Source organism: Aminobacter sp. P9b (assembly GCF_045345995.1).
In the GTDB taxonomy this organism is placed as follows: Bacteria; Pseudomonadota; Alphaproteobacteria; order Rhizobiales; family Rhizobiaceae; genus Aminobacter; species Aminobacter niigataensis.
The window spans coordinates 523337-580262 of the sequence record NZ_CP150082.1; the positions used below are offsets into that span (position 1 = coordinate 523337).

A 56926-nucleotide genomic window follows, 5' to 3' on the forward strand; every position below is an offset into this window, starting at 1 on the left:
GCGCAGATGGTGCGCGAAGTGGCCTCGAAGACCAACGATCTCGCCGGCGATGGCACAACGACAGCAACGGTGCTCGCCGCGTCCATCCTGCGCGAAGGCGCCAAGCTGGTAGCCGCCGGCATGAACCCCATGGATCTCAAGCGCGGCATCGACCTTGCCGTGGCTGCCGTGGTCAAGGACATCCAGGCTCGCGCCAAGAAGGTCAAGTCGTCGGACGAGATCGCCCAGGTCGGGACCATCGCCGCCAATGGCGACGCCACCGTCGGCGCGATGATCGCCAAGGCGATGGACAAGGTCGGCAACGAGGGCGTCATCACCGTCGAGGAAGCCAAGACCGCCGAGACCGAACTCGACGTCGTCGAGGGCATGCAGTTCGACCGTGGCTACCTCAGCCCCTATTTCGTCACCAATGCCGACAAGATGCGTGCCGAACTGGAAGACCCCTACATCCTCATCCACGAAAAGAAGCTCGGCAATCTGCAGGCCATCCTGCCGATCCTCGAAGCCGTGGTCCAGAGCGGCAAGCCGCTGCTGATCATTTCCGAGGATGTCGAAGGCGAGGCGCTGGCGACACTGGTCGTCAACAAGCTGCGCGGCGGCCTGAAGGTCGCCGCCGTCAAGGCTCCGGGCTTCGGTGATCGCCGCAAGGCGATGCTGGAAGATATCGCGGTTCTGTGCGCCGGCCAGATGATCTCGGAGGATCTCGGCATCAAGATCGAGAACGTCACCATCGACATGCTTGGCCGGGCCAAGCGCGTGCTGATCGACAAGGACACGACCACGATCATCGACGGCGCCGGCGACAAGGCCGGCATTGCCGCCCGTATCGCGCAGCTGAAGATGCAGATCGAGGAAACCACCTCCGATTACGACAAGGAAAAGCTGCAGGAACGCCTGGCCAAGCTCGCCGGCGGCGTCGCGGTCATCCGCGTCGGCGGTGCGACCGAGACCGAGGTCAAGGAAAAGAAGGATCGCATCGACGATGCGCTGAACGCCACACGCGCTGCCGTGGAGGAAGGCATCGTTGCCGGCGGCGGCGTGGCGCTGCTGCGCGCCAAGGCGGCACTGGCGACACTTACCGGCGCCAATGCCGACGTGACCGCGGGCATATCGATCGTGCTGAAGGCGCTTGAGGCGCCGATCCGGCAGATCGCCGAGAACGCTGGCGTCGAGGGCTCCGTCGTCGTTGGCAAGCTGATGGAAAGCAAGGAGGCCACCCAGGGTTTCAACGCGCAGACGGAAGACTATGTCGACATGATCAAGGCTGGCATCGTCGACCCGGCCAAAGTCGTGCGAACGGCATTGCAGGATGCGGGCTCGATCGCAGCCCTGCTGATCACCGCCGAAGCGATGATCGCCGACATTCCGGCAAAGGACGCGCCTGCAGCCGCCGGCGGCATGGGCGGCATGGGTTACTAGGCTACGCCTGAAACACCGGTCGCCGTGCGGCCGGGCGGCCACTACCTCACTCTCAACAAGGAGCATTCCATGGCTATGCAGACCAACCAGAAGCAGTCCATTGCGGCACGATGGGAGAACTACCAGCCGACCAAATCGACGCTTGTCTGGACATGCGTCGGCACGGCCGTCGCCACCATGATCGTCGGCTTCAGCTGGGGCGGCTGGGTTACCGGCGGCACTTCGCAGGAGCTTGCGCTGACGGCCGGCGATGTGGCGCGCGGTCAGCTCGCCTCGACCATCTGCGTCGAGAGGTTCAATGCAGCACCCGATGCCGCGGCAAAGTTGACCGAACTGAAGGCAAAGACAGCCGGCTACGACAGGCAGAAGTTTGTCGAGACGGGCGGCTGGGCGACAATGCCCGGAGAGACGTCTCCTGACCGTCGCGCTTCGGTCGGCTGTGCCACGGCACTCGGGGCCTGAACCAAAGGCCACAACGATCGCCTCGGTGTTCGCCGTTCCCTCAATCCGTAAGAGCAAGGAGCGTGACGCATGATCTCTTTTGTCAAGAAGGGCGAACTGCTGCCGCCAAAGGTCGAACGGAAGCCATCTCCTGCAATAGACGCGGACAACCGCTTCGAACAGATTCGAAATGCTGCGGCGGAGAGGCGCCGGAAATCTGATGCAGAGAGCACACGCCGCCGCGCCCGAGAGGCCGCCGAGGACAATCGGCTTCTCTGACGGGCCCTTGTTTAGGTAGCTTCGGGAAAGCGGGGCCGAGACCATCTCGGAGAGGCTGTCGAGCGGCGGTTCAGCAATCTGAATCGCTTGCTCGCGGTCCTGCATCACGGCGCTAAGATCGGAATCGAAAATAGCGCAAATTGTTTGATTTGAATTGAGTTGCCCGCACGACCATCCCTATTCCGCGCTGGTTACGTGGCTGGACCCGTTCAGACGGTCGCGGCCAATTTCCTCAGCTGTCGACATGTTCGACGCCGAGCACCGCGCGGCGCATCTTGAGCCCTCACTCATAACGGGTCTGGTCCATGCTAGACCTCCTCCGGAACTTCGTTCAGGAGCTACCTGATGATTTCGCCGACCAGGTCCGACGCCTCCAGCAGGACGGAATGCCCCTCAGGCCGGGCAGTATCCGGAGCCTGGCATCCGGCATGAGATCGCACCGCCATGCGACGCGTCGATCCGACGTCATTCTCTCCCGTCATGTCTCAAAAGCAGCGTTGCGTGGCAAACGACGTTTTCCGGCCAGGCTGATATGTATACAATAGCCTGATCACACCGCTGGCAAATGAGATTCTTTGGGAGACTCGCCTCCCGATCCCAGCCAAGTCCTTGGCGGTCTCTCCAAAAGCAATAAACCTATCAAAAGCTTGTAGTTATCCACCACATTGCGGTCGGCAGGAACGCGCCCACTCCGCCGGATCGCGCCGAACTGCGGCCCATCCGCTGCAACGGTCGCCGGATTTCGTCAAAAGCCGTGTTGACAACCACAAATTATATCCAATACGAATATCTGATAGTATACAATTTGGAAGGCTCGGGATTGGCCCGTACTTCCGCGAGCCCACCGGCTCAGAGGATCGCATGAGGATCAAGCTCATCAATCCGAACACGACCCAGTCGATGACCGATCTCATCGGCGACGCGGCGCGGGCGGTGGCGGCACCGGGGACTGAAATCCTGGCGGTGACGTCGCGATCCGGTGCTGCTTCGATCGAGGGTCATTACGACGAAGCGATGAGCATCATCGGCCTCGTCGACGAGATCATGGATGGACCCGCCGCCGACGCCTATGTCGTCGCCTGCTTCGGCGATCCGGGCCTGCTTGCGGCGCGCGAGCTCACCGGGGCGCCGGTGTTCGGAATCGCCGAGGCGGCGATGCATGCCGCGACCTTCGTTGCCACCGGGTTTTCGGTGGTGACGACACTTGAGCGCACGCGCATCATCGCCGAGCACCTCGTGCGCAACTACGGCATGCAGAACCATTGCCGCCGGGTACGCGCCACCGATGTGCCGGTGCTCGAACTGGAAAAGCCGGAATCGAACGCCCGCGCGATCATTCTCGCCGAATGCGAAAGGGCGCTCTCCGAGGACCGCTCGGAAGCCATCGTTCTGGGTTGCGCCGGCATGGCTGATCTCGCGAAATTCCTCGAGGACAGGTTGCAGGTGCCTGTGATCGACGGCGTGGTCGCTGCAGTCAAGTTTGCCGAGGCGATCGTCGGCATGGGCCTGAAGACATCGAAGCGCGGCGACCTCGCCTATCCTCTGCCCAAGACCTATCGCGGCAAGCTCGCCGGCTATGCGCCCGACACCCGGCTTGCCGACAGGTTGACGGCACGAAAAGTCAGTTAGCTTAGGGGTTTGAACAGCGTCTTGAAGTCGACGCGCACGGGGTGATCGGCAAGGTCGATCTGAGCCTCGATATGACGGAGGTGGTGGTCCATGTACTGCGCAGCTTTCTTGCCGTCCCGCCGCTTCAGCGCGTCCACGATCTCCTTGTGCTCGCTGTACGAACACGGCACCGCGCCCGGTGATTCGTACAGGGCGATGATCAGCGACGTCCGCGACACCAGTTCGTGGACGAAGTCGCGCAGCACCTCGTTACCAGCAAGCGAGGCGAGTTCACGATGAAAATCCCCGGAGAGCTGCAGCCGCCTTTGTTTGCTGTCTTGCTCGACTGCCTCCGCCTCGGCGCTCACCATGGCCGTCAGCCGATCGACGTCTTCCCTGGTGATCGTCGAGGCGAGCTTTTCGGTGAGGATGCATTCGACCCCGCGCCGTGCCTCGAACACCTGCCGCGCTTCCTCGATCGAGGGCTTGGAAACGAAGGCGCCCTTGTTGGGGATCAGGTCGACGAGCTTCTCGTGCGACAGCCGCTGCAGAACCTTGCGGATGATGGTGCGGCTGACGCCGAAGGCGGTCGCCAGCGCGTCCTCCTGCAACGGCGTCGCCGGCCTGATCTGGTGATTGATGATCGCCGAATAGATTTCGCCGTGGATGTGTTCGTCGGTCGGGCCGCCGCGCTTCTTGGTCTTGTCGGGGCTCGGCGGGGCGGCGGATTTCAAGGCGCGGGGCTCGCGTAACATGTCACGATCCTGATGAAACGGCATAGGGAGGACTAGGATGTATTCTATCCCGTACGATGCCCGCTTGGAACATGCCTTTTCCGCCAGCACAATCCCTCAAGCAAAGGCGGTGCAATGATGCATGGACACACTGTCGAAACCGGCGCTGTGCCGCAGATCCCGTCCGTTCTGGATGTACACAATCTACGCATTGAATTCCCCTTGCGCCAGCGCTCGCTTGTCGCCGTCGACGACGTTTCGTTCAGCATCGGCAAGGGTGAGATTCTGGGCGTCGTTGGCGAATCCGGCGCCGGCAAATCGCTGACCGGAAGCGCCCTGATCGGCCTGCTGCAACCGCCCGGCCGCATATCGGGCGGTTCTGTTCATCTCTCCGGCCAGCGCATCGACGACCTGCCGCAGGCCGAACAGCGCAAGCTGCGCGGCCGCCACATCGGCGCGATCTTCCAGGACCCTCTGACCAGCCTCGATCCACTTTTCACGGTCGGCCGCCAGCTCACCGAAACCATCCGCGCGCATCATCCCGGCAATGCTGAAACAGCACGCGCGAAAGCGCTGCAACTCTTGCGCGAAGTCGGCATCGCCGATCCGGAAAACCGCTTCAGCCAGTATCCGCACCAGTTCTCCGGCGGCATGCGCCAGCGCATCGTCATCGCATTGGCGCTCGCCGGCGAGCCGGAACTGATCATCGCCGACGAGCCGACCACGGCCCTCGACGTCTCGGTTCAGGCCCAGATCATCGGGCTTCTCAAGCGGCTCGCGGCAACGCGCGGCACGGCGATCATGCTGGTCACCCACGATATGGGCGTCATCGCCGAGACCGCCGATCGGGTGGCGGTGATGTATGCCGGTCGCGTCGTCGAGATCGGGCCGGTCGACGAGGTCATTCACCGGCCGCGTCACCCCTACACGGCGGGGCTGATGGCCTCGATCCCCTCGCTCAACCGCAAGGCAGAGCGCCTCGCCCAGATCGACGGCTCGATGCCGCGCCTTGGCAGTTGGCCCGACGGCTGCGCCTTCAATCCGCGCTGCCCCAAGGCCGGCACGCGTTGCCGGACGGAGCTTCCGCGTCTGGCCGACGCCGGCGGCACATCCGCTGCCTGTTTCATCCACCAGGGTGGCACGCAACTCTGACTGAGACAGGCGCATTGCCAGCCCAAGGCAGCGCTGGTCCGAAGACCTGGAACATCGCTCGACGAGCGGCCCCGCATTCCGCTGGACGCCGCGCGCTTCTCAGCTTGCCTATTTCTCAGGCACATCATGTATACAATTGGTGCACAGTTGCGAATACAAGGCTGTAGACGAAGCGTATTCGATGTGAAATCATCCCTCCTGTCGGCTCTCAACAGGCTGGGTTCCAGTGACAAGTGCTCGAGATCAGAACGGATCGAAATGGGCATTCCCCGACCCTCGGGGGATGAGAGGATCGCGACTTCGATTTTGTCACGCCGGCCACGCAGCGCTGTTGAACCACCTCAAGCCCCCGATGGATGCGGTGCCTTTCGGCACGCCCGACGCCTCGTCCCTCGGCCAGCCGGCATGTGAACGATTCAAGAATCCAACAAACAAGAACTGCGTGGGAACAGCCGATGAAAAACTACCTGAAACTGCTACTTCTCGCCTCGTGCGCCGGCCTGGCCGTCAACGCGGCTGACGCCAAGACGCTGCGGTTCGCCGAATCGCAGGAAATCAGCTCGATGGACCCTCACGCGGCGCGCGAGGATTTCACCCTCAGCCTGATCGGCAATGTCTATGAGGGCCTCGTCCGCTGGAACAAGGAACTGAAGATCGAGCCGGCCCTGGCCGAAAGCTGGGAGACCCTGTCCGACACCAAATGGCGCTTCCATCTGCGCAAGGGCGTTGAATTCCACAACGGCAACCCGTTCACCGCAGACGACGTGATCTTCTCCTTCGAGCGCGCCGGGTCGCCCGGCTCGCCCTTCGCCGGCCTGCTCGAGCCCATCGCCGAGGTGGTCAAGGTCGACGACCACACGGTCGACATGACGCTGAAGCGCAAATACGCATTGCTGCTCAACGACTTTGCCGGCTGGTACATCCTCGACAAGGAATTCCAGGAATCGATCGGCGCCCAGAAGCCGCTCGACCTGTCGACCAACACCGGCGGCGCGATGATCACGCAAGGCGTCGGCACCGGGCCGTTCAAGGTGGCCAGCCGCGAGCCCGACGTGAGGACCGTCTTTGCCGCCAACGAAAAATGGTGGGACAAGCGCGAGCACAACATCGACGAGATCGTCTACACGCCGATCACCAACAATGCGACGCGCGTCGCAGCCCTGCTTTCGGGTGAGGTCGACTTCATCCGTAACGCCCCGCCCCAGGACGTCGCGCGCATCGAGGCCACGGCCGGCATGCAGGTGATGCGCGCGCCGCATCTGCGCAACATCTTCTACGGTATGGACCAGCAGTCGAAGACCCTGCCTGGCCTGGATTCCAATCCGCTCGCCGACGTGCGCGTCCGCAAGGCGATCTATCAGGCCATCGACGTCGAGGGCATCAAGCGTTCGATCATGCGCGACAACAGCCGTCCGTCGGCGATCATGATGGCGCCGGAACTGCCGTTCTACGACGCCAGCCTCGACGTCCGCTTCCCCTACGATATCGAGGCTTCGAAGGCACTGCTCAAGGAGGCTGGTTACGCCGATGGCTTCACCTTGCCGATGGATTGCCCGGCCGGTTCATTCATCAATGACGAGCAGATCTGCCAGGCAACGGTCGGCATGCTTGCCAAGGTCGGCATCAAGGCGCAGCTGACGATGCATCCGCCCGTGCAGTTCGACACCGAACTGCCGGCCGGCAAATATTCCTTCTACATGCTCGGCTGGGCCGGCCTGCCGACGCTCGACGCCTACAACATCATCTCGGCGACCTTCCATACGCCCACCGGCGACCTCGGCGCCTGGAACCCGAAGGGCTATTCGAACGCCCGGGTCGATGAACTGATCCCGCAGATCGGCACGGAATACAATGCCGAAAAGCGCCAGGAGATGATCTCGGAAGTCATGAAGCTGCATCGCGACGAGGTCGGCAAGATCATGCTGCACCAGCAGTTCCTGACCTGGGGCATGACCGACAAGGTCCATGCCATCGTGCCGGCCGACGAGTATACGCGGTTCTGGTACTACACGATGGACTGACGATTGATCGGAGGCTGGGCGCCCGGCGCCCGGCCTCCCTCTATTTCAGAGGCTGAGATGATTTCCTTGCTCGCCACGCGACTGACCAGCGTCATCCTCGTGATGCTGGTGGTATCAGCGCTTTCGTTCTCGATCTTCAACTTCCTTGGCGACCCGGTGAACAACATCCTCGGCGTCAACGCCACGCTTGCCCAGCGCGAGGAGTTGCGTGTCGCCCTGGGCCTCGATCAGTCGACATTCGTCCAGTTCTGGCGCTTCGTCGAACGCGCCGTGGTCGGTGATTTCGGCGTCTCCTACCGCAACCGCCAACCGGTGGTCGACCTGATCCTCGCCCGCCTGCCGGCGACGCTGGAGCTCGTCCTGTGCGCCACCGTCATCGCGCTTGCCGCTGGCATTCCGATGGGTGTCTACACCGCGCTCAAGCCTCGCGGCTTGCTTAGCCGCACACTGCAGTTCGGTTCGCTGCTCGGCATCTCGATGCCGCAGTTCCTGATCGGCATGCTGCTGATCCTGGTCTTCTCCGTCGAGCTGCGCTGGCTGTCGGCCTTCGGCCGCGGCGACGTCGTCACGCTGGGCTGGTGGTCGACCGGCCTGCTCACAACATCAGGCGTCAAGGCATTGATCATGCCGACCATCACGCTTGCCGTGTTCCAGGTGTCGATGATCATGCGGCTGGTGCGCGGCGAGATGCTGGAGGTGGTGCGGACGGATTTCGTCAAGTTCGCCCGGGCCCGCGGCCTCTCCGACCGCGCCGTCTATCTGACGCATGCCCTTCGCAACAGCCTGTTGCCGGTCATCACCATCACCGGCCTGCAGATCGGCTCGCTGATCGCCTTCGCCATCGTCGTCGAGGCGGTGTTCCAGTGGCCCGGCATGGGCATGCTCATTCTCCAGGCGATCGAATTCGCCGACTTCCCTGTCATGGCGGCCTATCTCGCCTTCGTCGGATTCAGCTTCGTCACGATCAACCTGATCGTTGATCTGATCTATCTCGCCGTCGATCCAAGGTTGCGTGCAAAATGAGCCAGCTTGTCCTCAGACTGAAAGCAATCGGCAACAGCGAGCTGGCCTGGCGATTCAGGACCTCGCCGCCGGTCATCTTCGCCACGGTCGTGCTGGTGGTGCTGGTCTTCTGCGCCGCCGCCGCCAACCTGATCGCCCCGCACAATCCGTTCGACCCGGCAACGCTCAACATCATGGACGCGCGCCTGCCGCCGGTGTGGATCGACGGCGGCTCCTCAACCTATCTGCTCGGCACCGACGAGCAGGGTCGCGACATCCTTTCCACCATCTTCTACGGCATGCGCGTGTCGATCCTTGTCGGCATCGCCGCCGTCGCCTTCTCGATGACCATCGGCGTCGCGCTCGGCCTGATCGCCGGCTACCTCGGCGGCTGGGTCGACGCCGTCATCATGCGGCTCGGCGACATCCAGTTGAGCTTCCCCACGATCATGATCGCCTTCTTCATCGACGGCGTCGCCAAGATCGTCATGCCGATCGGCATGCGCGAGGAAATGCGCTTCTACGTCGTCATCCTGGCGATCGGCGTCGCCGACTGGGTGCAGTTCGCCCGCACCGTGCGCGCCGCCACCATGATCGAGCGCCGCAAGGACTATGTCGCTGCGGCCCGCATCAGCGAGGTCGGCGGGTTCCGCATCCTGCTTGCCCACATCCTGCCCAACACCATCGGCCCGGTGCTGGTACTCGCCACGCTGGGCCTCGGCGTCGCCATCCTCACCGAAGCGATCCTGTCCTTCCTCGGCCTCGGCATGCCGCCGTCGCAGCCCTCGTTGGGAACCCTGATCCGCGCCGGCAACGATCTGCTCCTGTCGGGCGAGTGGTGGATCTCGCTGTTCCCCGGTGCAGCACTTGTGCTGCTGGTGCTGGCCGTCAATATCGTCGGCGACTGGCTGCGCGACGTCCTCAACCCCCGCCTCCGCTGAGACCACGGAACCTGCATCATGAACGATCTTCTGCTCACCAATGTTCGTCCCGACGCCGGTGCCCCAGCCAGCATCCTGATCGAGAACGGCCGCATTGCGGCCATCGGCACCGACATCAGGCCGCGCGATGACTTCAAGGTCGTCGACGGCAACGGCGCGATCGCCATCGCACCTTTCGTCGAGGCGCATGTCCATCTCGACAAGATCCTGTGGGGCCTGCCCTGGCACGGCATCAACGTGCCGGATCTGCTCAGGGCAATGATCGACAACGAGGTCGAGATCCGCCGTACCCTGCCCTGGTCGGTCGCCGAGCGCGCCGGCAATCTGATGCGCCAATGCGTCGCCAACGGCTCGACCCATATCCGCAGCCATGTCGACATCTCGCCGGAGTACGGGCTCGACAATCTTCATGGCGTGCTTGCGGCCTGGGAGAAGACCAAGCACGCCGTCGACCTCGAGATCGTCGCCTTTCCCCAGCTCGGCATGCTGATCGAACCCGGCACAGCCGAGCTGATGGAAGCTGCCCTCGACGAAGGTGCTTCGATCATCGGCGGCATCGATCCCGCCAGCGTCGATGGCGACGCCAAGGGTCACCTCGACACCATTTTCGGCATCGCCCATCGCAAGCAGGCCAAGATCGACATTCATCTGCACGAGCGCGGCGAGCTCGGGCTTTACGAACTGGGCCTGATCGCCGAGCGCGCCAAGGCGCTTGGCATGCAGGACAAGGTCATCGTCAGCCATGCCTTCTGCCTCGGTACGGCATCCCGAGACGACCTCGCCCGCATGATGGACCTGCTTGCCGAGGCCGGCATCGGCATCATCTCGGCGGTCCCCGGCGACATCCCCTTCCCGCCGATGTTCGAGCTCGCCGAATATGGCGTCCGTTGTGCCGTGGCCTCCGACTCGCTGCGCGACACCTGGAACCCCCACGGCAATGGCGACATGCTCGAACGCTGCTGGCTGCTGTCCTGGCGCAGCAACTGCCGCACAGATGCCGAGCTCACCGCGGCCCTTGACATGGGCACCAAGCGCGGCGCCGACCTGCTCGATCTCGACGGCCACGGGCTGGAGGTTGGTTGCGATGGCTCCCTGGTGCTGATCGAGGGCGAGAACCTCGCCCAGATCGTCGTCGACCGGCCGAAGCGCGCACTTGTCGTCAAGCGCGGCCTCGTCGTCGCAAAGGACGGCAAGTGGATCGATGGTGCCGGGTCATGAACGCAATCGTCACCGAACAACCCCTGCTCAAGGTTGCCAATCTTGGCCGCACCTTCGACGTCTCGGCGCCCTTCCTGCAGCGGCTGGTGACACGTGCGCCACGGCGCAGCGTAAAAGCTGTCGATGGCGTCAGCTTCGCGATCAGTCCCGGCACGACCTTCTCGCTGGTTGGCGAGTCCGGCTGCGGCAAGTCGACAGTGGCGCGCCTCGTCGCCGGCTTGGAAAAGCCCACCCGCGGGTCGGTCGACATACGCAAGGCGGGCGGCGGGCGTGTCCGCCTGCAGATGGTGTTCCAGGATCCCGTCGGCAGCCTCAACCCGCGTTGGCGCATCGGCCAGAGCATCGCCGAGCCGATGGCGCAAAAGCTCGACCGCGCCGAGCGCCGCAAGCGCATTGGCGAGTTGCTGGTCACCGTCGGCCTCGCACCCAACGACGCCGACAAATACCCGCACGAATTCTCCGGCGGCCAGCGCCAGCGCATCTCGATCGCCCGCGCGCTTGCCGCCGAAGCCGAGTTGCTGCTGCTCGATGAGCCGACCTCGGCGCTCGACGTGTCGGTGCAGGCACAAGTGCTCAACCTGCTCAAGGATTTGCAGCAGAGGCTGGGGCTAACCTACCTGTTCATCAGCCATAATCTTTCGGTCGTGCGTTTTCTCACAGACCGCATCGGCGTGATGTATCTCGGCCGTCTCGTCGAGGAGGGCCCGAGCGAAATCATCCTCGATAGTCCGCAGCATCCCTACACCAGGCTGCTGCTCGAAACCGTCCCCGACCTCGAAGCACCGAAGCGCGATCGCGCGCCATTGGGTGGCGATATCCCGAGCCCGCTCAATCCGCCGACCGGCTGCACCTTCCATCCGCGCTGCCCGCTGGCGATGGATATCTGCAGCAGGGAACGGCCCGAACTGAAACGCTCGGCCAGCGGCGCCAACGTCGCCTGCCACGCCGCAGAGGAATAAGACCGGCGCCACGGAAGCGCGGCCAAGCTTGGATCACTTGGTACGACTTGGCATTCGGAACTGACCAGCCTGGACTATGCCCGCCTAAGGCGCGGCGGCGGTTGCCTTCACCTCGACCTATAGATCCGCGCCTCAGCGACTGAGGCGCGCAGGACAGCGACCATGCGGGTCGCGCGATTGCCCAGGCTTTGCACCTCCTTCAACGACTTCGCCTAGCTACGACCTGTGACAGAAGGTGCCGTATTGGCCGATGTCCGCCCCTGTTTTCCTGCACCGGTTCGGTGATTGATTTGTGTACAATCTTGTATCAAAAACATGTTGATTATGTATCCAATAAGTGCAACTCTTGGATAACAGAAACAGACTGAACGGCCCCGAGAACCCACGCTTTCAGATCTTCGGGCTAATGCACTTCGCTTCTTCCGGTCAATTTCTGGCTGAGAGCCGGATTGGCCATACGTGTGCAGCCGTTCATGGCCGTCTCTGTATTTGTATCCAATCTGCTAACACCTGAAACCGGGTGAAAGCGAGCATTTCGGGTACATGACGTTGGGAGTGAGGAGCGGTTTCTTTGCCGGCCTGGGCATTCGCCCAGGGAGCCGAAGGCTACCGCATTGCGTCAATCAAGCAGGCATGAGGAGGAAACATGGCCGTGCAAAAAGATCTCAAGAATCAGGGCAAGGTCTCTCGACGCGCCGTCCTGGCCGGCATGGCAGGGGCAGCACTCACGGGGGCGATCGCATCCCGGGGGTTCGTCGGCAGTGCCAGCGCCCAGGGCAGCTACAAGCTCGACCTCGGTGGTTATGCCGGCCCCGAATTGTCCAGCGAGCCGGTGACGCTGCGCTTCATGCGCCAGGACTTCACCCCTGACGTCAACGCGCTGCTCGAAAGCGCCTACGCCGAGTTCAAGGCCGCCTATCCCAACATCTCGATCGTCGAGGAGAAGGTGCCTTACGGCGACCTGCAGAAGAAGCTGCTGGTCTACATCGCATCGGGCGACGCGCCCGACATCATGATGGGCCGCACCGATTTCACCGACGCCTACCACGCTGGCAGCGTGGCCCTGCCGGTCCAAGATTATCTCAGCGCCGACTACATCAACGACATCCCGGCCAACCTGCGTGCAGCGGCATCCTCGGGCGGCAACCTCTATTCGGTGCCCTGGGAAACCAGCGTGATGATGCTCTATTTCAATCGCGACCTGTTCGAGAAGGTCAAGATGCAGACGCCGCCGGAAGTCACCGGGCTCGACGGCGGCTGGAGCGACGAGGAGCTCGTCGCCAATCTGATCGAGATGAACGCCAAGCTCAAGGAAGCCGGTGACAACCAGTCCTGGGCGCTTGCGGCGGCTGGCCAGGGCAATGGCGGTCCGGGAGCCAACTACAGCCAGCTCGAAAGCATCTGGATTCGTTCCCAGGGCGATCCGAACGCGGCCAAGGATTCCGCCGCCTACAAGACGCTCATGGGCATCAGCGACGACGGCTTTACCGTCTCCGGCCACATCGACACGCCCGAGGCGATCAAGGGCATGCGCTTCTACCAGAGCCTGTTCGCCAAGGGGCTCACACCGCTCGGCCCCGTGCCGAACCAGTATCCGGGCGGGCTCGCCGCGACCTATTTCGGCGGCCTCAACTTCACCAACCGCTTCCGCGTGCCCGGCAAGGAGCCGCCGTTCAAGTGGGGCGTATCGCTGCCGCCAAAGGGCAACATCGTCTTCAACGGCAATGGCTCGGATGCCCCGCTCGTCTGGTCCAAGTCCCAGCACCCCGCGGAAGCCGTCGCGCTGCTGTCCTATCTCTGCAATGACAAGAACCGGCTTGCCTTCCATAAGACCTGGGGGTCGATGCCGTCGCGCACCTCGCTGCGCGAGCAGATGAGCGTGTTCGCCACCGAGCAGCCGTTCAAGATGGCCCAGGCCCTGTCGGACGCCTCCTACAGCGTGCCGCGCAGCCCGGGTTACTTCGACTACTTCAACGCCATGAACCCGGCGGTGAAGGACATCGCGCTCGGCGCCGATCCGGCAAAGGTCCTGCCCGACACGGCCGCCAAGATCGACCGCCTGCTGGCCAAGTACCGGCGCTAGCCGCAAGGCCCATCACACCTGACGCGACGGCCCACCGGGCCGTCGCACGATGTCGCCTGAGCAAGCGGAGGAGAATTCCATGCGACCCACGACGGCACCTGCGCGCAAAAAGCGGCAGTGGACCGGCCAGAACAGCAACATGATCCTTGGCCCGGCAATGATCCTGCCGGCGGTCGTGGCGCTCGCCCTGTTCCAGTATCTTCCGCTGATCACCGCAGTCTTGAACAGCCTGCAATCTTTCAGCCCGTTCGACCAGTCATCGACCGGCTGGGTTGGCCTCGGCAATTATTTCGAGATCTTCGCCGACCCGGCCTTCCGCTACGCCCTGCTCAACACCTTTCTCTACATCGTGCTGATGCTGGTGATGACCATCCCGCTGGCGCTGGCGCTGGCGGTGCTGCTCGACCGGCGCCTGCCCGGAACGACGTGGGCACGCAATGCGGCGATCGGTGCACTCGCTGCCTCTGAGGCGGTGACCGCGCTGATCTGGAACCAGATGTACGAGCCCAGCAGCGGCCTGTTCAACGCCATCCTTCACGCAGTCAGCCTGCCCACGCAGCCCTTCCTCACCGGCGACAGCCAGGCGCTGGTGTCCATCGTCGTCATGACGGTCTGGAAAGATGTCGGCCTGCCGTTGCTGATCTTCTTGGCCGGCCTCCAGGCCATTCCACGCGAACTGCACGAGGCAGCCCAGCTCGACGGTGCCAACGACTGGCAGATTTTCCGCAAAATCACGCTGCCGCAACTGCGGCCCAGCCTCGTCGTCGCGCTGTTCATCATGACGATAACCGCCACCCGCATGTTCACCCCGATCCTGATCATGACCCAGGGCGGCCCCCAGGGGGCGACAACCAACCTGGCACTCTACTCCTACCTCCAGGGCTTTGAGTTCCAGTCGCAAGGCACCGCATCCGCAAGCGTCGTCTGCATGCTTGCAGTACTTGGCATCGTCACGCTCGTCCAAAGCTACGTGTTGCGCGAAAAGCAGGAGAAATAGGCCATGACCGCATCCTCCCTGACCCTGCAGGCGGAAGATGGCGTTGACCGCACCGCGCGCCGGGCTGCCTTCCTGCATCGTGGCGCCAGCATCCTGCTGCTCGCCGTGGTCGGCGCAGTATTCGCCTTTCCGATCCTCTGGGCGGCAATGTCGTCGCTCAAGTCGACCGATGACATCATCACCGGGACCTACCCGCTGTCATGGTCGTCCTTCGTACCGATGAAGGCGACGCTCGAGAACTACGTCTATCTCTTCAGCGAGCTGAATTTTCAGCGCAACCTGCTCAACACGCTGATCGCCGCCTGCGGCCAGGTCAGCGTCGCGGTGATCACTTCGTCCCTCGCCGGCTACGCTTTCGCCCGCCTCAACTTTCCGTTCCGCGACGTCGTGTTCGGGCTGCTGTTGCTGACGGCCTTCGTGCCCGTCGAGGCGATCATCGTGCCGCTCTACCGGATCATGCACTGGTTCGGCCTGGTCTCCACCTACCCGGCACTTTTCCTGCCATTCGCCTGCAACCCCTTCGGCATCTTCCTGATGCGACAGGCTTTCCGCGATATCCCGGTCGAGATGGAGGAAGCCGCCCGACTCGATGGCGCGAGCCCGCTGCGCATCTTCTTTTCCATCGCCCTGCCCAACGTCCGCCCCACTTTGGCAACGCTGGTGCTGATCCAGTTCATCTGGTCGTGGAACGCCTATCTCTGGCCGCTTGTCATCATGCAGGACCCCAACAAGCAGATCGCCCAGGTGGCCATCGCCAACCTCAAGTCGATCCCCAACTCGCCGATGGATGGCCCGCTGTTTGCAGCGGCAACCGCCGTAACGATCCCGCTCGTCATCCTGTCGATCGTGCTGCAGCGCTACTACGTCCGCGGCCTGGTCACGTCAGGCATGAAATAACCCGGCGCCACGCTGGCGCCGACCGCACCAACGAACCTGAAAGAGGAAATTCCGGCATGAGGATTGGCATAGACGGCCGCAAGATACCCGAGGCAGCAAAACGCGGCCCCGTCGGCAGTCTCGATCACGGCAAGAGCCTTGGCATGGCCGGCCTGTTCTACCGCACCGTGCTCGACATGAGCCCGACGCTCGATCTCGGCGAACTTCGCGCCATCCGGACCCGCGCCGACGAGCTTGGCATGTATGTCGAAACCGGCCTCGGCAAGGTCAATCCTTATGCCAGCCCGGAAGCGCCCGAACTCCGCCTGGTCGGCGATGGCGACATTGTTCTCGGGTTCCGACGGATGATGGAAGCCTGCGTTGCCATCGGCTGCACCGAGCTCTGGATCGCCACCGCCAACTACAAGCCCGTCTACAGCGCCCGCTTTGCCTACGACCGTTTCCGCACCGACGTGACCTGGCCGGAGCAGCTTGAGGCGACGAAGACCTTCCTGCTCAAGCTCGCACCGATCGCCCGCGACCTGGGCGTGCATATGAACATGGAAACGCATGAGGAGATCACGACCTTCGAGCTGCTGCGGCTGATCGAGGCCGTGGGCGAAGACGTCATGGGCGTCGTGCTCGACACGCTCAACCCGATGCAGCGCGCCGAACATCCGGTCTTCGCCGCCCGCCGTGTCGCTCCCTATGTCAGGCAGACGCATATCAAGGATGCCTATCTCGCCCATGTCCCCGGCGGCGTCACCATCCAGGCGCGCGCTTGCGGCGACGGCGTCATTGATTTCCGCGAGGTCCTGAAAGTGCTGGGCGCACACAATCCGACGCTCAACCTGTCGCTCGAATGCGCCGGCCCGCGCGAGGCGAATTTCGTGCCGCGCCACACCTTGCTGGAGGTCTTCGATCGCGACTGGCTGGCAAACCATCCGGATCTCAGCATCGAGGAGTATGCTGCCTTCCTCGAACTCGTGCAGGCCTACAGCGGCCGTATCGCGTCGGGCGAAGTGGCGAGCTGGGACGCCTATGTCGCCGCACCGTTCGACTACGAGGAGTCCGTCGCCACCATCAAGAAGAGCACGGCCCACCTTCGCGCCGTCTGCGCTGAACTGCAGCTTCCGCTCGAGGCCGCAGCATGATCGGCATCGTCAAGAGTTCATTGCCTGAAGGCCGGAACCTGGACGCGCGCACAGCCTTGCAGGCAGCCGCGCAGATGGGCCTCAACGGCGTCCTGTTCAATTCGCTGTTCGACCTGAGCCCCACGCTCGATCCGGCAGAACTGCGCGCGGTGCGTACCGAAGCCGACCGTCTTGGCCTCTACATCTCGTCGATGCTGGGTGTGCTCAACCCTGCCTTGCCTTTCCGTGGCGAGCCCATAGCCAAGGCAGGCGGCGGCGATCTGGAGACGGGCGTCAAACGCCTGGTCCGCCTCGCCGCCGACATCGGCATCCATGACATGTTCTTCGTCATCGGCATGATCGAGGAGCGTTTCCATGAAACCGTGAGCTGGCACGACCAGCGCCATGCGCTCGCGGCAATGTTGCTGCGCTGCGCGCCGGTGCTGCGTGAGTGCAAGTCGAAGCTGCTGCTGAAGACCCATGAGGAGATCACCACCTCGGAGGTCGTTGCGCTGGTTCGGACTGTCGGCCCGGATCTCCTCAGCATCGCCTTCGATCCGGTCAATGTCGTCTGCCGGCTCGAAGACCCCGTCGAGGCAGCACGCCGCGTAGCGCCTTACGTCGCCCAGGTTCACGTCGACGACGCCATCGTCCGTTTCCAGGAAGGCGGCATCCGCCGCTACCTGGCACCTGTTGGCGAAGGCGTTCTCGACTGGGAAACAATCATTGCGCTGATGCCCGAGGCCCGGGTGTGGGTCGAGATGCACAGCGGCCAGTTCGCCATGCCCGTCTTCGATCCGGCATGGCTTGCCGCGCAACCCGACATCGTCCTTGCCGAATACGCTTCGGTGCTTGCCATGGCCACCAGCTTCGGACGGCGCGAGATGCGCTGGAACCAGGACACGCCGATCGAACGCCTGCCGCATGCCCTCAGGAGATTCCAGCCATGACCGACCTTCTGCTCCTCCACGGCACCGTCATCACCGTCGACCACGAGCGCCGCATCATCGAGGACGGCGCGGTTGCCATCTCAGGTGACCGCATCGTCGAGGTCGGCACCTCGGCCGACCTCGAACCAAAGCATGCTGGCAAGAAGGTGATCGACTGCAAGGGCAAGCTGATCATCCCGGGTCTCGTCGACGCCCACGGCCATGCCGGCCATTCGCTGATCAAGACGATCGGCGCCGACAGCCCGTCGGTGTGGATGCGCATCGTCACCCCGACCTACTTCCACTACACGACGCGCGACTTCTGGTACGCCGACGGCCTGGTTTCAGGCCTCGAACGCCTGCGGGCAGGCGTTACCACCGGCGCCAGCATCATCGCCTCGATGCCGCGCAGCGACGATCCGGTATTCGGCATCAATCATGCCCGCGCCTATTCGGAAGTGGGTATTCGCGAGATTCTCTGCGTCGGGCCGGCCGGACTGCCCTGGCCGCATCCGGTCACGCGCTGGGAGACCGGCAAGCCGGAGCGCCGGAACGTCAGCTTCGAAGAGATGATCGAAGGCGCTGAGGCGGTGATCGAGGCCTGCAATGGCAGCGCCGATGGCCGCATCAAGGTCTACCTGACCCCGTTCACCATCGTGCCTTCGGTCGATCCGTCCAACCCGACGACGCCGGACAGGGCGACCAGGCTCACCGACGACGACCGCATGCAGGCGCGCCGTGTGCGCGAGACCGCCCGCAAATGGGGTGTCCGCATCCATTCCGACGCCTTCGCCGGCCATGTCCGCATGGCTTTCCAGGACAAGGAAAACGCCCTTCTCGGCCCGGACGTGCACCTGCAGCACTGCATCGGCCTGTCGCATGAGGAGGTCGATATCCTTGCAGAGACCGGCACCCACATGACCCATTCACCCGGTGGCCGCGCTCCGATCCTCGACATGATCTCGAAGGGCGTGAACGTCGCCATCACCTCGGACGGGACCGCGCCGCGCCGACCGTTCGACATGTTCCAGATGGCGCGCATGGCACAGTTCGGCCAGCAGTTCCTGCATGCCGACCAGTATCTCCTGCCACCCGGCAAGCTGCTCGAGATGATCACCGTGGACGCGGCCAGGGCGCTCGGGCTCGAACACGAGATCGGTTCGCTCGAGGCTGGCAAGAAGGCCGATGTCACCATACTCGACATGCGCCAGCCGCACCTGACGCCGAACTGGATGTTCGTGCACCGCCTGATGTACCAGGCCGTCGGATCGGACGTCGATACCGTCATCGTCGACGGCAAGGTCCTGATGCAGGATCGGAAGGTGCTGACCACCGATGTGCGCGACGCACTCGATTTCGGCGAGCGCGAGGCGCGCGCGCTGGTCGAGCGCGCCGGCCTGCAAGGCCATATGCGCGACCCGGGCTGGGGCAAGCTCAGCCGCACCTTCGACGAGCCGATCGAGCTGCCGCTGCCGCCTGCGGTCGACTGACGCTGCGACCGGCGCTGGGCCCGCCTTGCGCCGATCGAATTCCACCAACGCCACCCCGAGGGAGAGACAGAAGATGGCCCAGATCGATATCCGCGACGTCCGCAAATCCTATGGAACGACTGCCGTCCTGCACGGCGTGTCGATCGACATTCCCGACGGCGAATTCGTCATTCTCGTAGGCCCCTCCGGCTGCGGAAAGTCGACGCTGCTGCGCATGATCGCCGGCCTTGAAACCGTTACCGACGGCGACATCCAGATCGGCAGTCGCGTCGTCAACCACGTCGCCCCCAAGGACCGCGACGTCGCCATGGTGTTCCAGTCCTATGCGCTTTATCCGCATATGACCGTCTACGACAACATGGCCTTTTCTCTGCAACTCGCCCGCATTCCCAAGGCCGAAATCGACACGCGCATTCGCAACGCCGCCGAGATGCTGAGCCTGACGGCACTGCTCCAGCGCTATCCCCGCCAGCTCTCCGGCGGCCAGCGCCAGCGCGTTGCCATGGGCCGCGCCATCGTGCGCAACCCGCAGGTCTTCCTGTTCGACGAGCCTCTTTCGAACCTCGACGCCAAATTGCGCGTCCAGATGCGCACCGAAATCAAGGCCCTGCATCAGCGGCTGAAGACGACCACCGTCTACGTCACCCACGACCAGATCGAGGCGATGACGATGGCCGACAGGATCGTGGTGATGCATGACGGGATCGTCGAGCAGATCGGTACGCCGCTCGACCTGTACGACCGCCCGGTCAACCTGTTCGTTGCGGGTTTCATCGGCTCGCCGGCGATGAACTTTCTAAGTGGACGCATCGCTGCCGATAGCAGCAAGACCTTCGTCACCGATGACGGCTTCAGGCTTCCGCTCAAGAACATCCCGGCCGACGGTGCCGGTCGCCCGGCGATCTACGGCATCCGCCCAGAGCACTTCGTGCTTGGCGGCGCCAATGCCGTCCCGCTCACGGTAGAGGTGATCGAACCGACCGGCTCTGAGACCCAGGTTTTCGCCAAATTGGGCGACAACAATGTTGTCGGCGTGTTCCGCGAGCGTATCGACGTGCGGCCGGGGCAGACCATTTCCGTGATCCCCGATCTGGACCACGTGCATCTGTTCGACGCTGAGACCGGTGCACGCCTTGTTGCCCGCAAGGAGGCGCTGGCGGCGTGATGCATATGCGCCGGACGACCCCGGACACGGCGCCCCGAAAGGTCAGGTCCCGGTTGCGTTGACCTTTGCCTGGCTTGCATAGGTGCGAATGGCGGCAGCACAAGCATCGAGATAGGCGTAGCCATATCTCAGATCGGGCTCGAGATACGCGCCCTCACCCCATTCGTTCCAGGCATTGATGAAAACCAAGCGCTGGTCCGGAGGACTTTTCGCTGCGCGCTGCATGGCGTGCGTCAGCCATTCCTCGAACAGCTTGGGTGTCGATCCGTGGTAGATTTGGGCGGAACTGGGCCGGCGCGCGCTGTTGTCCCACGATGGCATGACCCCGGGATGGACGACGCCTTGCCCCGTCGGCTTGGCCCTTTCGGCAGCCACCACGTCGGCATAGTTCCGAATGCGGCCACCATCCCGGAAATGTGAGACGGCCAGGGTGTTTTCAATGCTGGGCGTGCGGACCTGGTGCGGCGGAAACTCCGACAGGGCGTCGAAGCCATACTGCTCGTGGCCGGCGAAATCGAAAGCGTTGGTCGCGATCAAATAGATTCCGGGATAGCCCATCCTTTCCATTTCGCCGCGCCAACGCGTGATGGTTGCCTTCAGGTCAGGAAAAAGGCTGGCGCGATAGACCGTGAAAACCGGCTTGCCATCGATCTTAAGATAGCGCTCGTCGCGGAAATATTTGTCGAGGCCCCGGATGACGGCGATATCGTCTTCCGCCGAATGCCTTTGCGACATCAGCACATCCTGCTCGCGGCCGGACCAGCGCCGCGACCAGGTCTCGTTGGCCCAGCAGAGGCAGAACGGAAGATCGAGGCTCGTTGTCTCCAGATAGTGGTCGAGCGGCCCCTCGAGCAGCCGCCTGCCGCCAAACCAGTAGAAATGGAAACAGAAGGCCGAGATGCCATAGAGCTTTGCAAGTTCGACCTGCCGTTCCATCACTTCCGGCAGGCGCAGGTCGTAGTAACCAAGTTCCCCCGGCATCCGCGGCTGATAATGGCCTTCGAAGACAGGAAATGCGCGCGCCACGTTGCGCCACTCGGTGAACCCCTTGCCCCACCACGCGTCGTTTTCCGCAATCGCATGGTACTGCGGCAGGTAATAGGCAATCAGCCGAACATCGGCCTGCGGCGGCTTCTCGCCTGAAATCTGCACGTGGTCAGCCTGCGGGTAACGTCCCATCGCATTGCCGACGTAGCAATCGTACATATCGCCCGCGGGACGCCCCGTTCCGGGCCGGACGGCACGGCGCAATTTGGCCCACAGCTTGCGCGGCCACGACACCTCCTCGCGCCATGGAGCCCTGGCCCGCTCGCTCATGAACGCCCGCCGGCATTGTCCATCGAGCCGGCGTTGAGGCCGCGCAGGAAGCCCAGAAGCTTGGAACGGCGCACATTGCTGAACAGCACATGGGGTGCCATCAGCTTGAGCCACGAGCGATGCCGCTCCGCCGGCAGGTCGAGACGCATATGATGCTTGTTCATGACATAGACGAGCGAGCGACCCATGGCCTCGCCCTTGATGCGACCGGACTGGGGCGAGCGCGCGCTGGAGCCGCCTTCGGCATGATCGATGATAGACGCAGCAGCGAGACGAAGCTCAACGCCAGCCTGCCGCAGCCGCAAGCTGAGGTCATCGTCCTCATGGAACAGGAATATGTTCTGGTCGAAGCCGCCGACCTGCTTGAAATGCTTGCGGCGTATGAAGATGCACGCGCCATGCAGAACCGGTACTTCACAATCGTAGTCGGGCGGCGAACCATGCCAGAAATCGGAGGCCGGGAGCAACCGCGACCAGCGCCTGAAACGACGCCGCGTGCCTGAATAGAAACGCGGATTGAAAGCAGCATCTGGGTAGGAAGCCGCAGCCGACACCAGCGCCTCGATGGCGCCGGGCTCGAACCGAATGTCGGGATTGACGAACAGCAGGAATGCTCCGTCGCTTGCAGCCGCACCGACGTTGCAGGCACTGCCATAGCCGACGTTCTCACCTATCTCGACAACCTCAGCGCCGGCAGCAGCAGCTACCGCAACTGAGTTGTCCGAACTGCCATTGTCGGCAACGATGACATTCACAAAGTCGGGGATGCTGCGAAGAAACGGCTCGAGAACCGAACCGCTGTTATAGCTGACGACGATCAGATCGATGTCGAGGTTCATGCTCTCTGACATACGTTTCGCCTTCAACGTTGATCTCCGATCAGGAACAACTGTTCAGGCTACCTCTTGATCCACATCAAGAGCGACTCTTTTGGCTTGCTCTCGCATTCGGGTCAAAACTGGATGCTCCCGAAGAATTGCCACCGCTGCTTCGAACAAGTCCTGACCGTACATATCGTATAGCTTACGCTGTGCACGCTGAACCAATTTGTTCCGGCGCTCGTTGGTGTAACTTTTGGTTTTGGCATGGAAAACGAACGTATGTGCCGCGATGACCGGCCAAATTCCCGCCGCAACAGCGCGGAAACAATATTCGTTCTCTTCACCGTAGCCGTCCTTGAAATTCACTTCATCGAACAAGCCAAGGGTGTTCAAAGTGTCTCGGGTGATGCCAAAACAAAATCCATGAACCAAAGGCACGACCAACGCCTCTTCAGTCGCCCATTGCTCACATAAGCGGTTCAAGTCCTCAGGCGATATCCCACGGGGAAGTTCGTTTACAGGGGTCTGAAATCCGTCCGAGGCTACCTCGGGCAGCGACTGAAAGCTCGCAGCATTCGACATCGCGCTAACGATCCCGCCACCAGGCGTATTGAAAACGGCATCAGCCATTTTCTCCGCCCAGCCGGAGGTTACGATCGTGTCGCTGTTCAGCAGAATTACCAAGCTCGCCTCAGAAACGGAGAGACCTAAATTGGCAGCGACTGTGTAACCAACGGCATGTTCATTGCGCTTCAGAATAATGTTGGGCGCGCCAAAAGTGACTTCCGCTAGATATCTCTGAGTTTCAGTGCTGGACCCATCGTCCACAATAATAAGACGATGGTTTCCTCGCAGATTATCAACTACTGAAGGTATGCATCTGCGAACATCTTCGAGCGCGTTGTGTACACAAACGACGATGTCGATCGTCACGTTCTCTATTTTGGAGAGACGCGTCGCCCGCACTTTGCTGTATCTGTCCGGACGAGCCGCTGACCGATCAATAAGCTGATGGCAAGCATCCCCCAGATTTCTGGAAAATTCTCCAAACGAGTATTTCGACATGGCTCTTGCGCGAGCTTTCAGCGACATCGCCTTCAGCAGCTCTGGATTCTCGCAAAGCTGCTTTACGAATGGGACAGCTGCATGTGGAGCTTTAAACGGGATGACAAACCCTGTTTTTCCATGTTCGACGAGTTCGGCAACTGCACCCCAATTGTAGACGATCGCGGGGCGGGCAGCGACCATGCCTTCCAGAATAGTTCGACCGAACGATTCTTGAAAATGCGAGAAATTCAGAATCACGTTTACGCGCCGAATGGCATCGAGAGCCCGGCTTTGATAGTCCACGAATTCCACATTCGGCGGAGCCGGAATCTTGCCTGCAATGTATTCCGCTATCAGAGAGCGCTGCGTCGAACCAATCACAAGGAACCGCGCCTTCGGAGCTGTGTGCTCGCAAAGGCGAGCCAATTCGATGACGTCTTCGAAGCCCTTCTTGGGCAGATTGCTGCTTATGATACCGAAACGGACGATACCATCCGAGGACTCATTGGCTTCACCCAACCCCTCGGCCGAAACGACATTCGGGATGACCGACGTTCTCTCTGGCTCTCCAAAGCACTGGGCCGTAACGCACGAATTTGCGATCATATGATCGGCCGACCGCCAGACTTGAGAGACGATGGCCTCTGCCTCGAGACCTATCTGGGCGCAGAGTTCGGGATCATGTCTGATTATCTCCCTGGCGTGCACCATTGTCGGTATTGATCGAATTCGAGCTGCCATCAGCGGAGCCGTAATGACGATCGTGTTGACGTACACGAGATCCGGTTTGAAATCGTCGATCGCCTTTAGAAAAATAGGGACCGGCGACAGTGAACCTGACGCGTTCCGTTTCCATTGACTGTAGGAGATTATACGAATCTCGGACGAGTATTGTTTGAGTTCTTCAACATACTGGACGTTGGTCCTATTGGGCAGAACAACACAAACATTAAACCCATTTACATGTAGTGCCTTCGCAACATCAAGGAAACTTCGTTCCCCGCCGAAGAGCTCATGGCCAACATGATGTGAGCAGAGCAGTATTCTTCTCGCGTCCGACGCCATGAGGCGATCGGTTTTGATGATTTGCCCCCCGCGCCCGTCCTCATATCGAGCCAGCGCATTTGCACATTCTTGAAGGTAGGCATACCCAAATTTGGCATCAGGCTCAAGGTACGCTCCTTCGGCCCACTCATTCCAGGCATTGATGAAGACGAGACGTTGACCGATAGGGTTCGCCTTCGTGCGATTAATAGCGTTATCAAGCATCTTCCCAAACAGGGCCGGGGTCGATCCGTGAATGATCTCCCCACCTGTTGGGCGTCGGGCGCTGTTGTCCCAACTAGGCATCACACCAGGGTGATGAACCTTTCCTGCCGGGACAGAGCGTCCTCGCTCATTTGCGACTACGTCCGCATAGTGCCTTATCCGCCAGCCCTCGCGATATTTCGAAAGACGCAATCGACCTTGGAGGTTTGGCGTGTTGACATTATGTGGCGGGAACTCTGACAGAGCGTCGAAGCCGAAGGCCTGATAATCGAGAAACCCAAAAGAATTAGTAGAGATCAGGTATAGGTCAGGATAGCCGAGCTTCCGAGCTTCCGCTCGCAATCGCTCTGTCGTTTCCAGTGCATTTGGCAAAAGAGACGGGCGATAGATCGTCAAGACTGGCTTACCATCGATCCGGAGATACCGAGGATCACGAAAATATCGCTCGACTTCATGCAAGAAGGCGATGTCATCGGCCGGTGAGTGTTGTTGAGCAATTAGGATGTCACTCTCGCTACCATCCCATCGCCTCGACCAGTTCTCATTCGCCCAGCAAAAGCTGAAAGGCAAATCGAGTTCGGGCGTTGCAAGATAGTGATCAACCGGAAGCTCCATAAGCCGCTTCCCTGCGAACCAATAGAAATGAAAGCAGAACGCCGAAATTCCATATAGCTTTGCAAGTTCGACCTGTCGCTTCATGACTTGCGGAGCGCGGAGATCGTAATAGCCGAGTTCACCCGGAACTCGAGGCTGGTAGTGGCCGTCGAACAGCGGAAACGCCCTGGCCACATTGCGCCATTCGGTGAAGCCCTTCCCCCACCATTCCTCATTTTCGGGGAATGGGTGAAACTGCGGCAAGTAGTAGGCTATTAGCTTTACGTCACCTCCTGCCGACACCGGGGGGGATTTAGCAATTTCCACGTATTCAGAAGGCTGGAACTGCGCCAGCGAGTTTCCCACATACTGATCATAGAGCATCGAGTGGAACTCAAGATCAGACAGGCCGGCAAGATCAGCAACCTTGCTTTCCGAGCTTCCTAGATTCTCGACAGCGGCAAAACGTACAGCATCTCGCCATGTCTTTCTCTTGTTCGTTGAGAAGGGATGCCGCACGATGGCCGCCAAATTCGTCCATACCCTGCTACGGGATGCACCCGATCCTAGGACAAAGCTCCCACTATTTGTCCTGAACTCCTTTCGTTTGATGGAGTTCAGAGGATGCCTCCAAAGAGCACGGAGCTTCATCTTCCTGGTAGCAAACATCGATATTCAGTCTCTTTACGTAGTTATATTTTCGACCGGATGACTAGATCCTGTTTGTAGTATTCCCCGGAGGTGAGAACCTGATCTAATTGATCCAGTGTCCCGACCTTCAGCTTGTCGAGCATTTTGGACGCAACAGCGAGGCCATAGAGGTCAAAGTGCTGAAGCAGCCACTCGCGATCGCTTGCCTCCAGATGAAGCACCTCAACCAAGGCGGCATATTGAGAAGCGCGGGCAAGAATTCCTGCGGCCCCGCGAAGCACCGCCACTTCGTGACCTTCGACGTCGACTTTAAGTGCCAGCCGCATACCGTCCAGATTTTTGCCTACTCCCAGAAGGGTATCCAGCGTTGTCGTCTCGACAAGCGTGCAATTGGAATTGATCTCGTTTGCGCGCGCCATCCGACTTGTGCCGGACCAAATGCGATCCGCCAGAAAATGCGCGACGGAATTCGAGTCGGAAATTGCGGAACTGACTATTCGCGCTGCGATGCCTGCGTCGTGAAGCGTCCGCGTCAGGTACCGCCTGATACCGTCGTTCGGCTCAATGGCAATGATTTGCGCCTGCGGAGGCAGGGCTGGGTTTACCAGCATTTCTCCATAGTTGGCGCCCACGTCGACGACGTGGGTCCACGCTTGCTCGCAAAGCAACGCCTCCCACATAGTCAAAGTCAAGGGGTTCAAATTACCGGAATCTCGCGCCAGTCTCTGACCGCGCTGGTCATCTGGATCGAAAAATATCGTGCGTCCATTCGATAAGACAATGCGGGCATCGCTAGTATTCATCCGCATTCCTTGCCAACAACATTGATGCGCGATTTCATTCATTAAGAGCTCTTCTTATGAAGCGGATCCGAGGCTCCAATAACCAAATCCGCTGTCAGCGCCTCAACCCTCTCCCGCCAATCCCCCGCTCTAAATCCGAAATCGCGATCGAAGGCGGCTGAGTTCAGCTCCGAGTTCGCTGGGCGGGCTGCCTTGGTGGGCCATTGCTCGCTGCTGATTGGCTCGACCACTGCCGATGGCCCGCCAAGCGAGGCACTGACCGCGAGCACATGGCTTGCCAGCTCATACCAGCTCGCGCGGCCCTGGCCGGCAAGATGGTAGAGATCTTGCGGGAAGCCACCTCGGCTACGCCAGATGCTTGCCGCCGCCAACAGGCCATCGGCTAGGTCATCGGCGCAGGTCGGATTGCCAAACTGGTCTGCCACCACCTGCAACCGGTCACGTGCAGCAGCCAGGGACAGCATCGTCTTGACGAAATTGCGGCCATAGCGGCTGACCACCCAGGCCGTGCGGACCACCATGTGATCCGGATTGCCGGCACGCACCGCCTCTTCGCCGGCGAGCTTGCTGCGACCATAGACCGTCTGCGGATTGGGCCTGTCAGTCTCGACATAAAGCCTGCTCGACCTGCCATCGAAGACGTAGTCCGTGGAAATCTGGACAATCGGAATGCCGGCAAGCCTGGTCAGTCGTGCCAACTCCGCCGGAGCCTCGGCGTTGATGCTGAAAGCTCTTTCGGGCTCGTCTTCCTGCTGGTCGACCCCTGTGTGGGCCGCCGCATTGATGACCATGCCGGGCGCGACCGAGTTCAGGACCGGAGCAAACGTCGCCGGGTTTTCGAGGTCGAGATCGGGGCGACCGACCAGCACGATCTCCGCCTGCCCCCGTGCCCGCGCTATAAGCGAGCTTGCCAGCTGTCCTGACGTTCCTGTCACCAGAATTCTCACGTCGACCGCACCACTCCAAGCCTGCTCCCGTCGAACTGTTGCGAGCGTATCGGACGCCACCACCAGCCGTTCGCCAGGTACCAGTCGACGGTCTTCTCCAGACCGCTCTCGAATGTCTCTTTGGGTGCCCAGCCGAGTTCCCGTTCGCTCTTGGTCGGGTCGATGGCATATCGGCGGTCGTGGCCCGGGCGATCGGCAACATAGGCGATGAGGTCGAGGTGCGAGCGGCCACCAGCCCTTGGTCTGCAGGCGTCGAGCTGCGAACAAATCGTCTCGACGACCTCGAGATTGGTGCGCTCGGCCCGGCCGCCGATATTGTAGCTCTCGCCAACCTTGCCTTTTGTCAGCACCGCTTCCAGTGCCCTGGCGTGGTCCTCGACGAACAGCCAGTCGCGCACATTGGCGCCTTTGCCGTAGACGGGCAGGGGCCGCTCATCAAGTGCGTTGGCGATCACCAATGGGATCAGCTTTTCCGGAAAATGATAAGGTCCGTAGTTGTTGGAGCAGTTGGAAAGGACGACAGGCAGCCCATAGGTCTCGTGCCAGGCACGGACGAAGTGGTCGGATGCCGCCTTCGAGGCCGAATAGGGCGATGAAGGTTTGTAGGGCGATTCCTCGGTGAAGACGCCGGAATCGAAAGGCAGGTCGCCAAAGACCTCGTCCGTCGAGACATGGTGGAAGCGGAAACCCTTGCGTCCCTCTTCGCTGAGACTGCGCCAGTGATCGAGTGCCGCCGACAGCAGGCTTGCGGTGCCGACAACATTAGTGGTGACGAAGTCCATCGGCCCGTCGATCGACCGATCGACATGGCTTTCAGCCGCCAGGTGCATGATCAGGTCGACCTTCTCGTCAGCCAGAATTTGGCGCACGCGGTCTGTGTCGCAGATATCGGCCTGACGGAAGAGGTAGTTGGAATTCCCTTCTATCTCGCGCAGAGACGCCAGGTTCCCAGCATAGGTCAGCTTGTCGAGGTTAACGACCCGAAAGTTGCCCGTGCCGACCAGATGCCGGCAGACGGCAGAGCCGATGAAACCGGCACCACCAGTGACCAGAACAGTCTGCGGAGCTTGTCTCATGCGTATACGAACCCGGTTTCGACTTCGGCCAGATAGGGTGCCGTCGCGTCCTTGCTGGACAGCACCATCTCCGCGGCAGCCAGCGGCCATTCGATCCCGATGTCGGGATCGTCGAAGCGGATCGACCGGTCATGCGGCTGCGAATAAGGGGCAGAAACCTTGTAGACGACCTCGGTGTTCGGCTCGAGTGTGACAAAGCCGTGCGCGAACCCCTTGGGCACCAGGATCTGGTTCCAGTCCTTGTCCGAGAGGGTCAGCCCTACCCAGTTGCCGAAGCTCGGCGAACCTTTTCTTATGTCGACCGCAACGTCGAAGATCGACCCCCGCAGCACGCGCACCAGCTTGTCCTGCGCGAAGGGTGGCGTTTGGAAATGCAACCCCCGCATCACGCCGCGAGCCCGCGAAAAGGATTGGTTGTCTTGCACAAAGTCCACCGCGATACCGGCGTGCGCCAGTTTTGCCGCGTTCCATGTCTCGGAAAAGAACCCGCGCGCATCCTCGATCTTGGCTGGCCGGATCTCGCAAACACCATCCAGCCCGAGCTCTCGCACCTCAACCATAGGCGATCTCCCGAACCCGGCGCTCGAGATAGCGCGCGTAGTCGGTCTTGCCGAGCGAGGCGGCCCGGCGGAGAACCTGCTCTTCGCTGAGCCAACCCAGTTCGAAGCCGATCTCTTCGGGACACATGACCTTGATGCCTTGGCGGTGCTCGATCGTGCGTACGAAGGAAGAGGCGTCGTGAAGGCTGTCATGGGTGCCGGTGTCGAGCCAGGCATAACCTCTTCCAAGCCGGACGACATGCAGATTGCCCTGCTCGAGATAAGTCCGATTGACGTCGGTGATCTCAAGCTCGCCGCGCGCCGAAGGTTTGATTGACGCAGCAATATCGACAACCGGATTGTCGTAGAAATAGAGCCCCGTGACCGCCCAGTTCGAACGCGGCTGCACTGGTTTTTCCTCGATCGAAAGCGCCTGCTGTGTCGCCCTGTCGAAGGTCACCACACCATAGCGCTGAGGGTCCTCGACCTGATAAGCGAAGACGGAGGCGCCGCTTTCGCGCGCCACGGCGGCACGGCAGCGCTCGGAGAGGCCGTCACCATAGAAGATGTTGTCGCCGAGTATCAGCGCCACCGGACTGGTGCCGATGAACTCGCGTCCAATGATGAAGGCCTCAGCCAAGCCGTTGGGAGACGGCTGGACCGCATAGGAAAGCGACACGCCAAACGCCGATCCATCGCCGAGAAGCTGCTCGAACTGCGGCAAGTCGCGTGGGGTCGAAATAACAAGGATTTCCCGTATACCCGCCAGCATGAGAACGCCGAGCGGATAATAGATCATCGGCTTATCATAAATCGGCAATATCTGTTTTGATACTGCAAGAGTGGCGGGATAGAGTCTTGTTCCACTACCGCCGGCTAATATTATTCCCTTCACCTAAGGTTTCCTGACCTCGTTGCCTATGACCCCCGTCCGGCGTACGATTCGCGGCTGAATGTATGTCAAACGCTGAACAGACTCCATGAATTTGGCAGCGCCATTGCACAGATTTGATTTCAGCAAGTAAGGTTTAGCGAACAGGCTAGCGCTGGACTCGATGAGGTACCCGATACCGTTGCTCGATGTTACGAATTTAGTTTTGGTATCAATGGCTTAGTTGGGCATATACCCCGGGTGCGGTTGGCCCTCGGAGGGCTCGGAAGCGCCCACGCACGCGAGGCGCATGCGGCGCCCGGGCAAATGCGGTTAGCCGCAATACAGGCCCGAGGCACTAGAAACGCAAAAGCCGCCGGGGAACCCGACGGCTTGAAGTAGTTTACACTGACGCCAGCTACCGGGCAAAAGCCTCAGATCGCGGCTTCCAGTGTCGACAGGTGATTGAGGTACGATTCCGCCTTGGTACGAACCTGGTCGTCCTTGGCATCCGACACGTCTTCGCGAGCCTCCTGGATCCGGCGCAGCAATTCGGCGCGATCGATATCCTTTACCGGCGTTGCCGATTCAGCAAGCAGCGTGCAGCCAGCCGGAACGATATCGGCGAAACCGCCGAACACGACGTAGCGTTCTTCCTTGCCGCCGACGGCCTTCACCGTCACGACGCCCGGCTTGATCGTGGTCATGACGGGCGCATGGTTAGCCATGACAGTCATTTCGCCTTCCGCACCGGGAATGACGACGGACTCGACCTGCTCCGAAACGAGCAGACGCTCGGGCGAGACCAGTTCGAATTTGAATGCTTCAGCCATGGTATCTCACAAATGCTTGGACGGAGTTCCGAGCAGACCTGCCCACGAAAGGGCAGTCATCGGTGCAACAGCGCGGACCTCAAGGCCCGCGCTGCGGCTTTAATGATTATGCCGCTTCCGCAGCCAGGCGCTGGGCCTTCTCGATCGCCATGTCGATGCCGCCGACCATGTAGAAGGCAGCTTCCGGCAGGTGATCGTACTCGCCGTCGACCAGGCCCTTGAAGCTCTTGATCGTGTCTTCGAGCGGAACCAGCTGGCCGGGCGAACCGGTGAACACTTCGGCGACGAAGAACGGCTGCGACAGGAAGCGCTCGATCTTGCGGGCGCGGGCAACCGTGATCTTGTCCTCTTCCGACAGCTCGTCCATGCCCAGGATGGCGATGATGTCCTGCAGCGACTTGTAGCGCTGAAGGATTTCCTGGACGCGACGGGCGACCGAATAGTGCTCTTCGCCGACGATCAGCGGATCGAGCATGCGCGAGGTCGAGTCGAGCGGATCCACGGCCGGGTAGATACCCTTTTCCGAGATCGCGCGGTTGAGAACGGTCGTCGCGTCAAGGTGCGCGAACGACGTTGCCGGCGCAGGATCGGTCAAGTCGTCGGCGGGGACGTAAATGGCCTGCACCGAGGTGATCGAGCCCTTGTTGGTGGTGGTGATGCGTTCCTGCATCTGGCCCATGTCGGTCGACAGCGTCGGCTGATAGCCCACGGCCGAAGGAATACGGCCAAGAAGAGCCGACACTTCCGAACCCGCCTGCGTGAAGCGGAAGATGTTGTCGACGAAGAACAGAACGTCCTGGCCCTGGTCGCGGAAATGCTCGGCGATGGTCAGGCCCGACAGGGCGACGCGGGCGCGCGCACCGGGCGGCTCGTTCATCTGGCCGAACACCAGGGCGCACTTCGAACCCTCGGTCGAGCCGTTGTTCTCGTGCGGGTCCTTGTTGACGCCCGATTCGATCATTTCGTGATAGAGATCGTTGCCTTCGCGGGTGCGCTCGCCGACGCCGGCGAACACCGAGTAACCACCGTGCGCCTTGGCGACGTTGTTGATCAGTTCCTGGATCAGAACGGTCTTGCCGACGCCGGCGCCGCCGAACAGGCCGATCTTGCCGCCGCGTGCGTAAGGAGCCAGCAGGTCGACGACCTTGATGCCGGTGACAAGGATCTGTGCTTCCGTCGACTGGTCGACATAGGCAGGCGCTTCCTGGTGAATGGCGCGCTTCGACTTGGTCTTGACCGGGCCGGCTTCGTCGACCGGCTCGCCGATGACGTTCATGATGCGGCCGAGCGTCTCGTCGCCAACCGGAACCATGATCGGCGAACCGGTGTCACGGACGGCCTGGCCGCGGACGAGGCCTTCCGAAATGTCCATGGCGATGCAGCGGACGGTGTTTTCGCCAAGGTGCTGCGCCACTTCGAGGATCAGGCGGTTGCCGCCGTTCATCGTCTCGAGCGCGTTCAGGATCGGCGGCAGCTCACCGTCGAACTGCACGTCGACGACGGCGCCGATGACCTGCGAAACGCGGCCAGCGCCCGTGGCGACGACCGCCGACTTTTCGACCTTGGCAGCGGCTGCCTTGGCAGGCGCCGCCTTCTTTGCTGCCGGGGCCTTTTCCGCCGCCGGAGCGGCTTTCGGAGTAGCTGCTTTAGCCATCGTTCTAACCTCTGTGTCCGTTCGTTGTTTCACGCGGACCCGCCTTGCGGCGAGCCATCACGCGGCTAGAGCGCTTCGGCGCCCGAAATAATCTCGATCAGTTCCTTGGTGATCTGGGCCTGACGCTGGCGGTTGTACGTGATCGTCAGCTTGTTGATCATGTCGCCTGCATTGCGCGTGGCGTTGTCCATCGCGCTCATCTTGGCACCCATTTCACCAGCAGCATTTTCCAGCAGCGCCCGGAAAATCTGCACCGAGATGTTGCGCGGAATGAGATCGCCGAGGATTTCGCCCGGCTCAGGCTCGTATTCGTAGACAGCACCGCCGCTGGTGGCGGTATCAGTGCTGACCGTCGGAGCCGCGGCCGGAATCACCTGCTGTGCGGTCGGAACCTGGCTGATCACCGACTTGAACTCGGAATAGAACAGCGTGCAGACGTCGAACGCGCCCTGGTTGAACAGGGTGATCACCTTCTTGGCGATCATGTCGGCATGGACGAAACCAACCTGCTTGGCATCGCGCAGTTCGACGCGATCGATGATCAGCGAGGCGAAGTCGCGACGCAGGACATCGTAGCCCTTCTTGCCGACGGTGATGATCTTGACCGTCTTGCCCGAGGCCTGGAGCTTGCGGACGTGATCGCGAGCCAGACGAGAGATCTGGCTGTTGAAGCCGCCGCACAGGCCACGCTCGGCGGTGCAGACGACGAGCAGGTGCACGTCGTCCTTGCCGGTGCCGGTCATCAGCGCCGGAGCATCGCCACCGCCACCAACAGCCTGGGCGATGTTCGCGAGAACCGCACCCATGCGCTGCGAGTAGGGACGCGCGGCTTCCGCAGCTTCCTGGGCGCGACGCAACTTCGCCGCGGCGACCATCTGCATCGCCTTGGTGATTTTCTGCGTCGCCTTGACCGAGGCGATACGGTTGCGGAGGTCTTTTAGCGAGGCCATGCCTTATCCGTCAGTGTCAGGCGAAGTTTTTCGCGAAAGCGTCGATGTGACCCTTGAGCTTGCCGCGGAGGTCGTCGCTGAGCGCCTTCTCCGTACGGATGCCGTCGAGGACGTCCTTGCCTTCCGAGCGCATGTAAGCCAGCAGGCCCTGCTCGAACTTGCCAACCTTGTTGAGGGCGAGCTTGTCGAGGTAGCCGTTGACGCCGGCGAAGATCACGGCGACCTGCTCTTCGGTCTTCAGCGGCGAGAACTGCGGCTGCTTGAGCAGCTCGGTCAGACGCGCACCGCGGTTGAGCAGACGCTGGGTAGCTGCATCGAGGTCGGAGCCGAACTGCGCAAACGCCGCCATTTCGCGGTACTGCGCGAGCTCGCCCTTGATCGAGCCTGCAACCTGCTTCATCGCCTTGATCTGGGCCGACGATCCGACGCGCGACACCGACAGACCGACGTTCACGGCAGGACGGATGCCCTGGAAGAACAGGTTGGTCTCGAGGAAGATCTGGCCGTCGGTGATCGAGATCACGTTGGTCGGGATGTAAGCCGAGACGTCGTTGGCCTGCGTCTCGATGACCGGCAGTGCGGTCAGGGACCCCGAGCCGTTTTCGTCGTTCAGCTTGGCCGAACGCTCGAGCAGACGCGAGTGCAGGTAGAAAACGTCGCCCGGGTAAGCTTCGCGGCCCGGCGGGCGGCGCAGCAGCAGAGACATCTGGCGATAAGCGACGGCCTGCTTGGACAGATCGTCATAGCCGATCAGCGCATGCATGCCGTTGTCGCGGAAGTATTCGCCCATGGCGCAGCCGGCGAACGGAGCCAGGAACTGCATCGGCGCCGGATCGGAAGCCGTGGCAGCGATGATGATCGAGTACTCGAGCGCGCCGCGCTCTTCGAGCACCTTCACGAACTGCGCGACGGTCGAGCGCTTCTGGCCGACGGCGACGTAGACGCAGTAAAGCTTTTCCTTGTCCGGCCCGGACTGATGGATCGCCTTCTGGTTCAGGATGGTGTCGAGAATGATCGCGGTCTTGCCGGTCTGACGGTCACCGATGACCAGCTCGCGCTGGCCGCGGCCGACCGGGATCAGGGCGTCGATGGCCTTGAGGCCGGTCGACATCGGCTCATGCACCGACTTGCGGGGGATGATGCCGGGCGCCTTGACGTCGACGCGGCGACGTTCCTTGGCCTTGATCGGGCCCTTGCCGTCGATCGGATTGCCGAGCGCGTCGACGACGCGGCCGAGCAACTCCGGACCAACCGGGACGTCGACGATCGAGCCGGTACGCTTGACGGTGTCGCCTTCCTTGATGTCGCGGTCGGCACCGAAGATGACGACGCCGACGTTGTCGCTTTCAAGATTGAGCGCCATGCCGCGGATGCCGCCGGGGAACTCGACCATTTCGCCCGCCTGGACGTTGTCGAGACCGTAGACGCGGGCGATACCGTCGCCCACCGACAGAACCTGACCGACTTCGGTGACTTCGGCTTCCTTGCCGAAATTCTTGATCTGGTCTTTCAGAATTGCGGAAATTTCCGCGGCGCGGATGTCCATCAGCCGACCTCTTTCAGTGCAAGCTTGAGCGAATTGAGTTTGGTTTTGAGCGACGTATCGATCTGGCGCGAGCCCATCTTCACGATCAGGCCGCCGAGCAGCGAAGAGTCTACGGCGACCGAGATCGCCACATCCTTGCCGGCGACGCTTTTCAGCGCTGCCTTGAGTTCCGTTTCCTGGGCTGCCGTCAGCGCATGCGCCGAGGTCACTTCAGCCGAGGTCTCGCCGCGATGCTCGGCAGCGATCTGGCGGAACGCCTTGATCATGCCGGGCAGGGCGAAAAGGCGGCGATTGCGCGCCACGAGGCGAAGGAAGTTGCCAGCCAGGCCGGTGATCTTGGCCTTGTCGGCGATCGCCGAGATAGCCTTTTCCTGGTCTTCGCCGGAGAAGACCGGGCTCTTGATCAGGCGGTCGAGATCGGCGCTGCCATCAAGCAGAGCGGCGAAACGACCAAGGTCGGCTTCTACCTTTGCAACGGCGCCTGCTTCGAGCGCGAGATCGAACAGCGATCCAGCATAACGCTCAGCAACACCGGAGATTGGCGAGGAAGATTGGGCCACGGACCGTCTTTTCTCTTGTCTGACAGGCCGCAAGATTGTTGGCGCGAGCGTTTGACTCTAGCTAAATCTCTGACCTTACTGCGTTTTTTGACCCCGGAGCTAGCGGCAGCCGCATCCCCCCGGCCGAAAGTCGATTGCCGTCTAGCACAGGCTTTTGAGGACCGCAACACGTCCTCTAACAGCCATTTCAGGCACTATTGTCGCATCTTGGGCATTGAGGCTGCTGCCGGACGGCGATTCACGGCCAGAAGCCGAAAACAAACCCCAGGGGTAGGACCGCCAGACCCAGTTCGATGACGATGGCTACCCAGTTGTACGGGGTGTTGGCGCCGTCCGACATCATGGCGACGATCCGCCCGAAGGCGGTGAACAGCCACGACACGCCGAGCGCCATGTAGAGCCACGGCTGGGCGAGCAGGATCGCGCACAGGCCGACGCCGAGAAAGAAGCCCGCCATGGTGGCGCGGCCCTGGGCGATCGCTTCGGGATTGTCGGGGCGAGCCTGCAGCCTGAGCAGGCGAAAGGCGATCCTCGGGGCGAAGAAGAGGATGACGCCGAACAGCAGCGTCACCGCTGCCGAGCTCCAAGCCAACCACTCGCCCTGGCTCATCGGCCACGGAAATGCGAACTCCATCTTTCCCCCTCCGCTAGTGCGCCTCGCGTCCCTTCGGAAGCACTAGCACTTTGAACCGGCCGCGAATACGCGGCGATCATAACCTGCGAACGCGCGCAACGCGAAGCCTGTCCGCCACCAGCCTTCCAGGCACGCACTGGCATTTTTATTTCGCCTCGTTTATATTATGACTACGTGTAACCACAAGGATGGCCCCCGTGAAAAAGATGCAGGTTCGCGAAGCGAAAGCCTGGTTTTCTGCGGTAGTTGAAGCGGCCGAGAATGGCGAGCCGACCATTATCACCAAGCATGGCAAGCCAGCGGCTGTGGTTATCCCTGTCGGCGACGCGGAACGACTCTACCCAAATCGAAAACCCAATCTCGGGACATTTTTGATGAGCTTCCCCGGTGGGCTGGAGTTTGACCGCAACGACTCGCCGATGCGCGAGATTGATCTGTGACAGGCTTCCTGCTGGACACGTCCGTCCTGTCGGCGTTCGCTCCGGAGAGAAAAGCGACCTCTCCGGAAATCTCGGATTGGATGACCGCGCAGGGCGAGGCTCGGACGCTGTACTTATCCAGCATTACCGTCGCCGAAGTGGAGAAGGATATTTGTAAGTTGCGACGCTTTGGCGGCATCGCGCGAGCCGATCGGCTGGCCACATGGCTGGATTCCCTGCTGTCCAGCTTTGGGGATCGCCTACTGGCCGTCGATGCTTCAGTTGCAAGGATCGCCGGTGCGATGGAAGATACAGCGGTTGCTCGCGGCCGTCACCCCGGCTTGGCCGATGTGTTGATAGCAGCAACAGCCCAAGCGCACGGCCTCTTGTTGCTAACCGCGAACGGCAGACACTTCGAGCCGCTCGACATCGCGCATATCAATCCATTCGAATCGTTGCCGGGCGAGTAGTATATTTGCCCTCGCAGCGCCCGCCGCGACACCAGGGTAGGACCATGGCCATACCTCAACGCATTGCCTGGTCGATCGGCCATCTCGAAGTCGAACCGGGCGACCGCCTGCTGGAAATCGGCTGCGGCCGCGGCGTCGCCATGGCCGAGATCGCCCCTCTGCTGGTCGATGGCCACATCACCGGGCTCGACCGGTCCGGTAGTGCCGTCAATTCGGCGGAGGAGAGAGTCCGGGCATCGATCGCTTCCGGCAAGGCGGCGCTCTTTCAAGCCGCCCTGGCGGATTGGTCTGGTCCCGGTCACGCCTTCGGCAAGGTCTTCGCCATCAACGTCAACCTGTTCTGGCTGGAGGCCGCGCGCGAGCTCAAGGTGATCAGTTCCCTGCTCACCCCTGGGGGCCGACTGTTCCTGTTCTTCGAGCCGCCAAGCGCCAGCCAGATCCCGACCATTGAGCACGCGATCGCCGTGCGCCTGAAGGCTGCGGGCTACACGCTGGAAAGGACGATGTACGGTCCGAGCCCGAAGCCGCCGCTGCTCGGCATGGTCGCGTCGCCCCCGGCCTGATCCGCCTACAGGAAACTCTGCGGGTCGATGTCGACCTGGACCCGCACCGATCCGCGCACCTTTGGCCCGGCGGCAAGCAGTGCGCGTATGTAGCCCTGGATGTCGGCCTTCCTGTCGGCCTGCACCAGCAGCCGAAAGCGGTGGCGTCCCCCGATCAGGGCCAGGGGCGCCTCCGCCGGGCCGAGCACATGGACGTCCTGAGCAACCTGTGCCGCGCGCCTGAGGCCGCGCGCATGGCTCTCGGCCTCGGGCCGTATCGCCGCGCTGACGATGATGCCGGCGAGCCTGCCGAAAGGCGGCAGCGCTGCCTTCTCGCGCTCGGAAATCTCGCGCTCGTAGAAGGCTTCCGAATCGCCCGAGACGATCGCCCGCATGACGGGGTGGTCGGGCTGGAAGGTCTGCAGCAAGCCTAGGCTCTTCTTGCCGGTGCGTCCTGCCCGGCCCGTCACCTGCGATAAAAGCTGATAGGTGCGCTCGGCGGCGCGCGGATCGCCATTGGCGAGGCCGAGATCGGCGTCGACGACGCCCACCAGCGTCATGTTGGGGAAATTGTGGCCCTTGGCGACCAGTTGGGTGCCGATGACGATGTCGGCCTCGCCGTTGGCGATCGCCTCCAGTTCCAGCCGCAACCGCTTGACCCCGCCGAGCATATCCGACGACAGCACGATGGTACGTGCATCGGGGAAATGCGAGACGACCTCCTCGGCAATCCGCTCGACCCCCGGCCCGCAGGCGACGAGATGATCGAAGGTGCCGCATTCCGGGCAGGCCTCGGGGCGCTTCTCGTTGTGGCCGCAATGGTGGCAGATGAGCTGGCCGCGGAAGCGGTGCTCGACCAGCCATGCCGAACAGACCGGGCAGCCGAAGCGATGGCCACAGACCCGGCACAGCGTCAGCGGCGCATAGCCGCGGCGGTTGAGGAACAGCAGCGATTGCTCCTGCCGGCCAAGCGTCTCGCGCATCTTGGCGAGCAGCATCGGCGACAGGAAACCGCCGCGCGCCGGTGGCGAACGCCGCATGTCGATGGTGGCAAGCTTGGGCAGTGCCGCCTCGGCAAAGCGCGCCAACAGCACCGAGCGCGCATACTTGCCCTGCTCGGCATTGACCCGGCTTTCGACCGAAGGCGTGGCGGAGGCCAGCACCACGGGGAAGCCGCCGATATGGGCACGCACCACGGCCATGTCGCGGGCGTTGTAGAAGACCCTGTCCTCCTGCTTGTAGGCAGGGTCGTGCTCCTCGTCGACGACGATCAGGCCAAGGTTGTTGAATGGCAAAAACAGCGCCGAGCGGGCGCCGGCGACCACCCGCACGCCGCCTTCCGCCACCTGGCGCCAGACACGCTCGCGCATCCTTGGCGGCAGGTCCGAGTGCCATTCCGCTGGCTTCGCGCCGAAGCGGTTCTGGAAGCGCTCGAGAAAGGCCTGGGTCAGCGCGATTTCCGGCAGCAGGATCAGCACCTGCTTGCCCTTGTCGAGCGCTGCCGCCACCGCCTCGAAATAGACCTCGGTCTTGCCCGAACCGGTGACGCCGTCGATCAGGGTGACTGCGAAGCGATCGGCCTCCACCTGGCCGCGCAGGCTGTTCGCCACCGTCTGCTGGTCGTTGGTGAGCTCGGCGCTGGCATAGGAGGTGTCGGGCGCCGCCACGACAGGCCGCGGCGGGATCAACACCGTCTCGAACACGCCTTGCGCCCTCAGCCCGTCGATGACCGTCGAGGAGACACCGGCGGCATGCGCCAGTCCCGAGCGGGTCCAGGCCATGCCGTCATTCGCCATCTCGAGCACGCGTGCGCGCGCCGCCGTCATCCGGTCGGGCTCGCCGTCGCTGCGCTTGAGGCCTTCCGTCCAAGGCTCCGGATTGAAGGCCTCCGGCGCCCGCAGGATCATCCGCGCCACCATGCCGGCTGGCGAGAGCGTATAGTGCGCGATCCAGTCGACAAGGCGGCGCATCTGGTCGGTGATCGGCGGGCAATCGAAGACATGGGCGATCGGCCTGAGCTTCTTCGGATCGACCGCCTCGACCGGACCGTCCCAGACGATGCCGGCCACTTCGCGCGGGCCCAGCGGCACGCGCACGACCGAGCCGGGCACCACTTGCATGCCGTCGGGGACGGCATAGGAATAGGCGCGCTCGGCCGGCATCGGCACCAGCACGGGGGCGGCCCTGGTTCTTGGCGAATCGGCGGTCATGACGCGTGACCTTGCCCCGAACTTGGTTTAGAGCAAAGGCCGACAAGTGCTGTGCCCCACAGGCACCCTTCCATTGCCAAGGAGAACCCCATGAAGTTTTTCGTCGACACCGCCGACGTAAAGGACATCCGCGAACTCAATGAGCTCGGCCTCCTCGACGGCGTCACCACGAACCCGTCGCTGATTCTCAAGTCCGGCCGTAACATCGCCGAAGTGACCAAGGAAATCTGCGACATCGTCGAAGGCCCGGTCTCCGCGGAAGTCGCTGCCACCGAATATGCCGAGATGATGAAGGAAGCGGCGGTGCTGTCGAAGATCGCCGACAACATCTGCATCAAGGTGCCGCTCACCCTCGACGGCCTCCGCGCCTGCCGCGCGCTGACCTCGGAAGGCCGCATGGTCAACGTCACGCTGTGCTTCTCCGCCAACCAGGCGCTGCTCGCCGCCAAGGCCGGCGCCACCTTCATCTCGCCCTTCATCGGCCGCCTCGACGACATGGCCGTCGACGGCATGGAGCTGATCGCCGAGATCCGCCACATCTACGACAACTACGGCTTTGACACCGAGATCCTCGCCGCCTCGATCCGCTCGACCGAGCACGTCAAGCGCGCCGCACTCATCGGCGCCGACGTCGCCACCATCCCGCCGGCAACGCTGAAGGCGCTGGTCAAGCACCCGCTGACCGACAAGGGCCTCGAGATGTTCCTGGCCGACTGGGCCAAGACCGGCCAGAAGATCGGCTGATCCTTCCGAAAGGACCAACCAAAGCCGGCGCCACAAGCGCCGGCTTTTTTGTGTCCCTTGCCGGTCAGGCCAGCGGCGGCAGGCGCCGCTTCACCGGCTGCGCCTTGACGATCGAGCTGTTGGTCTCGGCCTTGTCGGTGATCTGGTCGAGGATTTTATCGAGCTCGTCGATCGAGCGGATGTGCAGCCTGGCGATGAAACAGTCGTCGCCCGTCACCTTGTCGCATTCCGAGAACTGGGCGATGTCCTCGATCAGCTTCTGCACTTGATGCAGCTTGCCCGGCAGCGGCCGGATGCGCACGATCGCCTGCAGCGTATAGCCGAGTGCCTGGGGGTCGATGTCGACCGTGAAGGCGCGGATGACCCCGCGCTCCTCAAGCCGGCGCAACCGCTCCGACGTGCTCGGCGACGACAGGTTCACCCGCTGCGCCAGTTCCTTGAGCGAAATCCTGGCATCGTCGACCAGGATTTCGACGATGCGCCTGTCCAGATCGTCCAGCATGCAATCCTCTTAGGCATTTTTCAGCGTCCACCTTACATGATTAGGAGAATCCAAACAAACGCCTTCTGATATCCATATATTCCGGCAGACCATGAGCGTAAAAATACAGCCCAGAACAGAAAGGGCTGCGAGATGTCGGACAAGATGCGCGGAACCGTCGAAATGACCGCTGCAATGGTGATTTCGGGAACCATCGGACTGTTCGTCGTCCTGTCCGGCCAGCCGGTCATGGACGTGGTCTTCTGGCGTTGCGCCTTTGGCGCGGTCACGCTGCTGATCGTCTGTGCGGCGCTCGGTCTGTTCCGGCCCGAGGTGATGTCGCGCAGCCAGATCGCCTATGCAGCCATCGGCGGCGTCGCCATCGTCTCCAACTGGATCCTGCTGTTCGCCGCCTTTCCACGCGCTTCGATCTCGATAGCCACCGCCGTCTACAACACCCAGCCCTTCATGCTGGTGGCTCTGGGGGCGATGTTCTTCGGCGAGCGTCTGACGCTGACCAAGCTGGCGTGGCTCGGCATCGCCTTCGGCGGCATGCTGATGATCGTCCAGGCAAAATCAGGTGCAACCACCGGGACCGACTATCTCTCAGGCATCCTCCTGGCGCTGGGCGCTGCCTTCTTCTACGCGATTGCCGCCATCATCACCAAGAAGCTCAAGGGCGTGCCGCCGCATCTGATCGCGCTGATCCAGGTAACGGTCGGCATCGCGATGCTCGCACCCTTCGCCAACTTCGGCCATCTCCCCACCGACGCCGGCACCTGGGCGCTGCTAATCGCCGTCGGCGTCATCCATACCGGCGTGATGTACATCATGCTCTACGGCGCGATCCAGAAGCTGCCGACCAACCTCGTCGGCGCGCTGTCCTTCATCTATCCGGTCGTGGCGATCCTGGCCGACTTCCTGGCCTTCGGCCATCGCCTGCAGCCGCTGCAGCTTGTCGGCGCCGCCGCCATCCTGATTGCCGCCGCCGGCATGACGCTTGGCTGGTCGCTGGCGAGGCCTCGCATCGCGCGAGCCTGAAAGCTTCAGTCGTCGTCCGGCATCAAGCCGGTCGTCCGCATGCCTTCGATCATGGTGGCACCCTCCAGACGCACGACCGTCAGCGCCCGCGAACCGGTGCGCTCATGCACGAGATCGGCCAGTTCGCGCGAATGCGTCACCACCCAGACCTGCGTCCGCTCGGCGGCGCGGGCGATCATGTCGGCCAACGACGGCAGCATGCGCACATGCAGGCTCGCTTCCGGCTCGTTGAGCGCGATCAGTCGTGGCAGGCGGTAGGACATCAGCGCACCTGCCAGCGCCAGGAACCGGATCTGCCCATCGGACAGTTCCTGCGGGCGGAACACCCGCTGCGGAAACTCCGGCAGCACAAGCCCGAAGGTCGCCGTTTCGCCCGGCACCGGAACATCTAGCAGCGCCCCGCCAAGCGCCTCGGCGATGCAGCGGTCGAGATCGACGGTATCTTCCCTGATGTGCCGCAGCGTCGCCAAGACGGCGGCGAGATTGGCGCCATCCTCGTCAAGCATCGGCGCCGTCGTCGCCAGCGCCGGGCGGCGCACCAACGAATCCGCGTCGGTGCGAAAGCCATGATAGAAGCGCCAGCCGGCAACCGCTGCACGCAGGTCGCCGACCTCGGGATAGCGTCCGGCTCCGCCCAGCAGCGCAAGCGCAGTTTCAGAATTGAGGACGCGTTCGGTGTGTTCGACCCGGCGTCCGTCGTCGTCGCGGGCAAACACCGCCGGCCCCTTGCGCGTCATCATCTCGACCGGACGGCGTCCGGCCTCGACGATGAGGGTCTCTTCCTTGACGTGCGGCTCGAAGGCAAAGCCGGCCGAAACCGGTGGCGGCAGGCCGATCTCGACCTTGTAAGTGTATTTCGCCGCCGTTTCGTCGTCGACGAACTCGGCATCGATGATGACGCGGACCGGCTGGCCGGCACGCCTTTTGCCCGACCACAGCGCCGAGCCCATCCCGCCCTCGCCCGCGATTTCGCGCGCCAGCGTTCCCTCGGCCGATGCCTTGATGAGTTGCAGCGAGCGATAGAGGTTGGATTTGCCCACCCCGTTCTCGCCGACGAAGACACTGACTTGGCCGATGTCGAGCCGGATCGACCGCAGCGAGCGGTAGCCTGCGGCCGAAAAGGATGTCAGCCGCATCGACCGACCTTCCGCAAAAAGAGCTCAGCCCTTCGACATGTCCTGGGCAATGGCCAGCCTGAGCAGTTCGGCAAGCTCGCGCGCCGCACGGTTTTCGGCGTCGCGCTCGGCCCGCATCCGCGCGAATTCCTGGCGTGGCCGGTCGAACGATGCCGAGACGTTGCGCTTGCCCGAAGTGATGCGCTTGCCGGTCTTGATGTCGGTGATGACATAGGTGCCGGTCAGCGTCACCGCACCCGCGGTCGGCTCGTCATCCTTGCTGGTGACTGCGGCCAGCAGCGAGGACTCTGTGAGCGCCGCGACCGCCAGATCCATCGTGTAGGGCGCTGCGGCCTGCTGGCCCGCCCCGCCATTGAACATGAAGATCAGGTGGTTGCGGACTTCCTGGCCGTAGCGGGTGTTGACCGGCTTGATGTTGATCGAGGCCAGTTGCGTCGCCGTGCCGGCTTCGACGCCTGCCGACGCCGGGCCGTCCGAATAGAGGGGACGCACCGTGCAGGCAGACGCCAGTGCAAGCGCGGCCAGGAGGGCCAGACGTGCAGCAACGCGCACCGAACCGGCAGAATTTCGCGCATCAGGCAACGACATTGACGATCCTCTGCGGCACAACGATCACCTTGCGCGGCGACTTTCCATCCAGCGCCTTCTGCACTGCTTCCAGTGCCAGCGCCGCTTTTTCGACGGTCAATTGATCTGCGTCGCGGGCGATTGTCAAATCGGCTCGTTTCTTGCCGTTGATCTGCACCGGATAGGTGATTTCGTTGTCGACGATGAGGGCGGGATCGAATTTCGGCCACGACCGGTCGGCGACCATGCCCTCGCCCCCGAGCACCACCCAGCACTCCTCGGCCAGGTGCGGCATCATCGGTGCGATCATCACGATCAGGATGTCGACCGCCTCGCGCAAGGCCGAAACCATCTCCGTTGATGCCTTGCCGGCAGCAGCGTCGGCCATGGGCCCCTGCAGCGTGTTGGACAGCTCGTAGATACGCGCCACCGCCTTGTTGAAGGCGAGCTTGCCGATGTCTTCGCCTACAGCCTTCAGCGCCTTGTGCGCTGCCTTCGACACGACGGCTGCATCGCCTTCCGCCGATGCCTTGGCTTCGGCATTCGCCAGCGCGTCGGCTGACTCGGAGATCAGACGCCAGACGCGCTGCACGAAGCGATGCGCGCCCTCGACGCCGGCTTCGGTCCAGATCACGTCGCGCTCGGGCGGCGAATCCGACAGCATGAACCAGCGCGCCGTGTCGGCACCGTAGCTGGCGATGATGTCGTCGGGGTCGACCACGTTCTTCTTCGACTTCGACATCTTCTCGATCGAGCCGATCTCGATCGGCGTGCCGTCGGAGAGCAGCGAAGCGCGGCGCTTGCCGTCAGCTTCCTCGATCTTGATCTCGACGGGCGTCACCCAGCCGTTCGGCCCCTTGTAGGTCTCGTGAACGACCATGCCTTGCGTAAACAGGCCCTTGAATGGCTCGGCAATGTTCAGGTGGCCTGCCTCGCGCATCGCGCGGGTGAAGAAGCGCGAATAGAGCAGGTGCAGGATCGCATGCTCGATGCCGCCGATATACTGGTCGACCGGCAGCCATTCATTGGCGGCCTTCGGATCGGTCGGCTCGTTCTCCCAAGGTGCGGTGAAGCGCGCGAAATACCACGACGAATCGACGAAGGTGTCCATCGTGTCGGTCTCCCGGCGCGCATCCTTGCCGCATTTCGGGCAAGCGACGTGGCGCCAGGTCGGGTGACGATCGAGCGGGTTGCCCGGACGGTCGAACTCGACGTCGTCGGGCAGCTTGACCGGCAGGTCGGCCTTCGGCACCGCCACCACGCCGCAATCGTCGCAGTGGATCATCGGGATCGGGCAGCCCCAGTAGCGCTGGCGCGAAATGCCCCAGTCGCGCAGGCGGAACTGCACCTTGCGCTCGCCCATCGGCCGGTTGCCGATCGAGATTTGCTCCAGACGGTTGGCGACGTCGTTGAACGCATCCGTCGGCTTCATGCCGTCGAGGAAGCGCGAATTGATCATCACGCCGTCGTCGGTATAGGCCTCCTCGGTGACCTGGAAGGTCGCGGCATCGCCGCCTTCCGGCATCACCACCGGCACCACGGGCAGGCCATACTTGTTGGCGAAGTCTAGGTCGCGCTGGTCACCCGACGGACAGCCGAAGATGGCACCGGTGCCGTATTCCATCAGCACGAAATTGGCGACATAGACCGGCAGCGTCCAGTTCTCGTCGAACGGATGGACGACGCGGATGCCGGTGTCCATGCCCTTCTTCTCGGCGGTCTCGAGCGCAGCCACCGACGTGCCCATGCGGCGCACGTCTTCCATGAAGGCAGCGAGCTCGGGCTTGTTTTCGGCAGCCTTCTTGGCCAGCGGGTGATCGGCCGAGATCGCCATGAACGAGGCGCCGAAGATGGTGTCGGGCCGCGTCGTGTAGACTGCGAGTTCGCTCTCGCCCGCAGGTGCGGTGCCGGCCGCCAGCGGCCAGCGGATCAGCAGCCCTTCCGAGCGGCCGATCCAGTTGCGCTGCATCAGCTTGACCTTCTCGGGCCACTCATCGAGGCCTTCCAGCGCATCCGACAGGTCCTGAGCGAAGTCGGTGATCTTGAAGAACCACTGCGTCAGCTCGCGCTGTTCGACCAGCGCGCCCGAACGCCAGCCGCGCCCGTCGATCACCTGCTCGTTGGCGAGCACGGTCATGTCCTCGGGGTCCCAGTTGACCTTGGACGACTTGCGCGTCACTAGGCCCTTCTCGACGAAGTCGATGAACAGCATCTGCTGGCGGTGGTAGTAGTCGACGTCGCAGGTCGCGAACTCGCGGCTCCAGTCGAGGGACAGGCCCATCGACTTCAGCTGCGTCCGCATCGTGTCGATGTTCTGGTAGGTCCAGGCCTTGGGGTGGACCTTGTTCTGCATCGCGGCGTTTTCCGCCGGCATGCCGAAGGCGTCCCAGCCCATAGGATGCAGCACGTTGCAGCCCATGGCCCGGCGATAGCGCGCGACGACGTCGCCCATCGTGTAGTTGCGGACATGGCCCATGTGGATGCGCCCCGACGGATAGGGGAACATCTCGAGCACGTAATATTTCGGCCGCGGATCGTCGTTCTTCGTCTCGAAGAGTTTTGCCTCGCCCCAGGCCTTCTGCCATTTGGGTTCGGATGCGCGCGGATTGTATCGTTCGGTTGCCATCGGATGTTTTTCACTTAAAAGCGTGCGTGGACCGGGGCGAAAACCCGCGGTTCAGGAAATCGTTGCCGGGTGTTCACCATGGATTCCCGGACCCGTCAACTCCGGCAGGCCGGGGGCGGGCAAAAAGCAGCAGGGCCAAAGTATGAAAAGCTCGGTCGAACAACTCACCCTGGTGAAGCATAAGATAGGTGCGGCCGAGCGCGAGGCCAACCGGCCGGACGGCTCCGCCACGCTCGTGGCCGTGTCCAAGACGTTCGACGCCGAGCACATCCGCCCTGTCATCGAAGCCGGCCAGCGCGCCTTCGGCGAAAACCGCGTCCAAGAAGCGCAGGGCAAGTGGCCTGAACTGAAGGCCGAGTTCCCCGACATCGAACTGCATCTCATCGGCCCCCTCCAGTCCAACAAGGCCAAGGAGGCCGTCGTCCTGTTCGACGTCATCGAGACGGTCGACCGCGAGAAGATCGCAGCGGAGCTTGCCAAGGAAATCGAACGCCAGGGCCGCGCGCCAAGACTCTATGTCCAGGTCAACACCGGCTCCGAGCCGCAGAAGGCCGGCATCGAACCGCGCGAGGCCGTTGCCTTCGTCAAGCGCTGCCGCGAGGTCCACGCCCTCGCCATCGAAGGGCTGATGTGCATCCCGCCAGCCGACGAGAATCCCGGACCGCATTTCGCGCTGCTGGAAAAACTGGCGCGCGAAGCTGGTGTCGAAAAGCTGTCTATGGGCATGTCGGGCGACTATGAACTTGCGGTTGCATTCGGCGCCACCAGCGTCCGGGTCGGCTCGGCGATCTTCGGCAGCCGGTAGGACGGCAATTCAGGAGTCCGTTGAACCGGTCGGTATCTTGCACTATATTCTGGCTAGCCAAGCTAGCTAGGTGATGACCATGAACTGGCATCTGCAGGACGCCAAGAACAATTTCTCCAAGCTCGTCCAACGTGCCCGCAACGAGGGACCGCAGACAGTGACGGTGCGGGGCGAGCCGGCTGTAGTGGTGCTTTCGACGGAAGAGTACGAAAAGCTTGCGGGCAAGCGGAAATCGATTGCTGAATACCTGCTGACCGGTCCAACTTGGGACGAAGAGTTTGCAGCGGAGGTCGAGCGTCGTCCAGACAACATGATCCGCGATATCGAGCTATGATATGTACCTGCTCGATACGAACATTGTCTCCGATGTCCAAAGGCGGCTTCCAAAGCCCACGGATTGGCTTGCCACGATCGACCCGTATTCGGTCAACTTGAGCGTCATCACCATAGGTGAGATCGAACGCGGCATCATCAAGCTGCAGCAGCAGGACGCAGAACGGGCAAGACGCCTGGAACTATGGTTGCGCAAATTGCGCCACGACAACGAAAAACGAATTCTCCCGATAACCGAGGAGGTTGCGCTGACTTGGGGCCGGCTGACTGCCGGACGGACAAGAGGCAGCGCCGACTCGCTCATTGCCGCCACGGCGCTGGCTCACGATCTCGTTCTTGTGACACGAAACGTCGCCGATTTCGACGGCATCAGCGTTCCGCTGCTTAACCCCTGGACCCTGTAGACTGACTCGCGGGCCTGCCTGGACAGAACGGGATAGAACGGGCCATAGTCCGCGCATGTACAAAAGGCCGGAGCTTGCGCCCCGGCCCTCTTCAAGCAATTTCGCAGTGGCCTATTCGGCTGCGACGATCTTGCCGCCTTCCCACTTGAACAGCGAGAAGCTCGGCGAGGTCAGGTCGCCGCTCTCGCCGTAGGTCAGGTTGCCGATGGCGGTGGCGATCGGCTCGCCCGACTTGAGCGCCGCGGCAACTGCTGCCGTGTCGTCGGCCTTGCCAGCCTTCTCGATGCCGGCCTTGAGCACTTCGACGGCCGCATAGGCGTTGAGCGTAAAGGCTTCCGGCGGGATGCCCTTGCCTTCGAGAACCTTGACGGCGTCGGCTGAAGCCGGGTTCTTCAGCGCGTCGGACGCGTTGGTGAACAGCGTGCCGGCCGCAGCCTCGTTGCCGATGGCCCAAAACTCGGTGTTGGAGAGTCCTTCGCCGCCGATGATGACGGCATTAACGCCGCCGTCCTTCAGCTGGCGGGCCAGAAGACCGCCTTCGGGGTGATAGCCGCCGAAGTAGATCACGTCGACATTGTCCGCCTTGATGCGCGTGACGAGGGCCGAAAGGTCCTTCTCACCCGGGGTCAGCGAGTTCTGCTGCACTTCCTTCAGGCCGCCGGCGTTGATCGCCGCCCTGAAGGCATCCGCCAGGCCCTTGCCGTAAGTGCCCTTGTCGTCGATGACCGCGACGCGCTTGTCCTTCATGTTCTTGAGGACATAGGCGGCGGCGACTTCGGCCTGCTGGTCGTCGCGGCCGCAGGTGCGCAGCACGTTGGTCAGGCCACGGGTGGTGAGATCAGGCGCGGTCGCAGTCGGAGTCACCATCAGGATGCCGTTTTCGGCAAACACGTCCGAAGCAGGGATCGCGACGCCCGAAGTCACCGGACCGACCACATACTGCACGCTTTCGCCGACCAGCAGGTTGGCGGCCGAAACGCCCTGCTTGGGATCGCCCGCATCGTCGGCGAGCTTCAGAATGACCTTCTCGCCGAGGATGCCGCCCTTCTCGTTGATGGCATCGACAGCCGCCTGGGCGCCGTTCTTGACCTGTGCGCCATAGGCCGCGACCGGACCGGTCAGCGGCGCAACAAGGCCAATGGTGATGTCGGCGCGTGCTGCAGAGCCAAAGGCAAGCAAAGCAGCGAGCGAGACGCCAGCTAGGATCTTCATGTTCATCGTAACTCTCCCTTTAACCCGCAAGCCTCGAGGGCACAGCGGAAGTTCTTGTGGCGGAATACCCGTCCCGGGACCTGCTTGCAATCAGCCCAGTGGCCACATCGCCCGCGATTGATTTGTGCCAGCCTCTGTCACAGGCCACCGGCAGCGACGAAACCACGCGTCAGAAGTAGCGCCGCACCCGCGGATGCCGGCTCAGCGAGCCCGGCCTGTAGCGAGGACTGTAGCCGTCGAAGCGCTGCTCGATATCGACGCACAGCCTGTCGACATCGACCTCCTTGCCTTGAATGGAGCGCGCTCCCGGCAGCCAGAAGACACCCAGACCCGTGCGCTCGTCATGCGCGAGGCCAAGCACCTTTCCCTCGAGCTCGACTGCGATGGGAAAATCGAGGCCGGACAAGCTGCGCAGCCTCTCCAGCATCCAGCCGAGACTGAGCTTGGCCAGGTTGTCGTCGTCGTCATAGCCGCCACCGATGTCGGAATGCACGCCCGGGAACCAGCATTGTTCGACAACCTGGCCCGACGCCCTGGCGTCGGCATCGACCTCGTCCCAAGGCACCAGAGCGAACGCCTTGCGGTTTTCGTCGATGGAGAGCGCATGCAAGCCCACGGGCACGCGTACCGACAGTTCGTTGTCGTGGAACGCGTGCTTGTAGGGGTTCACCATGTTCATGATGCCAGGCAGCCCGAGCGCGCGGACCGTGTCGAACACGCCGATCACATCGGGAACGACGGGTACTGCACCGTATCTGGCGCCAAAGTCGGAACCGGCCTTCTGCCGCTCGGATTTGTCCCTGATCTTGTAGGCGCTGACGGCTTCGTCGGCGATGGCCCTTCGCCGCTTTGCACCGGCGCCCTCCTTGTCCCGCGATATCGGCCCGCCGCGATCTGTGGTCGCGATCCCGCATGTCGCCAGCGCGCCGCCAAGGCAGCGCACCGTGTAGGCGCCGCGGGAAAAGCCGAAGAGCCCGATCTTCATGCCGGGCTGCCAATCCAACATCAGCGCTTCATAGCAATCGACGATGTTTGCGGTGATACCCCAGCCGGTGGCCTTGCTCCAGAGATTGCGCAGGGTGCGCGTCCAGTTCCACTCACCTGCTTCCGGCGCGCCGAGCCCGGCATCGTAGAAGGCGCGGATGCCCGGCCTGCCGTCGATGGCCGAGTACATCTGGAAGACATTGGTATTCTTGAACTGGCGATCGCCGACCTGCTCGATCTCGTCGGCCCGGACGCCGCGCTGCCCGGTGCCGTCGGAAAAGATCAGAACCCAAGCGCCGCTTGCCTGAGACATGCCGCCTCCCGCCGACTGTCGCTCCACCGACGGCGGATACTAGCATGCGACACACGCCCGCCTGCGCACAATTGGCCGCGCAAGGTTAACCGGCAGTCCGCCTAGTGCATGAGGAACTCGCCATCCACCTTGCGCCACTCGTTGGGCGCGATCAGCTTGCGATGGGTGTAGTGCACCGAATGCAGCGGGCCGTCGAGCTTGGCCCGCCAGAACTCGATGAAGCCGAACAGGATTGGGAATTTCGGCGCCAGGTCGTAGTCCTGCCAGATATATGTCTGCAGCACGTGCGGATGGTCAGGCAGATGGTAGAGAATTTCAGCTGTCGTCAGGCCGTAGCCCTTCAGCATCAGTTCCAGTTCAGAAGTGTCGCGCATCGCAAGCCTTCCGTGTCGAACAACTCCTCCACGGCATGAGTCTGCGCCGCGGTCGTTAACCGTCCACTAAAATGAACGTGATCCGCCCGTGATAAGTTCCAAGAAATCAGCCGTTTAGCACTCGACCGCGGCCATTGCTGATAGCTATATAGCGGCGGCGATTTGCCGCTGCGGAATGTGTCGAGGCAAATCCAATGTCTAATATTGTGACGCACTGCAAATTGATAATAATGCGCGCCAACGTGCGGCCCTGAGGTCGCCGTCCGCAGGCCATCAGGGGCCGTCGGATCGCATCCGGGAGGAAGGGAAAGAAATGTCCGAAGTCCGTGTCCACCGCATCCAGCCGGCGTGGAAGAAGAATGCGCTCATCGACAACGACACCTACCTGAAATGGTATGGCGAGAGCGTCAAGAACCCCGACAAGTTCTGGGGCAAGCACGGCAAGCGGATCGACTGGTTCAAGCCCTACACCAAGGTCAAGAACACTTCCTTCGAGGGCAAGGTCTCGATCAAGTGGTTCGAAGACGGCCTGACCAACGTCTCCTACAACTGCATCGACCGCCATCTGAAGAAGCGCGGCAACCAGACCGCCATCATCTGGGAAGGCGACAACCCTTACGACGACAAGAAGATCACCTACAACGAGCTCTACGAGCACGTTTGCCGCCTCGCCAACGTCATGAAGAAGCACGGCGTCAAGAAAGGTGACCGCGTCACCATCTACATGCCGATGATCCCCGAGGCAGCCTATGCGATGCTCGCCTGCACGCGCATCGGCGCCATCCATTCGATCGTCTTCGGCGGCTTCTCGCCCGACGCTCTGGCCGGCCGCATCGTCGACTGCGAATCGACCTTCGTCATCACCGCCGACGAAGGTCTGCGCGGCGGCAAGGCGATCCCGCTCAAGGAAAACACCGACAAGGCGATCGACATTGCCGCCAAGAACCACGTCATGGTCAAGGACGTGCTGGTCGTGCGCCGCACCGGCGGCAAGATCGGCTGGGCTCCGGGCCGCGACCGCTGGTACCACGACGAAGTCCGCTCGGTGAAGGCCGAGTGCAAGCCCGAGAAGATGAAGGCCGAGGATCCGCTGTTCATCCTCTACACCTCCGGCTCGACCGGCAAGCCCAAGGGCGTGCTGCACACGACCGGCGGCTATCTCGTCTATGCCGCGATGACCCACCAGTATGTCTTCGACTATCATGACGGCGACATCTACTGGTGCACGGCCGATGTCGGCTGGGTCACCGGCCACAGCTACATCGTCTATGGTCCGCTCGCCAACGGCGCCACCACGCTGATGTTCGAGGGCGTGCCCAACTATCCCTCCGCTTCGCGCTTCTGGGATGTCGTCGACAAGCACAAGGTCAACATCTTTTACACCGCGCCCACCGCCATCCGCGCGCTGATGGGTGCGGGCGACGACCACGTGAAGACATCCTCGCGCAAGTCGCTGCGCGTGCTGGGTTCGGTCGGCGAGCCGATCAACCCCGAAGCCTGGGAGTGGTACTACAACGTCGTCGGCGACAAGAAGGTGCCGATCGTCGACACCTGGTGGCAGACCGAGACCGGCGGCATCCTGATCACGCCGCTGCCTGGCGCCACCGACCTCAAGCCGGGCTCCGCGACGCGGCCGTTCTTCGGCGTGGTCCCCGAGCTGGTGGACAATGAAGGCAAGCTGCTCGAAGGCGCTGCCGACGGCAATCTGTGCATCGCCGATTCCTGGCCGGGCCAGATGCGCACCGTCTATGGCGACCACGAGCGCTTCATCCAGACCTATTTCGCCACCTACAAGGGCAAGTACTTCACCGGCGACGGCTGCCGCCGCGACGCAGACGGCTACTACTGGATCACCGGCCGCGTCGATGACGTCATCAACGTCTCCGGCCACCGCATGGGCACGGCGGAAGTCGAGTCGGCACTGGTCAGCCACGACAAGGTCTCGGAAGCCGCCGTGGTCGGCTACCCCCACGACATCAAGGGCCAGGGCATCTACAGCTATGTCACGCTGATGTCCGGCATCGAGGCCACCGAGGACCTGCGCAAGGAGCTCGTCGCCCACGTCCGCAAGGAGATCGGCGCCATCGCCTCGCCCGACAAGATCCAGTTCGCGCCTGGCCTGCCCAAGACGCGCTCCGGCAAGATCATGCGCCGCATCCTGCGCAAGATCGCCGAGGACGATTTCGGCGCATTGGGCGACACCTCGACGCTGGCCGATCCGGCCGTCGTCGACGATCTCGTTGCCAACCGCCAGAACAAGCGCGCCTGAACGGACCCATCCCCTCGCGCCACCGGTGCGAGGGGAGCCGGCCTGCAAGTGCGACTAGATCGATGGTCGCACTTGCGCAAACTGCGAAAAGACCCCACCTTGCTATTCGTGTTCAACGAACTGAAAGGAGGTGATCCGATGTCGAGTGATTTCGTTTTCCTGAACGTGGCCTCTACGGATTGCCTTCTCGGGAAGCAGCCTTCCTGAGCGATGCATGACGTGCGGCAGGTGATGCCCCAGGCATTGCCGCTGACGGCCGCGCCACGGACGAAACACGGAAAGGCCGCGTCTTCGCAAGAAGCGCGGCCTTTTTGATTCCTGGAGATCGCGCCTATTTGGTCAGCGACAGCCGTTCGATGTTGCGGGCGATGGTTTGGAAGGCATCGTCGAGTTCCTTGCCCGTCGAGACTTCGAAATAACGCTTCAAGGTTGCGGTATCCGGCGTCGCGCAGTTCTTGAGCACGGCCTTGGCTGCATTCCTTTCGGATTTCGAGGTATCCTTGTTGTCGAGATCGAAGCCGATGGTGAAAACCTCGATGCCGTCCTTCTTCATGTTGGCGCAGATGCTTTCGGCGTAGCTTCCGGACTTGGCCGACTGGCCGCCCTGGGCCTTCCCGGACACGCCTGCGAAGGCGGTGTTGAACAGGCCGTCGGTCATCAGGATCGCAACCTTCGCGATCTTCTTGGCATCGTGGTCAGCTGGGCCCGCACCGATGTTCGCATCCTTGATGGCGGTACGCCATTTGGGCGAAAGCATGTAATAGCCCCATTGCGCAGCGATGCCGCCTGCTGTCACCCCGTTCGCCCTGAAACCGTCGATCGCGGTCGTCAGCTTCGCCATATCGGCGGTTAGCGGTATCAGCTTCGCCGAGGGGCAAGACCCCACCCGGTCGTCGCGATTGACCCTGGCGAGGTAGATCTCGCCCTTGTTGTTCTCGCGCTCGGTATAGGGTCCGTCATCGCTGAAGTCGGCGGCTCCGTCCTTGTCCTTGCGCTCGGTGGCGCAACCGTCGCCACCGCTGCTGGCGGACACGGCCTGAACGGCATCGATCGGCGGCGGCAGGTCCGACTTGCCCGGCTTCTCGACGAAGACGGCATCCGAAAGCCCGCCGGTGTTGACCGCCTCGGCATAGGGAACCAGCGCAATGCGTATGCGCGGCTTGTCGGCGTCCTGGCCGGTTAGAAGGATGCTGACGGCGTTCTGGGCGGCCGTCTTCAGGTCCTTGATCTTCTGCCCGCCCATGGAGCCGGTGACATCGAGCATCATCGCAACTTCGATGCGCTTGTCGGAATAGAGGGACGCGGTCGTTGCCGAAACGCGCTGGCGATTGGCCGTACCGAAGAGCGGGAAGAAGATGTCGACGTCGATCTCGGCGGTCGCCTCGACCGTGCCCGCCAGCTTGTCGACGGTCACACTGCGCAGCACCACCTTCTCGCCCGGCGCCAGCAGGTTCGCGGCGTTGACCTCGAGGAGCGTCCGGACGGAGGAGTCCGCATCTTCCGGCTTGATCCTCCCTGTCGTCAGGTCGCGGGCCGTCGACGTCACCGCAGCATCGACCGCCAGCGACAGGCTGGATTTGACATTGGAAAGCTGGACGATGTTGAGCCCGAACCCGGCAGCCATGGCCAGCAACGGAATCGTCACGCCGCCCAGGACGGCAAAATTGCCCCGACGATCCCCGGCCAGGCGAAGTGCCGTCCGTCCCACCTTCCGAAATTGCAACATGTCCCGTCCCGCCATTCGATTGCCTCTGGCGAAGGGCGTTGCAGGAAACTGGCCGTGTCGGCCTTCTACCGGTCCTAACTGACCGGCGCATCGACAAGTTATTGAATTCGCGAGATTTCAGCTGGCATCAACGTAAATGAAGCGTAAACACAGCCGCGGGATGCGCGACTTCTTCACCATTCGCTAACCATGATGCATTGCGATTTCCAAGGCCGGTTGCGAACTGTTCCGTTTCGGTGCGTCGGAGGTGTCCCAAAATCTGCCAGTGACCACCAACATACCCATCGGCGACAGTCATAGGTCAGGGAGGCTGATGCCAATCGGCCTACCTCCTCGGCTCGCCGCTGACCGGATCGATCTTGATTTCAACCTTGGCTTTATCAGACGTGTAATAAACCACGTCATAATAGCCTTCACTCTCCCAATCGATCTCGGAGATGTAGTGGAACTGATCGCGCTGCTCGATCTTGGCGATGATCTCGGACAGCTTGAGCGAATTCTGCGGCGGCACCGCCGGATCCTTGGTCTGGGCGTGCGCCGGCATGGCGGCAAGCAATACAGCAAGCACGAGTCCCGAAATCATCTTGGTCATAGCAGCTCCTTGCGCAATTCTTGGGAAAACGAACGGCTCACGACTTCCGTTCCATCGCTGCCAGCAAGGTACACACGAGCCTAATTGCCGTCAGAAGTCGCTGGTCAGCCCCTTGATTTCCCAGTCGCCGTAGCGCCCGGGCTCCTTGCCGCCGCGGCCGCCGATCTCGCGCGGCAGCTTCGCCTCCTGCGCCCTGTAGGCTTCGCGGCGTGCCTCGGCTTCAGCCAAGGCGCGTTTGGCAGCCGGCGAAAGCTCCTTCGGCGCCGGCTGCTCCGGCTCGATTTGCGGCATGGCGTCGTTCATGGGATTCCTCGGAAATGATTGAAACGCACCCTCGTCTCTCCCATCATATAGCGAAGCGCGCAGCCGGGATCGACCCTGGCGCGTACGGAAAAGGACGGAGCGGACGATGAACATGATGCGGACGGCGATGCTTCTGGCGACCATGACGGCGCTGTTCATGGGCGTCGGCTACCTGATCGGCGGTTCGGGCGGCATGACCATCGCGTTCCTGATCGCGGCGGGCATGAACCTGTTCAGCTACTGGAACTCCGACAAGATGGTTCTGCGCATGAACCACGCCGTCGAGGTCGACGAGCGCAACGCGCCGGAATACTACGCCATCGTGCGCGGGCTTGCCGCCAATGCCGGCCTGCCGATGCCGAAGGTCTACCTGATCGACAATCCGCAGCCCAACGCCTTTGCCACCGGCCGCAATCCTGAAAATGCCGCCGTCGCCGCCACCACCGGCCTGTTGCAGCGCCTCAGCCACGAAGAGGTCGCGGCCGTGATGGCGCACGAACTCGCCCACGTCGAGAACCGCGACACGCTGATCATGACGATCACCGCGACGATTGCCGGCGCGATCTCGATGCTCGGCAACTTCGCCTTCTTCTTCGGCGGCAACCGCGACAACAACAATCCGCTCGGCTTCATCGGCGTGCTGGTGGCGATGATCGTCGCCCCCTTCGCCGCCATGCTGGTGCAGATGGCGATCAGCCGAACGCGCGAATATTCGGCCGACCGTCGCGGCGCCGAGATCTGCGGCAACCCGCTTTGGCTCGCCTCCGCACTTGACAAGATCGCCCGCAACGTCGAACGCATCCACAACCCCGAAGC

The 56926-nt window shown here is 62.3% G+C and carries 53 protein-coding genes (2 of these 53 cut by a window edge); 27 read left to right on the top strand and 26 right to left on the bottom strand.

Annotation, left to right across the window (positions count from 1 at the left end; translation table 11 throughout):
* The 4 genes from groL to WHT83_RS02690 form a co-directional block, all read left to right on the top strand.
* Positions 1 to 1419 carry the 3' portion of a chaperonin GroEL gene (gene groL, locus WHT83_RS02675; RefSeq protein ID WP_406872894.1) on the top strand. It extends 210 nt beyond the left edge of the window, so the window shows 1419 of its 1629 coding nt (coding positions 211–1629); the start codon falls outside the window, past its left edge; its stop codon occupies positions 1417 to 1419.
* Between the two features lie 69 nt (positions 1420 to 1488).
* Positions 1489 to 1881: a hypothetical protein gene (locus tag WHT83_RS02680; RefSeq protein ID WP_108606417.1), complete on the top strand. Its 393-nt coding sequence runs from the start codon at positions 1489 to 1491 to the stop codon at positions 1879 to 1881.
* Positions 1882 to 1950: 69 nt separating this feature from the next.
* Complete coding sequence (locus tag WHT83_RS02685; protein WP_406872895.1) at positions 1951 to 2139, top strand: hypothetical protein; 189 nt, start codon at positions 1951 to 1953, stop codon at positions 2137 to 2139.
* Between the two features lie 861 nt (positions 2140 to 3000).
* Positions 3001 to 3768, top strand: a complete 768-nt coding sequence (locus WHT83_RS02690) for an aspartate/glutamate racemase family protein (protein ID WP_183262791.1) — start codon at positions 3001 to 3003, stop codon at positions 3766 to 3768.
* Here WHT83_RS02690 and WHT83_RS02695 read toward each other — a convergent pair.
* Positions 3765 to 4502: a GntR family transcriptional regulator gene (locus WHT83_RS02695; RefSeq protein ID WP_159091570.1), complete on the bottom strand. Its 738-nt coding sequence runs from the start codon at positions 4500 to 4502 to the stop codon at positions 3765 to 3767. The two genes, WHT83_RS02690 and WHT83_RS02695, sit on opposite strands and share 4 nt — an antisense overlap.
* A 117-nt stretch (positions 4503 to 4619) precedes the next feature.
* On the opposite strand from WHT83_RS02695, the gene WHT83_RS02700 reads away from it, so the two are divergent.
* The 13 genes from WHT83_RS02700 (at position 4620) to WHT83_RS02760 (ending at position 20447) form a co-directional block, all read left to right on the top strand.
* The gene (locus WHT83_RS02700) at positions 4620 to 5633 is read left to right on the top strand and encodes an ABC transporter ATP-binding protein (protein ID WP_108609664.1); all 1014 of its coding nucleotides are present in this window, start codon (positions 4620 to 4622) and stop codon (positions 5631 to 5633) included.
* Between the two features lie 455 nt (positions 5634 to 6088).
* Positions 6089 to 7654: an ABC transporter substrate-binding protein gene (locus WHT83_RS02705; protein WP_406872896.1), complete on the top strand. Its 1566-nt coding sequence runs from the start codon at positions 6089 to 6091 to the stop codon at positions 7652 to 7654.
* Positions 7655 to 7711: 57 nt separating this feature from the next.
* Positions 7712 to 8677 (top strand): ABC transporter permease, encoded by a 966-nt coding sequence (locus WHT83_RS02710; protein WP_108606412.1) that lies wholly within the window; start codon positions 7712 to 7714, stop codon positions 8675 to 8677.
* Positions 8674 to 9597 (top strand): ABC transporter permease, encoded by a 924-nt coding sequence (locus WHT83_RS02715; RefSeq protein WP_183262792.1) that lies wholly within the window; start codon positions 8674 to 8676, stop codon positions 9595 to 9597. The genes WHT83_RS02710 and WHT83_RS02715 overlap by 4 nt, the downstream gene beginning before the upstream one ends.
* Positions 9598 to 9615: 18 nt before the next feature.
* On the top strand, positions 9616 to 10815 hold the full coding sequence (locus WHT83_RS02720; protein WP_406872897.1) for an amidohydrolase family protein: 1200 nt from the start codon (positions 9616 to 9618) through the stop codon (positions 10813 to 10815).
* Entirely contained in the window at positions 10812 to 11774 is a 963-nt protein-coding gene (locus WHT83_RS02725; RefSeq protein ID WP_406872898.1) for an ABC transporter ATP-binding protein, read from the top strand. The genes WHT83_RS02720 and WHT83_RS02725 overlap by 4 nt, the downstream gene beginning before the upstream one ends.
* 646 nt (positions 11775 to 12420) lie before the next feature.
* Positions 12421 to 13857 (top strand): extracellular solute-binding protein, encoded by a 1437-nt coding sequence (locus tag WHT83_RS02730; RefSeq protein ID WP_406872899.1) that lies wholly within the window; start codon positions 12421 to 12423, stop codon positions 13855 to 13857.
* Between the two features lie 79 nt (positions 13858 to 13936).
* Positions 13937 to 14854, top strand: a complete 918-nt coding sequence (locus WHT83_RS02735; RefSeq protein ID WP_159091569.1) for a carbohydrate ABC transporter permease — start codon at positions 13937 to 13939, stop codon at positions 14852 to 14854.
* Positions 14855 to 14857: 3 nt separating this feature from the next.
* Entirely contained in the window at positions 14858 to 15751 is an 894-nt protein-coding gene (locus WHT83_RS02740) for a carbohydrate ABC transporter permease (protein ID WP_406872900.1), read from the top strand.
* Between the two features lie 56 nt (positions 15752 to 15807).
* Entirely contained in the window at positions 15808 to 16884 is a 1077-nt protein-coding gene (locus tag WHT83_RS02745) for a sugar phosphate isomerase/epimerase family protein (protein WP_406872901.1), read from the top strand.
* Complete coding sequence (locus WHT83_RS02750; protein ID WP_406872902.1) at positions 16881 to 17813, top strand: sugar phosphate isomerase/epimerase family protein; 933 nt, start codon at positions 16881 to 16883, stop codon at positions 17811 to 17813. The genes WHT83_RS02745 and WHT83_RS02750 overlap by 4 nt, the downstream gene beginning before the upstream one ends.
* Positions 17810 to 19282, top strand: coding sequence for an amidohydrolase family protein (locus tag WHT83_RS02755; RefSeq protein WP_406872903.1), 1473 nt, complete (start codon positions 17810 to 17812; stop codon positions 19280 to 19282). Before WHT83_RS02750 ends, WHT83_RS02755 begins: the two co-directional genes overlap by 4 nt.
* 73 nt (positions 19283 to 19355) lie before the next feature.
* Entirely contained in the window at positions 19356 to 20447 is a 1092-nt protein-coding gene (locus WHT83_RS02760; protein WP_406872904.1) for an ABC transporter ATP-binding protein, read from the top strand.
* 42 nt (positions 20448 to 20489) lie between these two features.
* On the opposite strand, the gene WHT83_RS02765 is transcribed toward WHT83_RS02760, so the two are convergent.
* From WHT83_RS02765 to WHT83_RS02830, 14 genes are all read right to left on the bottom strand, one after another.
* Complete coding sequence (locus WHT83_RS02765) at positions 20490 to 21764, bottom strand: glycoside hydrolase family 99-like domain-containing protein (RefSeq protein WP_406872905.1); 1275 nt, start codon at positions 21762 to 21764, stop codon at positions 20490 to 20492.
* Positions 21761 to 22615, bottom strand: a complete 855-nt coding sequence (locus tag WHT83_RS02770) for a glycosyltransferase family 2 protein (protein WP_406872906.1) — start codon at positions 22613 to 22615, stop codon at positions 21761 to 21763. The genes WHT83_RS02765 and WHT83_RS02770 overlap by 4 nt, the downstream gene beginning before the upstream one ends.
* Before the next feature lie 42 nt (positions 22616 to 22657).
* Positions 22658 to 26026, bottom strand: coding sequence for a glycoside hydrolase family 99-like domain-containing protein (locus tag WHT83_RS02775; RefSeq protein WP_406872907.1), 3369 nt, complete (start codon positions 26024 to 26026; stop codon positions 22658 to 22660).
* A 161-nt stretch (positions 26027 to 26187) separates the two neighbouring features.
* The gene (locus WHT83_RS02780) at positions 26188 to 26991 is read right to left on the bottom strand and encodes an FkbM family methyltransferase (RefSeq protein WP_108606398.1); all 804 of its coding nucleotides are present in this window, start codon (positions 26989 to 26991) and stop codon (positions 26188 to 26190) included.
* A complete protein-coding gene (rfbD, locus tag WHT83_RS02785; RefSeq protein ID WP_406872908.1) occupies positions 26991 to 27959 on the bottom strand; it encodes a dTDP-4-dehydrorhamnose reductase in 969 nt (322 codons plus the stop codon). Before rfbD ends, WHT83_RS02780 begins: the two co-directional genes overlap by 1 nt.
* On the bottom strand, positions 27893 to 28972 hold the full coding sequence (rfbB, locus tag WHT83_RS02790; RefSeq protein ID WP_406872909.1) for a dTDP-glucose 4,6-dehydratase: 1080 nt from the start codon (positions 28970 to 28972) through the stop codon (positions 27893 to 27895). The genes rfbD and rfbB overlap by 67 nt, the downstream gene beginning before the upstream one ends.
* Positions 28969 to 29532: a dTDP-4-dehydrorhamnose 3,5-epimerase gene (gene rfbC, locus WHT83_RS02795; RefSeq protein ID WP_406872910.1), complete on the bottom strand. Its 564-nt coding sequence runs from the start codon at positions 29530 to 29532 to the stop codon at positions 28969 to 28971. Before rfbC ends, rfbB begins: the two co-directional genes overlap by 4 nt.
* The gene (rfbA, locus tag WHT83_RS02800) at positions 29525 to 30406 is read right to left on the bottom strand and encodes a glucose-1-phosphate thymidylyltransferase RfbA (RefSeq protein ID WP_406872911.1); all 882 of its coding nucleotides are present in this window, start codon (positions 30404 to 30406) and stop codon (positions 29525 to 29527) included. Before rfbA ends, rfbC begins: the two co-directional genes overlap by 8 nt.
* Before the next feature lie 410 nt (positions 30407 to 30816).
* Positions 30817 to 31215 carry a F0F1 ATP synthase subunit epsilon gene (locus WHT83_RS02805; protein ID WP_055974902.1) on the bottom strand — a complete coding sequence of 133 codons (399 nt, stop codon included), beginning with the start codon at positions 31213 to 31215 and terminating at the stop codon, positions 30817 to 30819.
* A 106-nt stretch (positions 31216 to 31321) separates the two neighbouring features.
* Positions 31322 to 32869, bottom strand: coding sequence for a F0F1 ATP synthase subunit beta (gene atpD / locus WHT83_RS02810; RefSeq protein ID WP_108606393.1), 1548 nt, complete (start codon positions 32867 to 32869; stop codon positions 31322 to 31324).
* Between the two features lie 65 nt (positions 32870 to 32934).
* Positions 32935 to 33819, bottom strand: a complete 885-nt coding sequence (locus WHT83_RS02815; RefSeq protein WP_108606392.1) for a F0F1 ATP synthase subunit gamma — start codon at positions 33817 to 33819, stop codon at positions 32935 to 32937.
* Positions 33820 to 33835: 16 nt separating this feature from the next.
* On the bottom strand, positions 33836 to 35365 hold the full coding sequence (atpA, locus tag WHT83_RS02820) for a F0F1 ATP synthase subunit alpha (RefSeq protein ID WP_108606391.1): 1530 nt from the start codon (positions 35363 to 35365) through the stop codon (positions 33836 to 33838).
* Positions 35365 to 35925 (bottom strand): F0F1 ATP synthase subunit delta, encoded by a 561-nt coding sequence (locus WHT83_RS02825; RefSeq protein ID WP_108606390.1) that lies wholly within the window; start codon positions 35923 to 35925, stop codon positions 35365 to 35367. The genes atpA and WHT83_RS02825 overlap by 1 nt, the downstream gene beginning before the upstream one ends.
* Before the next feature lie 238 nt (positions 35926 to 36163).
* The gene (locus tag WHT83_RS02830) at positions 36164 to 36559 is read right to left on the bottom strand and encodes a DUF4345 family protein (protein WP_108606389.1); all 396 of its coding nucleotides are present in this window, start codon (positions 36557 to 36559) and stop codon (positions 36164 to 36166) included.
* 188 nt (positions 36560 to 36747) lie between these two features.
* On the opposite strand from WHT83_RS02830, the gene WHT83_RS02835 reads away from it, so the two are divergent.
* The 3 genes from WHT83_RS02835 to WHT83_RS02845 are packed head-to-tail and all read left to right on the top strand — an operon-like array spanning position 36748 to position 38011.
* Positions 36748 to 36999 carry a type II toxin-antitoxin system Phd/YefM family antitoxin gene (locus tag WHT83_RS02835; RefSeq protein WP_406872912.1) on the top strand — a complete coding sequence of 84 codons (252 nt, stop codon included), beginning with the start codon at positions 36748 to 36750 and terminating at the stop codon, positions 36997 to 36999.
* A complete protein-coding gene (locus tag WHT83_RS02840) occupies positions 36996 to 37448 on the top strand; it encodes a type II toxin-antitoxin system VapC family toxin (protein WP_183262808.1) in 453 nt (150 codons plus the stop codon). Before WHT83_RS02835 ends, WHT83_RS02840 begins: the two co-directional genes overlap by 4 nt.
* 44 nt (positions 37449 to 37492) lie before the next feature.
* Entirely contained in the window at positions 37493 to 38011 is a 519-nt protein-coding gene (locus tag WHT83_RS02845) for a cyclopropane-fatty-acyl-phospholipid synthase family protein (RefSeq protein ID WP_318763407.1), read from the top strand.
* Between the two features lie 5 nt (positions 38012 to 38016).
* Here WHT83_RS02845 and WHT83_RS02850 read toward each other — a convergent pair whose 3' ends face one another.
* The gene (locus WHT83_RS02850; RefSeq protein WP_406872913.1) at positions 38017 to 40200 is read right to left on the bottom strand and encodes a primosomal protein N'; all 2184 of its coding nucleotides are present in this window, start codon (positions 40198 to 40200) and stop codon (positions 38017 to 38019) included.
* Between the two features lie 90 nt (positions 40201 to 40290).
* Between WHT83_RS02850 and fsa the strand changes: the two genes are divergently transcribed.
* Positions 40291 to 40944 carry a fructose-6-phosphate aldolase gene (fsa, locus tag WHT83_RS02855; RefSeq protein WP_055974926.1) on the top strand — a complete coding sequence of 218 codons (654 nt, stop codon included), beginning with the start codon at positions 40291 to 40293 and terminating at the stop codon, positions 40942 to 40944.
* 64 nt (positions 40945 to 41008) lie between these two features.
* On the opposite strand, the gene WHT83_RS02860 is transcribed toward fsa, so the two are convergent.
* Entirely contained in the window at positions 41009 to 41446 is a 438-nt protein-coding gene (locus tag WHT83_RS02860; protein WP_055974929.1) for an Lrp/AsnC family transcriptional regulator, read from the bottom strand.
* A 132-nt stretch (positions 41447 to 41578) separates the two neighbouring features.
* On the opposite strand from WHT83_RS02860, the gene WHT83_RS02865 reads away from it, so the two are divergent.
* Complete coding sequence (locus WHT83_RS02865; RefSeq protein ID WP_406872914.1) at positions 41579 to 42466, top strand: DMT family transporter; 888 nt, start codon at positions 41579 to 41581, stop codon at positions 42464 to 42466.
* A 5-nt stretch (positions 42467 to 42471) separates the two neighbouring features.
* Here the strand turns inward: WHT83_RS02865 and WHT83_RS02870 are convergent, their stop codons facing one another.
* The 3 genes from WHT83_RS02870 to leuS are packed head-to-tail and all read right to left on the bottom strand — an operon-like array spanning position 42472 to position 46795.
* Positions 42472 to 43602 (bottom strand): AAA family ATPase, encoded by a 1131-nt coding sequence (locus WHT83_RS02870; protein ID WP_406872915.1) that lies wholly within the window; start codon positions 43600 to 43602, stop codon positions 42472 to 42474.
* A 24-nt stretch (positions 43603 to 43626) separates the two neighbouring features.
* Positions 43627 to 44190 (bottom strand): LPS assembly lipoprotein LptE, encoded by a 564-nt coding sequence (gene lptE, locus WHT83_RS02875; RefSeq protein WP_406872916.1) that lies wholly within the window; start codon positions 44188 to 44190, stop codon positions 43627 to 43629.
* Positions 44177 to 46795, bottom strand: coding sequence for a leucine--tRNA ligase (leuS, locus tag WHT83_RS02880; protein WP_406872917.1), 2619 nt, complete (start codon positions 46793 to 46795; stop codon positions 44177 to 44179). Before leuS ends, lptE begins: the two co-directional genes overlap by 14 nt.
* A 142-nt stretch (positions 46796 to 46937) precedes the next feature.
* On the opposite strand from leuS, the gene WHT83_RS02885 reads away from it, so the two are divergent.
* The 3 genes from WHT83_RS02885 (at position 46938) to WHT83_RS02895 (ending at position 48337) form a co-directional block, all read left to right on the top strand.
* Positions 46938 to 47600, top strand: coding sequence for a YggS family pyridoxal phosphate-dependent enzyme (locus WHT83_RS02885; protein ID WP_108606380.1), 663 nt, complete (start codon positions 46938 to 46940; stop codon positions 47598 to 47600).
* A gap of 79 nt (positions 47601 to 47679) precedes the next feature.
* Entirely contained in the window at positions 47680 to 47934 is a 255-nt protein-coding gene (locus tag WHT83_RS02890) for a type II toxin-antitoxin system Phd/YefM family antitoxin (RefSeq protein ID WP_108609662.1), read from the top strand.
* Position 47935: 1 nt separating this feature from the next.
* The gene (locus WHT83_RS02895) at positions 47936 to 48337 is read left to right on the top strand and encodes a type II toxin-antitoxin system VapC family toxin (protein ID WP_108606379.1); all 402 of its coding nucleotides are present in this window, start codon (positions 47936 to 47938) and stop codon (positions 48335 to 48337) included.
* 111 nt (positions 48338 to 48448) lie between these two features.
* On the opposite strand, the gene WHT83_RS02900 is transcribed toward WHT83_RS02895, so the two are convergent.
* The 3 genes from WHT83_RS02900 to WHT83_RS02910 all read right to left on the bottom strand — a co-directional run bounded on the left by WHT83_RS02900 (position 48449) and on the right by WHT83_RS02910 (position 51220).
* Positions 48449 to 49549 (bottom strand): branched-chain amino acid ABC transporter substrate-binding protein, encoded by a 1101-nt coding sequence (locus tag WHT83_RS02900; protein ID WP_406873915.1) that lies wholly within the window; start codon positions 49547 to 49549, stop codon positions 48449 to 48451.
* Positions 49550 to 49718: 169 nt separating this feature from the next.
* Positions 49719 to 50846, bottom strand: coding sequence for a phospholipase effector Tle1 domain-containing protein (locus tag WHT83_RS02905; protein WP_406872918.1), 1128 nt, complete (start codon positions 50844 to 50846; stop codon positions 49719 to 49721).
* 101 nt (positions 50847 to 50947) lie between these two features.
* On the bottom strand, positions 50948 to 51220 hold the full coding sequence (locus WHT83_RS02910) for an usg protein (protein WP_055974952.1): 273 nt from the start codon (positions 51218 to 51220) through the stop codon (positions 50948 to 50950).
* A gap of 313 nt (positions 51221 to 51533) precedes the next feature.
* On the opposite strand from WHT83_RS02910, the gene acs reads away from it, so the two are divergent.
* Positions 51534 to 53489, top strand: a complete 1956-nt coding sequence (gene acs / locus WHT83_RS02915; protein ID WP_183262816.1) for an acetate--CoA ligase — start codon at positions 51534 to 51536, stop codon at positions 53487 to 53489.
* A 331-nt stretch (positions 53490 to 53820) separates the two neighbouring features.
* Here acs and WHT83_RS02920 read toward each other — a convergent pair whose 3' ends face one another.
* The 3 genes from WHT83_RS02920 to WHT83_RS02930 form a co-directional block, all read right to left on the bottom strand.
* Entirely contained in the window at positions 53821 to 55215 is a 1395-nt protein-coding gene (locus tag WHT83_RS02920; RefSeq protein WP_406872919.1) for a hypothetical protein, read from the bottom strand.
* Between the two features lie 325 nt (positions 55216 to 55540).
* Complete coding sequence (locus WHT83_RS02925) at positions 55541 to 55807, bottom strand: PepSY domain-containing protein (RefSeq protein WP_183262818.1); 267 nt, start codon at positions 55805 to 55807, stop codon at positions 55541 to 55543.
* Between the two features lie 90 nt (positions 55808 to 55897).
* Positions 55898 to 56110, bottom strand: coding sequence for a DUF1674 domain-containing protein (locus tag WHT83_RS02930; protein WP_108606372.1), 213 nt, complete (start codon positions 56108 to 56110; stop codon positions 55898 to 55900).
* 106 nt (positions 56111 to 56216) lie between these two features.
* On the opposite strand from WHT83_RS02930, the gene htpX reads away from it, so the two are divergent.
* Positions 56217 to 56926, top strand: partial view of a zinc metalloprotease HtpX gene (gene htpX, locus WHT83_RS02935; RefSeq protein WP_406872920.1) — the 5' portion only. The gene runs 310 nt beyond the window's last position; 710 of the gene's 1020 nt are visible here — the first part of the coding sequence; it begins with the start codon at positions 56217 to 56219; its stop codon lies off the right edge, out of view.

Bases quoted from the DNA above. Each gene is read 5' to 3' on its own strand.
- WHT83_RS02680 (WP_108606417.1), top strand. From the start codon at position 1,489: ATGGCTATGCAGACCAACCAGAAGCAGTCCATTGCGGCACGATGGGAG.
- WHT83_RS02685 (WP_406872895.1), top strand. From the start codon at position 1,951: ATGATCTCTTTTGTCAAGAAGGGCGAACTGCTGCCGCCAAAGGTCGAA.
- WHT83_RS02690 (WP_183262791.1), top strand. From the start codon at position 3,001: ATGAGGATCAAGCTCATCAATCCGAACACGACCCAGTCGATGACCGAT.
- WHT83_RS02695 (WP_159091570.1), bottom strand. From the start codon at position 4,502: ATGTTACGCGAGCCCCGCGCCTTGAAATCCGCCGCCCCGCCGAGCCCC.
- WHT83_RS02700 (WP_108609664.1), top strand. From the start codon at position 4,620: ATGCATGGACACACTGTCGAAACCGGCGCTGTGCCGCAGATCCCGTCC.
- WHT83_RS02705 (WP_406872896.1), top strand. From the start codon at position 6,089: ATGAAAAACTACCTGAAACTGCTACTTCTCGCCTCGTGCGCCGGCCTG.
- WHT83_RS02710 (WP_108606412.1), top strand. From the start codon at position 7,712: ATGATTTCCTTGCTCGCCACGCGACTGACCAGCGTCATCCTCGTGATG.
- WHT83_RS02715 (WP_183262792.1), top strand. From the start codon at position 8,674: ATGAGCCAGCTTGTCCTCAGACTGAAAGCAATCGGCAACAGCGAGCTG.
- WHT83_RS02720 (WP_406872897.1), top strand. From the start codon at position 9,616: ATGAACGATCTTCTGCTCACCAATGTTCGTCCCGACGCCGGTGCCCCA.
- WHT83_RS02725 (WP_406872898.1), top strand. From the start codon at position 10,812: ATGAACGCAATCGTCACCGAACAACCCCTGCTCAAGGTTGCCAATCTT.
- WHT83_RS02730 (WP_406872899.1), top strand. From the start codon at position 12,421: ATGGCCGTGCAAAAAGATCTCAAGAATCAGGGCAAGGTCTCTCGACGC.
- WHT83_RS02735 (WP_159091569.1), top strand. From the start codon at position 13,937: ATGCGACCCACGACGGCACCTGCGCGCAAAAAGCGGCAGTGGACCGGC.
- WHT83_RS02740 (WP_406872900.1), top strand. From the start codon at position 14,858: ATGACCGCATCCTCCCTGACCCTGCAGGCGGAAGATGGCGTTGACCGC.
- WHT83_RS02745 (WP_406872901.1), top strand. From the start codon at position 15,808: ATGAGGATTGGCATAGACGGCCGCAAGATACCCGAGGCAGCAAAACGC.
- WHT83_RS02750 (WP_406872902.1), top strand. From the start codon at position 16,881: ATGATCGGCATCGTCAAGAGTTCATTGCCTGAAGGCCGGAACCTGGAC.
- WHT83_RS02755 (WP_406872903.1), top strand. From the start codon at position 17,810: ATGACCGACCTTCTGCTCCTCCACGGCACCGTCATCACCGTCGACCAC.
- WHT83_RS02760 (WP_406872904.1), top strand. From the start codon at position 19,356: ATGGCCCAGATCGATATCCGCGACGTCCGCAAATCCTATGGAACGACT.
- WHT83_RS02765 (WP_406872905.1), bottom strand. From the start codon at position 21,764: ATGAGCGAGCGGGCCAGGGCTCCATGGCGCGAGGAGGTGTCGTGGCCG.
- WHT83_RS02770 (WP_406872906.1), bottom strand. From the start codon at position 22,615: ATGTCAGAGAGCATGAACCTCGACATCGATCTGATCGTCGTCAGCTAT.
- WHT83_RS02780 (WP_108606398.1), bottom strand. From the start codon at position 26,991: ATGAATGAAATCGCGCATCAATGTTGTTGGCAAGGAATGCGGATGAAT.
- rfbB (WP_406872909.1), bottom strand. From the start codon at position 28,972: ATGAGACAAGCTCCGCAGACTGTTCTGGTCACTGGTGGTGCCGGTTTC.
- rfbC (WP_406872910.1), bottom strand. From the start codon at position 29,532: ATGGTTGAGGTGCGAGAGCTCGGGCTGGATGGTGTTTGCGAGATCCGG.
- WHT83_RS02805 (WP_055974902.1), bottom strand. From the start codon at position 31,215: ATGGCTGAAGCATTCAAATTCGAACTGGTCTCGCCCGAGCGTCTGCTC.
- atpD (WP_108606393.1), bottom strand. From the start codon at position 32,869: ATGGCTAAAGCAGCTACTCCGAAAGCCGCTCCGGCGGCGGAAAAGGCC.
- WHT83_RS02815 (WP_108606392.1), bottom strand. From the start codon at position 33,819: ATGGCCTCGCTAAAAGACCTCCGCAACCGTATCGCCTCGGTCAAGGCG.
- atpA (WP_108606391.1), bottom strand. From the start codon at position 35,365: ATGGACATCCGCGCCGCGGAAATTTCCGCAATTCTGAAAGACCAGATC.
- WHT83_RS02830 (WP_108606389.1), bottom strand. From the start codon at position 36,559: ATGGAGTTCGCATTTCCGTGGCCGATGAGCCAGGGCGAGTGGTTGGCT.
- WHT83_RS02835 (WP_406872912.1), top strand. From the start codon at position 36,748: ATGGCCCCCGTGAAAAAGATGCAGGTTCGCGAAGCGAAAGCCTGGTTT.
- WHT83_RS02845 (WP_318763407.1), top strand. From the start codon at position 37,493: ATGGCCATACCTCAACGCATTGCCTGGTCGATCGGCCATCTCGAAGTC.
- WHT83_RS02850 (WP_406872913.1), bottom strand. From the start codon at position 40,200: ATGACCGCCGATTCGCCAAGAACCAGGGCCGCCCCCGTGCTGGTGCCG.
- fsa (WP_055974926.1), top strand. From the start codon at position 40,291: ATGAAGTTTTTCGTCGACACCGCCGACGTAAAGGACATCCGCGAACTC.
- WHT83_RS02860 (WP_055974929.1), bottom strand. From the start codon at position 41,446: ATGCTGGACGATCTGGACAGGCGCATCGTCGAAATCCTGGTCGACGAT.
- WHT83_RS02865 (WP_406872914.1), top strand. From the start codon at position 41,579: ATGTCGGACAAGATGCGCGGAACCGTCGAAATGACCGCTGCAATGGTG.
- WHT83_RS02870 (WP_406872915.1), bottom strand. From the start codon at position 43,602: ATGCGGCTGACATCCTTTTCGGCCGCAGGCTACCGCTCGCTGCGGTCG.
- lptE (WP_406872916.1), bottom strand. From the start codon at position 44,190: ATGTCGTTGCCTGATGCGCGAAATTCTGCCGGTTCGGTGCGCGTTGCT.
- leuS (WP_406872917.1), bottom strand. From the start codon at position 46,795: ATGGCAACCGAACGATACAATCCGCGCGCATCCGAACCCAAATGGCAG.
- WHT83_RS02885 (WP_108606380.1), top strand. From the start codon at position 46,938: ATGAAAAGCTCGGTCGAACAACTCACCCTGGTGAAGCATAAGATAGGT.
- WHT83_RS02890 (WP_108609662.1), top strand. From the start codon at position 47,680: ATGAACTGGCATCTGCAGGACGCCAAGAACAATTTCTCCAAGCTCGTC.
- WHT83_RS02895 (WP_108606379.1), top strand. From the start codon at position 47,936: ATGTACCTGCTCGATACGAACATTGTCTCCGATGTCCAAAGGCGGCTT.
- WHT83_RS02900 (WP_406873915.1), bottom strand. From the start codon at position 49,549: ATGAAGATCCTAGCTGGCGTCTCGCTCGCTGCTTTGCTTGCCTTTGGC.
- WHT83_RS02905 (WP_406872918.1), bottom strand. From the start codon at position 50,846: ATGTCTCAGGCAAGCGGCGCTTGGGTTCTGATCTTTTCCGACGGCACC.
- WHT83_RS02910 (WP_055974952.1), bottom strand. From the start codon at position 51,220: ATGCGCGACACTTCTGAACTGGAACTGATGCTGAAGGGCTACGGCCTG.
- acs (WP_183262816.1), top strand. From the start codon at position 51,534: ATGTCCGAAGTCCGTGTCCACCGCATCCAGCCGGCGTGGAAGAAGAAT.
- WHT83_RS02920 (WP_406872919.1), bottom strand. From the start codon at position 55,215: ATGTTGCAATTTCGGAAGGTGGGACGGACGGCACTTCGCCTGGCCGGG.
- WHT83_RS02925 (WP_183262818.1), bottom strand. From the start codon at position 55,807: ATGACCAAGATGATTTCGGGACTCGTGCTTGCTGTATTGCTTGCCGCC.
- WHT83_RS02930 (WP_108606372.1), bottom strand. From the start codon at position 56,110: ATGAACGACGCCATGCCGCAAATCGAGCCGGAGCAGCCGGCGCCGAAG.